Origin of the sequence: Segatella baroniae DSM 16972 = JCM 13447 (genome assembly GCF_000426585.1) — a bacterium.
Taxonomy (GTDB): domain Bacteria; phylum Bacteroidota; class Bacteroidia; order Bacteroidales; family Bacteroidaceae; genus Prevotella; species Prevotella baroniae.
This window is the reverse complement of the sequence record NZ_AUFQ01000022.1, coordinates 1-40,607: the sequence shown is the minus strand read 5'-3', so window position 1 is coordinate 40,607 and position 40,607 is coordinate 1. Positions and strand designations below refer to the sequence as shown.

Sequence of the window (40,607 nt, the reverse complement as noted above, 5' to 3'; positions counted from 1 at the left end):
TCTTCTATGTTGCTATCCAAATAATTGGAAAATATTTGTTATTTATTAACTATTTATTTATCAATCACTTATCGTGAAGTTCCTAAGTACGATGACTTTAGAAGAAGCACCAGCCACCAGCCCGACATGGAAACGCCGGGTACGGAATGACCACGAACAACATACCTATCAGACAAACTTCTATGAGTTGACACGGACGTATCCGCCCAACAATTTACTTCTTCAGAATTATAGGTAAAACGCAACAGTCTTATCGGAGATGACACCCGAAGGTCCATCAACTATGTCAAGGAGTCGTTTTATGAAGTTGTCCGAATGTCTGTATGTTATTCTTTATCCCATCTGTATGGCTTATATTTCCTGCCGTTCTTGAGTACCGAGAAAATGATGTTGGACATCTTTCTTGCAATTTTGACTATGGCCTCCTGCGGTTTCATGGACTGCTTGTACTGGCGTAGGCCAGTCCCAGTCCGTAATCTCTGTAGACGGCTATCCATGCAGCCTCTATGACCATCGGTCCGAGAAGCTTGTTGCCACGGAAGGTCTTTTCTCCGCTTGAGGTCCTCTCGCCACTGTTATGACAGGTAGGTATCAGCCCCAGATAACTGGCGAACCGATTCTCGTTGCGGAATCTCTTCACATCGTAGATTTCTGTCAGTATGCACATGGCTACACTTACGCCTATGCCGGGTATCGACATCAGAAGCTCGTAATTGAGCCTGTACCTGTCCGTCCGTGCAAGTCTGCGTATGGCTCTTGTCGCATCCAAAAGCGTCTGGCGTATCGTCTCCACCTGCTTGACGAGCAAGTCCAATGACAGCCTTGGGGGAGAGAGCAGCACGACATTCTCCTTGAGCCATTTGATGAAGGCCCTTGACCAGTGTGTCCCCGGGCTTGCGAACCGCTCGGGCATCTCCACGCCATTGCAGTGCAGCAGGTGCTTCACCCTTGATTTGTAGCCCGACAGCTGGTTCTGTATGGTCTTCCTGATGCGGATGACCGACCTGTCGTCGATGTTCTCCCTTTCACGGATATAGATGGGACGGATGTCCCCGGCGCGCAAGGAGCGGGCAAGCTTGGCCGCATCCACCTTGTCTGTCTTCATCACCTCCTCGTACTGGGTGGTCGGAACGTCCGCGGCATGGGTCACCACGCAGTCGATGCCGTACTCCTTGAGGGCGTAGTATGTGGCAAAGCCACTGAAGCCAGACTCGTACACGGCGTGGTACTCACCATCAGGGAAATGCTTCTTCAAAAAGTCAAAGAGCGTCTTTGCGGAGGCTTGCTGCGGGTGCCTCTCTCTGTAACCCGACTCGGTCAGCACACAGACCTCCCAAGTTTTTGCGTGGACATCAATTCCTATGTAAATCTTTTGTCCCTTGAAGGAAATTTTGTTTCTTTGCATATCGGTACGGTTCTAATTGTTTGTCATTTGTCGTTTGCACTACAAATATACAATCCAATTATTATCGTACCAACTCTTTCCTTGCAGACTATGAAAAACACCGCGGAGGCTTGCCATGCGGCCGGAGGCGCGAAGCCTCCGAAGAGCGATGTCTAACTCGTCGCAATACGTTAGCCTTTGCAAACATAGTAACTTGTTGCTTGTTCTTTCGACAAAAGTAAGCATAAAAAATGAGAAATGTGAAATGTGAAGTGTGAAATGGGATAATGGGGAATGAGAAGTGTGGAGTGTTTGGAATGTGGAATGAGAAGTGTGGAGTGAGAAATGTGAAGCGTGGAGTGTGAAATGGGCTAATGTGGAATGTGAAACGTTGAACTCAAACCGGCCATTGGCCAAAGGTCAAGCCGCATTGCGCATGCTATCGCCTGTACTCCGCACACTACTGCTTGTATTCCACCTGCTACCGCCTTGGCGGTTGGTCTTTTTAGAGCAGGGGTGCGAGCGAAGCGAGCTACCCTGTCTGACACATAGCATAGATATCTAGCCGAAGGCCTTGGTCTTTTCACGTTTGTGGGGGATGTTGTCGGGCTTGACGGAGGCAGTTGTCCGGCTTGCCATTGGGCCTTGGAGCATGCCGAGAGCACGAAGCCACACTCCTCATCCCACAATTCAACACTTCCCACTTCACATTCCTCATTCAACACTTCACATTCCCCATTCAACACTTCACATTTCTCACTCCACACTTCTCATTCCACATTCCAAACACTCCACACTTCACACTTCTCACTTCTTTCAAACCAAGGATTTTGCCGCAGAAAAGTTTTTTTTCTAATTTTGCACATTGCATTCTGCCGTCCGGCGAGCCGACGAAGCCTGCCGACCGAGCGGCCTGTATATATATAAATAGGTATGGAACTGACGGAATCCTTGATCATCCAGAATCTGAAAGAGGGCAACGGAAACGCCTACAAGTATGTTTTCGACGCCCACTATGAGGTGTTGTGCGCCGTGGCCGCCCGCTATCTGCACGACGACTTCATGGCCGAGAGCGTGGTGGGCGACGTGATTTTCCACCTTTGGGAGACGCGCGAGCACATCGACATCCACACTTCGCTCCGCCAATATCTCGTCAGGAGCGTGCGCAACCGCTGCCTCGACCATCTGAAGTCGCGCCACGAACGCCACGAACGCACGCTGTCGACTCTGCCCGAGGCCGACCGCCTGGAGGTGGCGGCCGACGACCGCAGCCATCCGCTGGGCCATCTGCTGGAGAAAGAACTGGAACAGGCCGTGGGCGAGGCCGTCGAACGGTTGCCCGAAGACTGCCGCCGCGTCTTCAAGATGAGCCGTTTCGACGGCAAGAAGAATGCCGAAATCGCCCAAGAGCTGGGCATTTCGGTCAACACCGTGAAGTATCACATCAAGAACGCCTTGCGACTGTTGCAGCAACAGCTGGGCAAGTATTTTGTTTTCCTGCTGCTGACAGGTTTTGCCCAATAAGTCCGACAGGCCCGACAAGTCTGCCGGGAATGGCCTTTTTCTTGGTTTTCTTCTGCCCGTCGGGCAAAAAAAACTGTTTTTCCACTACCCCCTTGTCTTTTTTTATCGTCTCACCAATAACTAACCCACAATGATGACCGAATCCAACAGCCACATCGACGACCTCATCGTCCGCTTTTTCACCGACGACCTCACTGCCTCCGAACGTCTCGAACTCGACGCCTGGAAGGCCGAAAGCCCCGACAACCGTGGCCATTTCGGGCAGTTGGAGGAGATATGGTTCTCCGTCGCCGCGTCCGACGCAGGCCGGAGATTCCACAAGGAGCGGGCCTACGACAGGTTTCAGCAGCGCGTGGCCGAAGCCCTGGCGGCCCGGCAGCCGCGCCGTCGCCGCTGGGCGAGCCTGTTGAAGTATGCCGCCGTGGCCGTGTTGACGGTGGGGCTGTTCTCCTACCTGTCCTACATCACGGGCCGACAGGGCCTGCTCGGCGCCCTTGCCGACATCCGGGTGGAGGCTCCGCTCGGCTCCACTACCAGGATGCTGCTGCCCGACGGCACGCGGGTGTGGCTCAACGCCGGTTCGACGGTGCGCTATTCGCAGGGCTTCGGCGTGAAGAACCGCGAGGTGAAGCTCACCGGTGAAGGCTATTTCGAGGTGACGAAGAACGAGCAACTGCCCTTCACGGTGGCCTCCGGCAACATCAGTGTGCGCGTGCTCGGCACCAAGTTCAACTTCCGTGACTATGCCACTGACGAAGAAGCCGTGGTCGACCTGGCCGAAGGCAGCGTGGCCTTCGACGTCGCGGGTCGCTCCGACCGCCGCTACCAGCTGCGTCCCAACCAGCGGGCCGTCTTCTCCAAGACCTCCCGCCGCGTGTATATCGGCGACTGCGTGGCCACCAACGCCAGCCAGTGGACCGACGGCACCATCGTGCTCGACGGCAAGTCGATGAAGGACATCGCCCTGCAACTGTCGCGAAGCTACAACGCCGACGTGGAAATCAAGAGCCGACGGGCTGCCGCCATGCACTTCTACGGCACCTTCGCCCGCCGTTCGCAAAGCCTGAAAGACGTGCTCGACGCCCTCGCCTCCACCGGAAAGATACGCTATCGCATGGTGGACGAACGCAGCGCGGTCGTCTATTGAACCGAAACGACAATCCAACCTGAATATGAAAACCCCTAAAAACAACGACAACCTATGAACAGTGAATAACCAAAAACCGCCTCGATTCCCCTGGAAAATATAACGATCGACACCCGAAAACGTCCCGCGCAAGGCGGCCCCGACGGGCCGTGGGACTGAAACCGACTTGTTTTTATCTATTAACCCATAAATTTATAAAACTGAATGAATAGCAAGAGAAAAGGTCTTTTCGTGACTGCATTCCTGTTATGTCTCAACCTGAGCATGGCCGCTCAGAGCGTTTCGCTCCAGATGAAGGGCGTGACGGTGAAGAAAGCCATGAGCGAGTTGAGGCAGAAAAGCGGATATTCGTTCGTGTTCGAAGCCGGCGACCTCGACATGCAGAAGGTCGTCAGCGTGAACGCGAAGAATGTCAGACAAGCCATCGACCAGATTCTGCACGGGCAGAACCTGTCTTATGAAATCAAAGGGAAGAACATCATCGTCTCCAAGTCTTTATCGCAAAACACACAACGGCCGCAGACCGCGGACGAAAAGAAGAAGGTCGGCGGCGTCATCCGTGACGAAAACGGCGATCCTGTCATTGGCGCCACCGTGCGGCAGAAGGGCGCCCAGGGCGGTGCCATCACCGACTTGGACGGTCGTTTCACGCTGATGGTGGACGAAGGCTCCGAACTGGAGATCTCCTACATCGGCTACAACACCAAGACCGTGCGCGTGGGACGGCACAACACCTACGACATCAGCCTCTCGGCGGGCAACGCCAAGGAACTGAACGAGGTGGTGGTGACGGCCCTCGGTATCAAGCGCGAGCAGAAGGCGCTGAGCTACAACGTGCAGCAGGTGGGCGGCGACGCGCTGGCGGCCAACAAGGACGCCAACTTCATCAACTCGCTTAGTGGCAAGGTGGCCGGCGTGAACATCAATGCCAGCTCCTCCGGCGCGGGCGGCGCTTCGAAAGTGGTGATGCGCGGTACGCGAAGCATCGAGCAGTCGAGCAACGTGCTCTACGTCATCGACGGCGTTCCGATGTTCAATCTCGGTGGTGGCGGCGACTCCGCGTTCGGCTCCAACGGCACGACCGAGGCCATTGCCGACATCAACCCCGAAGACATTGAGTCCATGTCGGTGCTGACGGGCGCGGCCGCCGCGGCCCTCTATGGCAACCGGGCGTCGAACGGCGCCATCGTCATCACCACGAAGAAGGGCAAGACGGGCCACACCGAGTTCACCGTAAGCCAGAGCACGGAATTCTCCAACGCCTTCAGGCTGCCCGAATTTCAGAATCGTTACGGCACGGGCAGCAGTCTGCGCGAGGCCGGTGCCGACAGTTACAGCTGGGGACGCAGGCTCAACGACGCCAACTACATGGGCTACGACCCGAAGAAAGACTATCTGAAGACCGGCGTCATGACCACCGAGACCTTCTCTCTGTCGACCGGTTCGGAGAAGAACCAGACCTATTTCTCGGCCAGCGCACTCAACTCGGGCGGTATCATTCCCAACAACCGCTACAATCGCTACAACTTCACGTTCCGCAACACGTCGAGCATGCTCGGCGACAGGCTTCTCCTGGACGTGGGAGCCAGCTATGTCATCCAGAACGACCGCAACATGACCAACCAGGGCGTGTATGCCAACCCGCTGGTGTCGGCCTATCTCTATCCACGAGGCAACGACTACAACGACATGGCCATGTTCGAGCACTTCGACACCACGCGAAACATCTACACGCAGAACTGGAACAACCTGCTCAGCGAGTTCGTCGGACAGAATCCCTATTGGATAAACTACCGCAACCTGCGCACGAACAAGAAGTACAGATACATGATGAACGCGGGTGTCACCTACAAGATCACCGACTGGTTGAACGTGGTGGGTCGCATACGGATCGACAATGCCACGAACACTTACCAGAAGAAATACTTCGCAAGCACCAATACGACCATTGCGGGAGTCAACGGTCAGTATGCCAAAGTCAAGACAGATGACAAGCAGGCCTATGGCGATTTCATGCTGAACGTCAACAAACGCTTCCTGCAAGACAGGCTTTCGCTCGTCGCCAACATGGGTGGTTCGCTCTCAGACATCAAGCAAGACCAGACCGGCGTCGACGGACCGATTGCCGACAACTTGATTCCCAACGTCTTCAACGAATACCAGATCGACGTGAACCGTGAGGCCCGTCAGCCCGGCGGCTACCATGAGCAGACCAAGTCGCTCTTCGCCAGCGTCGAACTGGGCTGGGCCAGCCAGTACTATCTCACCGTGACGGGCCGCAACGACTGGCCTTCCATGCTGGCAGGACCCCACTCCAACAAGCGTTCCTTCTTCTATCCTTCCGTCGGCGGCTCGTGGATTGTCTCCGAAACGCTGAAGTTGCCCAAGGCCATCGACTATCTGAAGGTGCGCGGTTCGTTCGCTTCGGTGGGCATTCCGTTCCTCCGCAACATCGCCAACCCCAAGTACGAGTGGGACAACAACACCAAGCAGTGGAAGAGCCAGACCATCTATCCCATCTACGACCTGAAGCCCGAGACCACCAATTCGTGGGAAGTGGGCTTGCAGGCACGCTTCTTCAAGCACTTCAACCTCGACGTGACACTCTATTGGACGAAGACTTTCAACCAGACTTTCAACCCCGACATCTCCGTGTCTTCGGGCTACTCCGCGCTCTATATACAGACGGGTAACGTCTCGAACAACGGTATCGAGCTGGCATTGGGCTACAGCAACAACTGGGGAGGCTTCGGATGGTCGAGCAGCTATACGCTCAGTTCCAACCGCAACCGCATCAACGAGCTGGTGCGCAACTATGTTCACCCCGAGACCGGGGCCGTCATCAACAAGGATCGCCTGGATGTGGGCGGCTTGGGCAACGCCCATTTCATCCTGAAGGAAGGCGGCACGCTGGGCGACCTCTACTCCTTGACCGACGTGAAGCGCGACGACAAGGGCCGCATCTATGTCGACAAGGACGGCAAAGTGTATCGCAACAACAACGTCGGCGACGTGAAGCTGGGCTCGGTGTTCCCCAAGGCCAACATGGCTTGGCGCAACGAGTTCTCCTACAAGGGCTTCAATCTCGGCGTGATGGTCAGCGCCCGCTTCGGCGGTATCGTCTATTCGGCCACGCAGGCGGCCCTCGACCTCTACGGAGTGTCGGAAGCCAGCGCCAAGGCACGCGACAACAAGTATGTGAAAGTGAACGGAAACGACTTCCTCACCCCCGAGTCGTGGTACTCGACGATAGGCGCCAGCGACGGCATTCCGCAGTACTACACCTACAGTGCCACCAACGTGCGTCTGCAAGAGGCCAGCATCGGCTACACCTTCAAGAAGAGAAACTTCTTCGGTTTGGGCGACCTGACGCTCTCGTTGACGGGCCGCAACCTGCTGATGTTCTACTGCAAGGCTCCTTTCGACCCCGAGACGACGGCCACCACAGGCAACTACTATCAGGGTATCGACAAGTTCATGACGCCGAGCACACGCAATATCGGTTTCAACATCAAGCTTAAATTCTAAACCAAAGTTATGAAACAGTTAAGAAATATCATATTGTCTACGGTGTCGGCCGGCCTTGTGATGGGCTTCACGGCCTGCACCAACGGTTATGAGGACTACAACCGGAATCCCTATGGCGTGTCGAAGGAGGACATGAAGCGCGACGCCTATTCGCTGGGCGCGGCCATGGTCAACCTCCAGAGCTGGGTCGTCCCGACCGATGTCAATACCAATCAGTTCACCGAATGCCTGTGCGGCGGTTCTTACGGAGGTTATATCTCCGACTCAAATGCCGGTTTTGCCGGTAAAAACTTTGCGCAGTACAGTCCTGAAAACGGCTGGAGCCGCGTGTTGTTCAAGGACTTTCTGCCCAAACTCTTCATCTACTTCAACGAAGTGAAGAGCGCGACCGACGAGCCGGTGCCCCTCGCCGTGGCCCAGGTCGTGAAGGTGGCGGGCATTCATCGCGTCACCGACGCCTACGGACCCATCCCTTATTCGAAGGTGGGACAGAACGGTGAGATCACTGCCGCCTACGACTCGCAGCAGGATGTCTACAAGTTGATGTTCCAACAGCTCGACGAAGCCATCAAGACGCTGACCGCCAACCGCACGCTCAACTTCTCGCCGAAGGCTGACAAGGTGTTTGGAGGCAACGTGGAGAAGTGGATCAAGTTTGCCAACTCGCTGCGGCTGCGTCTGGCCGTGCGCGTATCGAAGGCCGATCCCACCTTGGCACAGCGGGAGGCGGAGGCTTCCGTGAGCAACGAAGTGGGCGTCATGACCGCCAACGACGACAATGCCTTCATGACACTGTCGAACACCAACCCCTTCTACATCATCATGTATGAGTACAACGGCGGCGACTCGCGCATCGGGGCGGACATCACCAGCTACATGAACGGCTACGACGACCCGCGTCGCGACGCCATGTTCACCAAGTCGACATTCGTCGGCAAGACCGACGGCTACCACGGATTGCGCTCCGGTATCGCCATTCCGGGAGCCGAAGTCGCCCACGCCTACAGCAACTACAACGTGAAGACGGACACCAAACTCTTGTGGATGAACGCCGCCGAGGTGGCCTTCCTCCGTGCCGAAGGTGCGCTGAAGGGCTGGAAGATGAACGGAACGGCCGCCGAATTTTACAAGAAGGGCGTCGAACTTTCATTCGAACAGTGGGGCGTGAGCGGTGCCGACAAGTACCTGGCAGACGCCGGCAGCACGCCGTCGCTCTACCAAGACCCCGCCAACATCAACTCCTACGCGGGCCAGACATCCACCATCACCATCGCGTGGAACGACGGCGACACGCCCGAAAAGAAGCTGGAGCGCGTCATCACGCAGAAGTGGCTCGCCATGTTCCCGCTCGGACTCGAAGCGTGGGCCGACTATCGCCGCACAGGTTATCCACGACTCATGCCCGTCAAGGTCAACAACAGCGGCGGCGTGGTGAGCACGGAACGCGGTGCCCGACGCCTGGCATTCCCGCAGGAGGAGCGCACCAACAACCTTGACAACTACAACGCGGCCGTCGGAATGCTCGGAGGAGCCGACAACATGGCCACCGACGTGTGGTGGGCCAAGTGAGTCGAGGGTAGGAAAACGTATCTATCAATCACGATTACCGATTAAAACAGAATAAAAGACATGAAACATATCATCAAGAGTCTCACCTTTTCAACGCTCTGCGCGGCCTCCCTGTTCCTATGCAGCTGCGATACGGACGTGGAACCGGTGGACATCAACCAGCCGGGCATTGAGCAGCAGAACGCCGAACTCTACCAGAACTATCTCACGAAGCTCAAGGCTTACAAGGCAAGTCGCCATAAAATCATGATGGCATGGTTCGACAACGGCCAGGCCGTTCCTTTCTCCCAAGGCCAGCACATCAATGCCGTGCCCGACAGCGTGGACTACGTCGTGCTGACAAAACCGGAGCTGCTCACACCCCAGATGACGCAGGAAATCGAGGAAGTGAGGAGCCGGAAGGGCATGAAAGTGGTGTTCCAAATCAGTTGCGACGACCTCAAGGCGGGCTACGAAGCCGAGAAGAAGGCCTTTGAAGCCGACCCCGCCAACGCCAAGAAGAGCTTCAAGGACTTCAAGAACTTCCTCGTGGACTCGCTCAACACGCAGCTGAAGCTCGTCGACAACTACAACTACGACGGCGTCATCATGGGTTTCAACGCCAAACTCACCCATTATCTGACCGAAAAGGAGAAGGCTGAGGCCGTCGCGCTGGAGAACTTGTTCCTCGGAATCACGAGGGATTGGGCCGAACGGCACAAGAACAAGGAGCTGATCATCATGGGACGGCCGCAGCATGTGGCCGACAAGACGCTGCTGGAGCAGGCCCGTTACATCATCATTCCCACGCAGGCGGAGCGTTCGGTCTATGGAGTTGACTATCTGGTGCGCAAGGCTTTGGCCGAAGGAGTGCCCTCGGACAAGTTCATCGTGCTGGTCAACAACAAGTCGGCGGACGAAACCGACACCAAGACGGGCTACTGGGGCAAGACGCTGGCCATGTTCGGAATGGCCAAGTTCGTAGCTTCCGACCACGTCGGCTACGCTTGTGCAGGCATGGGACTGCTCAACGCCAACGTCGACTACTACAACGCGTCGTTCACCTATCCCAATCTGCGCCGCGTCATCTCGACCATCAATCCAACTGTTAAAGAATAAACGCAATGAAAAAGCTATTCAAATACATGCCGCTCGTGGCCGCCGCCCTTCTCATGACGGCCTGCCAGGACAACGACGAAGCCGACTTCAAGAGCAAGGCGTTCATCGACGGCAAGATATTCACTTCGGAAACGATCATCAAAGGTGAGACGACGCTCGTGAAGTCGCTCACGATTTCGACGCCACGACCGGCCGAGAAGGAACTCAACGCCACCTTCAGCGTGGCCGCCAACCTTGTGGAAACCTACAACCAGGCCTACTATGCCCAGGCCGTCATGCTGCCCGACACCTGCTACAAGGTGCTCCAGGCCGACGTGAAGGTCAACCGGGGAAGCGTCACGAGCAATGAAGCGCAGTTCCAGTTCTTCAAGTTGGCCGGCCTGGACAGGGCCATCACCTACGTACTGCCTGTGACAGTGGACTGTCGGGATATGGAGATGTTGCGGTCGGCGAAGAACTATTACTTCGTGTTCCGTGCCGGAGCACTCATCAATGTGGTGGCCGACATGAGCAAGAACTACCTCACCGTGAAATGGAAAACGCCCGACTTGGTGACCAACATGCGCCAAATCACGATGGAGGCGCTCATCTATCCGCGCGAGTTCGGCAAGCTCATCTCCACCGTAATGGGCATTGAGGGCAACTTCCTGATGCGCATCGGCGACGCCGGTTTCCCCGACAACCAGATCCAGATAGCCACCGGCAGCGGCAATTTCCCCGACGCCGACTCCAACAAAGGCCTGCAGACCAACCGCTGGCAGCACGTGGCCATGACCTACGACGCCGACAAAGAGGAGGTGAAGGTCTACGTCGACGGCCGCCTGCAGTCGCGGGGAACGCTCCGTTGTGGCTCCGTCACCATCAAGGGCAACGGTACCGACCGCGATTTCCTCATCGGCAAGTCGTATGACGACGCACGCTGGTTCGAGGGCAACATGTCCGAGGTGCGCGTTTGGAACGTGGTGCGCACGCAGGAGGAAATCGCCGCCAGCTTCTACAGCGTCGATCCCAAGTCGAAAGGCCTGGTGGGCTACTGGAAGATGGACGACAACACGAGTCCGAACATCGTCAAGGACGCCACCGGAAACGGCAACGACGCCACGGCCAACAATCCGCTTTCGTGGCACAACGTGTCGCTGCCCGAGAAGAAATAACCCTTTAACTCAATCCACATGAAACTTATGAACATCAATAGAATCAAGACGCTGGCGCTCTCGTTGGCAGGTCTGGCCCTCGCGGCTTCCTGTTCGAACGACATCGACGTGCCCGGCGTCGACGAAGGCAACTACAAGGCGGCGGAAAACAACCTCGCCTTCATCACCGACAAATACGGATGCAGCCGTCAGGACTCGCTCATCTTCAACGAGAAAGGCTCCATCGACTTCTATGTCAACCTGTTGCAAGCCGCCACGACGGCCCAGGAATACACGCTGGCATACGACGTCAAGGCGCTCGAAAACTACAACAAAGCCCACAATACGGCCGTCAAGGCCCTGCCGGAGAAGCTCGTCAAGGTGAGCGGGACGGCCAAAGTGGCCGCCGGAGAGGTGAAGTCGTCGAAGGTGACGGTGGACTATACGTCGGCCGACGAACTGGAGAAGAACGGCCTCTACGCCATCCCCGTGAGCGTGAAGGGCGCCGCCCAGACGTCGAAGGACAAGGGTGAGTTCGTACTCTTCGTGCGCGACATCACCAAAATGCCCAACTGCCACAAGGAAGGCGGCCTTCAGGTCATCAGTTGTATGGAGGTGAACGACGCCAACCCGCTGCACAACCTCTGCTATACGTTGAAGGAATCGGGCAAACTGGTCTTCGACCAGGTGATACTCTTCTCGGGAAACATCAACTACAACGTAGAGACGGGTGAGGTGTACAACTACAACAACGAGAACGTTCAGCACCTGCTCGACTATCGGGAGAAGTATCTGAAGCCGTTGCAGCAGAAGGGGATGAAGGTCATCCTCGGCATTCTGGGCAACCACGACCGTGCGGGCGTTGCCAACTTGTCGAAGGAGGGTGCCAAGAAGTTCGCCCAGGAGCTGAAGGCGGTGGTCGAATCCTACGAACTCGATGGCGTCTTCTTCGATGATGAGTATTCCAGTTACGGCACCTATCCCGGATTTGTCACTCCGTCAATCGAAGCTGCATCGCGTCTCTGCTACGAATGCAAGCGTGCCATGCCCGATAAACTCATCGAGGTTTACGTTTACAGCCGCACCGGAAGCTTGTATGAAGTAGACGGACATCAGCCCGGCGAATACATCGACTACGCTATTCAGGACTACGGACAGTATCGTGACTTGGAACGTAATTATTCCGGATTGGCGAAGAAAGGCATGATTCAGGCTTCATCGGAGTTTGCTCAGGGGCGCATCATCTCGTCATGGGAGGCCCAACGCATTAAATCCGAGGGCTACGGCGGCACGATGGTGTTCTCGCTGAACCCACGCAACGGTTATGCTTCACGTCTCAGCACGATCACGGAAGCCTTCTATGGCGAGGCAACGATACGGACAGGCAACTACGCAAAAGATTGGTAACACGCTAAAAATATAAAGAAATGAAAGTAAGATATTTATATTCGGTCATGGTGGCGGCTGTTCTCTCCTTGGGATTTACAGCCTGTAGCGACGATAACGACGCGCCCGAGCCACAGCCGAAACCGAACGAAAGCAGGCCCATCACGCTGGATATGGACACAGTGAAGGTGGGAGTGGGCGAAATGACCACGTTCAATATCACAGCCGGAGGCGGCGATTACAAACTGATTACCGAGAACCCGGAAGTCGCTTCGGCAACGATAGCAGGCAATGCCGTGACGGTCAAGAGCACCGTCAAGGGCAAAACGGGTATTATTATCTCCGACGCGACAGGTAACTATAAGCGTGTCATCGTGCAATCGATGTATTTCAAGATGACGCTCGATAAGGAAGTCGTGAACGTAACCATGAAACTCGGCCACACCAATGGTACTGCTGAGGTGACCGTCATCGGAGGAAACGGCAACTACAAGGCTGTCAGCAGCGACACGAAGATTGCTGAAGTGCAGTCCGTAAAGGGGAATGTGATTACTATCCGGGGCATGGCAAACGGTTCGACAGATGTCACCGTCACCGACATGATGGGACTGACGAAGATCTTTAAGGTGAAGATAGAGACCACCGATATTCCTTTCACCAAGGAAGAAAAGGCTAAAATCATGGAGTCGGCAAGAGACTTTATCAGCTTCGACGACGCCAAATCAGAGAACTATGGTATGATGGGACTGATCAAGGACAACGGCATGAATCTCGCCCGATGGGATTTCTACGGCAATTGTATTAAGTGCTGGTTCAGCGGCGACCTTACGGTGGGCAAGAAGACCAACGGAAAGGTGATGACCGACGACCCGTGGGACGGTGGTCAGAAAGTTTATGACAACGTGGACGTTGAGATAATCAAGGTGTCAGGGTCGCGTGTATGGGGCATTATGTCTCTTGTCAAGGACAACTACCTGCACTATGGCTACTTCTGTCTGCAAAAGTCAGAAGCCGAAGAGAACACTGAAGACGACGACTGATTAGCAGGATAAGGACGGATTGGTCCTATTAAAAAAACAAAAGCTATCCTTTTGCCCGCCAAAAGGATAGCTTTTGCGTTGTAAAAGCTGTGCTTTTAGCCTCTGAAAGTGGCCCTTTTGCATGGTAAAAGGCCAGCTTTTAGAAACCGGATGTGTTTTTTAAGAAGCTTGCAGTTGTACGGTGGCGGCGAGGTTGCGCTGCGGGGCGCGCACCGTCACGTGGATGTCGCCCGCCTGTGTGCTCGCTTTCACGACGAGGACGAGCTGTCCGGCGAAGAGTTTCATCTGCGGGAGGGTGAACGGTTCCAGGCTCGTGGCGTCGCCGTTGCATGCCGCCTTGAAGGCTCCCGCGCCCTCCACGTGGAACGTCAGCGTGTCGTCGGCCGTGGGAACGAGGGTTCCCGCCTCGTCCGCCATCGACACGGTGATGAAGCAGAGGTCGTCGCCGTCGGCATGAATCACCTGTCGGTCGGGTTGCAAAAGCAGGCGGGCGGGGCTTCCGGCCGTGCGTGTCAGCGTGCTGTCGGCGGCCCTTCCAGCGGCGTCGTAGGCCACCACCTTCACCTCTCCAGGCTCGTAATTGACGTCAGTCCACATCAACCGGTAGCGTCGGAGCAAGTCCATGGTCTCCATCTGCCGCTTCTCCGTGGCCTCGTCGGCCGGCGGCAGCGTGTAGGAGGCGTGGCGCAGGCGGCCCCGGCTCTTGCCGTTGACGAAGAGTTCGGCCTCGGGGTAGTCCGTATAGACGAACACCGGCGTCTGTTGTCCCTCACGTCCGGGCCACGTCCAGTGGGGCAAGAGGTGCAAAGTGTGCTTCTGTTTGTTCCACACCGACCGATAGAGCCAGTAGCGATCCTTGGGCAATCCCGCCAAATCGCATATCCCGAAGTAGCTCGACCGGCTGGGCCAATACTCGTCATAGGGTGTCGGTTCGCCCAGATAATCGTAGCCCGTCCAGACAAACTGGCCGATGGTGTAGGGGCGGTCGTCCTGCAACAGGAAGTCGGCGTCGGGCAGATTGCTCCACGGACAGAACTCCGTGTCGTAGCCCGAGCACTGCCCGTCGGCGTAGACGGCGCGGTCCTTGATGGCCACGGGGAACTTGTAGACGCCGCGGGAGGACACCGTCGAGGCCGTTTCCGAGCCCAGGAGAAAGCCTTGTGGCAGGCGTTTCATGCCGTCGGTGTACTTGTAGTCGCGGTAGTTGTAGCCCGGCACGTCCATCACCTGGGCGAAACCGCTGTGCAAGGCCTCGTCGATGCGGTCCATGCCCTGCGTCACGGGGCGTGTGGGGTCGAGCCGGTGGCAGAGGTCCTGTAGCCTTCTGGCCGTCTCGCGGCCCTCTTCGCTCCACTGTTCGGGTATCTCGTTGCCGATGCTCCACATGACGATGCTCGGGTGGTTGCGGTGGTTCAACACCAGGTTCGTGATGTCGCGGTCGGCCCATTCGCCGAAGAAGCGGGCGTAGCCGTTCCTGCATTTGGGGTAGAGCCACATGTCGAAGCTCTCCGCCATGACCATCATGCCCAGCGAGTCGCACACCTCCATCTGCATCGTCGAGGGCATGTTGTGGCTCGTCCGGATGGCGTCGCTGCCCATTTCCTTCATCATCTTGACCTGGCGGATGAGCGCCGCCTTGTTGACGGCCGCGCCGAGTGGCCCCAAGTCGTGGTGAAGGCACACGCCCTTGAACTTCCGGCTCACGCCGTTGAGCATGAAACCGCCCTCACGATTGACCGCCACCGTGCGGATTCCGAAGCGCGTCGTGTGGCTGTCGACGGCCTGTCGACGGCCGTCGGCCTGCCGTATCGTCAGCGTGAGCCTGTAGAGGCTGGGCGACTCGGGACTCCAGGGGCGCGGGCGGGCGACGGTCACCAGCCGGCTTTCGGCCGACCGTCCCGCAGGAGCCTGGAACGAGGCCACCACGCGGCCCTCCGGGTCGGTCACGCGGCCCTCCACGCGCCTGCCCTTCATCGTCCCCACGGCCTGCCAATCAATCTTGACCTGGGCCGCGGTGGGCGTCAGACCGGCCGTGCGCACGAAGACCGACCAGTCGTCGAGCCGCGTGTCGGCCGTCGTGATGAGCTTCACGGGGCGGTAGAGGCCTGCTCCGGGATACCAGCGGCTGCTCTCCTCGCGGTTGTTCAGGCTGACGCTGACCACGTTCTGTCGGCCCCGGCGGTTGAGAAAGGGCGTGATGTCCACCCTGAAGGCATTGTAGCCGTAGGCCCACCGGCCCGCCTCGCGGCCGTTGACATAGACCACCGGCTCGCTCATGGCGCCGTCGAAGCGCAGTTCGGCGTGGCGGCAGTCGGCGGGAACGTCGATGGTGGTGCGGTAGAAGCCGCGTCCTATCCAGGGCAACGCGCCCGAACGGCCGCTCTTCTCGGTGGCCTGCCGCTCGCCGTTCTGCGTGATGGCCACGCGCTGCAAGTCCCACTGCTTGTCGAAAGGCCCGCCGATGGCCCAGTCGTGGGGCACCTCCACAGGTTGCCAGCCCACGCTGTCGCGGCTGAACGACCAGTGGCGCAGGTCGCGTTCGGTTCGGTTCTGCGCCTGCAGCGACGCGGCGGCGCAGGCGAAAGCTAACAAGAGGAATGATTTTCTAATGTTCATGAAGCATGATTTTGGTGAAGTCGGAGAGGAGTGGAGGCCCGGGCGGCGCGCATGCCGCCCTTGCGGGTCACTGTCGGAAGGCGTCGAGGGCCACGGTGGGTCGGCCGTTGTCGAAGCATCCCTTGTTGTAGCCGCCGTTGTAGCCGGCCGGCGCTTCGGGCTCCCAGTAGAAAATGCCCTTCAGCTGGCCCGTGGCCTGGCCGTCGCGCATGATGGCGGCGATGCACTGGCGGCACGCCTCGGCCTCGGTGTAGCCCATTCCTATTTCACAGAGCATGACCGGCTTGCCGTAGGTCTGGTGCAGTTTCACGATGTTTTCCACGCAAGCCTTCGCCATGGACTGCCAGTTGGAAGCCTCGGGATAGAGCGACATGCCGATCATGTCGTACTTGCCGCCATGTTGTTTCAGGTAGTCGAACATGTGGGTGTAGTACGCCAGCCGGTCGCCGCAGTCGATATGCACGATCACCTGCGTATCGGCAAAGACGCTCTTGGCGGCCTCGTAGCCCGCGTTGGTGAGCTGGGCCAGGTTGCTTCCATTGTCGATCTTGCCCAGGGGATAGAGCATTCCGCCGCGCGTCTCGTTGCCGATCTGCACCCATTCCGGCTCTATGCCGTAGGTCTTGAGCAGCGACAGCGTGGCCTTCACGTGGTCGGCCACGGCCGTCTTGAGCCTTTCGATGTCGTAGTCGGCCCACGCGGCGGGCGTCACCTGATGGGCGGGGTCGGCCCAGATGTCGCTGAAGTGGAAGTCGATCATCAGCCGCAGTCCCAGGCGGTGGGCCCGGCGCGCCTTCACGAGCACGTCCTGCATGTTGTTCCAGCCCTCGGCGGGGTTCACCCACACGCGCAGCCGGATGGCATTGACGCCACATTGCTCCTTGAGCAGCGACATGCACTCCTGCGGCTGGCCCTTGGCGTTGTAGAAGACCTGGCCCTCGTGCTCCAGCTGCGTGAGCCAACTGACGTCGGCCCCCTTGGCGAAAGCGCCGCGTTCGACGCGCATGGTGTCGCCGGTGACGACGCTCTTCGGGTTTACTTCCTGCTCGCACGAGGCCATGCCGCTCAGCGCGAGAATGCTGAAAAGAAAGGAAATGATATTTTTTTTCATCATGATGGGTTTTATTTGGTGATGGAATAGGTTGCGTGGCACAGGTCGACCTCGATGGTGAAGGTGGCTCCCGTGAAGCTGTCGTCGAGCGGAATGTTCTTGCCCAGATAGCGGGTGGTGCCGTCGGAGCCGCCGAAGAAGGTGTCCCAGTTGTTGTTGACGACGAACTTGAAGCCCCAGGGCGTGGCTGCCGAAGCCTTGACGACCGCGCGGTAGACGCCCGCCTTGTCGGTGGTCTGCATCTGGATGAGGCTCCAGTCGTCGCCGATTCCCGCCACCTGGACCGACGTGACGGGCGTCGTGGTGTAGCTCAGCTTCTTCAGCGAGGCCGTGATGAGATGCAGCCCGGCCGCCGGTGCCGGCACGTTGTCGTTGCCGTCGAGGGCCAGCGTGCCTGTCGTGGCGTCGCCCGAGGCCAGTCCGTAGCACGGATTCCACACGTCCTTTTCGGGATAAAGCTTGTAGCCCCACTTTGAATTGACGGCGCAGAGGCCGGCATAGTTTAATTCGTCTTCGTTGAAAAGAGTGAGGAAGTTGTCGAAAGTCCACTTCCCCGACACGCCGTCGTCAATGCCCGAGAGGTAGAGACGCTGTGTCGTTTCGGGCTGTTCGGCCCCTCCCGCCTCGGCCGTGCAGGTCCATTGGTAGGGGTCGGACAGGTCGAGCGTGAGCGTGTTGCGGCCCTTCTGCGCGATGGCGACGGTGATGTCGCCGGGCGTGGAGCCGAAGACGAGGCGGTCGTTTTCCTGTCCGAAGGCCACATTTTGCGCGTTGGCCTTGGCTTCGTCGGTGCCGGTGGTGAAGTCGTAGGCCTCTCCCTTGCCGGCAACGCGTATGGTGGCCGTGCCCGCTTGGGCCGCGTCGAAGGCGAGCGTCCAGCGGTTGGCCTTGCGGTTGTAGGCCAGTTGGCCCGTGATGTCGCCGCTGACGTCGAGCGACGATACGTGGAGCGCGCTCCAGCGAGCCTTCCGCGTGTCGACGACGGTGTAGTAGCAGCCTTCAACCCCTGGGTACCAGAAGTTCCATTTGCTGTCTTCGCTGCTCATGGCGAAGGGCGTTCCCGAGACGCCGTCGTTGCCCCAGGTGACTCCACTGCCCTCTTGCAGGTAGTAGTTCCACCACCCTGTGACGCCGAGGAAGCCGCTGTAGACGCCGTCGGCGGCCTTGGAAGCCAGCAACAGGCCCGTGTCCTCCTTCTTGGCGTTGAGCACCACGCCCCTCGTCATGTCGATGGTGTAGGGCGTCACCTGCATGGTGTAGGTGTTGCTGTAGGCCACCGGCATGTTGTCGGCCAGCACCGACCTGACGCGCACGTGGAGCGGAGAGGCCTTGCCGCCCTCCAGGCCGGCGCGTCCGGCGATGGAGTTGAGCTCCTCTCCCGTGTACTGGCGCGACGTTTCGCCCTTGTCGAGCTGCTGGTCGATGGTCTCCGCGAAGTCTTCCGAGCGGGAGAACTGCAGCGTGTTGACCGTGACATAGTCGGGAAGGAGCACCCGGCTGTCGTTCGTCGTCATCTTGCCGTTGTCGTTCCAGTGGAGTGTCAGGGCCAGGGAGGCCTTGTTCTTGGCGGTGAGAACGGCGTCGCCCGAGCCCGAAAGCGTCAGGGCTTCGGCGCCGGAGGTGGCTGTCAGGTCGCCGTCGGCATTGCAGGCGGCGGTCAGCAGGAGCGCCGTCGCCATGAAAAGGATATGTCTGAGTGTTTTCATCTTGCTTCTCTTGTTTAATAGTTGGCATTCTTTAGGTTCGGGTTGGCTGAGAGTTCGGCTGCGGGGATGGGGTAGACGGCGTACTTGTTGTCGATGGAACGTCCGTCGCGCACGCCGCCCTTCCACTGCCACAGATAGCTGCCGCCCGTGAATCGGCCGAAGCGGATGAGGTCGGTGCGGCGCGTGGCTTCCCAATAAAGCTCGCGGCCGCGCTCGTCGAGGATGAAGGGCAGCGTGAGCTGGGCGTCCGTGATGAGGCCCGCGGCGTTGCCGTAGGCGCGCCGCCGCAGCTTGTTGACGCAGTCGAGAGCCTCGACCCGCGTGGCGCCCTGCCCGCCCCGGAGCACCGATTCGGCCAGCATGAGGTAGACATCGGCCAGCCGGAACACCGGATAGTCTATGTCGGCGCCCACTGCTCCCGTGTTGGATGCCGCCTCGCCGGCGTCGTTCAGGTTGGAGAACTTCTCGCCGAAGAAGCCTTGGCTCTGGTCGTCGACGGCCTTGGTGAGCCACTGTGTCTGTCCGTCGGTGTAGAACATGGCCCGTCGGTCGCCATTGTCTTTCAGGTCATTGAACAGGTGTGGCAGTTCGCCGCGCACGCGGAACATCCCCCATCCGTTCGTGAGTCCGTAGGCAGAAGGCGACTGCGAGCTGGAGTTGCCGCACTGTCCGCAGACGATGTAGGTGGTGGCGCCCCATGAAACGGTGTTCACGGCGCTGACCACGAAGGGGAAGATGATTTCGTTGGTGCGCTTGTCGTTGTCAGCATTGAAGAGTTTGGAGTAGTCGTTTTCGAGTGTATAGCCGGCCGCCATGACCTTCTTGCACGCCGCAATGCAGTCGGTGGAGCGGTCGCCGGCCCCATAGGTCGGGGCGTTGAGGTAGAGTTTGGCCAGCAAGGCCCATGCGGCGGCCTTCGAGGCGCGGCCGTATTCGCATTCGGCGGGGGCGAGCAGGCCGTCGTCGGCTATGCTCTTCAGCTCCGTTTCGATGAAGTCGAAGAGCTGCTTGTCGGTGTATGCGGCCGGTGTATAGGCCCCCACGCCCATCGTTTCGTTGACGAACGGGCCCTGACCGAAGAGGTCGAGCACGTAGTAATAGGACAAAGCGCGCAGGAACCGGGCCTCCGCACGGAAAGCCTTGAGCTGCCTTGCCTCGTCGGGCGCGCCCTTCTCGAAGCCCGAGACGGCCGCGTCGGTGGCGTGGCGGAGGAACTCGTTGCACAGCGAGACGGTGTAGTAGGCCCGATAGTAGGTGTCGGCCACCCACGGGTCGTTGGCGTCCCAGGTCATATAGGTGAGGTCTTCCATCTTGTCGCCCGACAGCCAGGTGGCCGCAAGCTCGTCGGTGGGCGCCTCCTGGAGGTTGAAGTAGCCGCGCAGGAAGTCGTAACCGCTGTTGCTGCTCAGGTCGGCGTTGCCGCCACCCTGCTCTTGTCCGGTGATGACGAACGACGCGTAGAGCTTCGCCAGCACCTTCTTGTAGTTCGCCAGCGAGTCGTAGACCTCCTTTTCGGTGGCCTGCGAACTGGTATGGGGCATTTGGTCGAGGTCGCCGGTACAGGCCGTGAGGGTCAGCAGCAGTGCCACGGCGGCATAGAGTCGTATGTTTCTTTTCATTGTTCAGGTCTTTTTAGAATGTTCTTGTAAAGGTATGCCGCTTAGAATTCAAGTCCCAGCGTGATGGAGAAGACACGGGGACGGGGATAGACGGTCATGTCTATGCCGCCGCTGCACTCCGGATCCACACCCGTATAGTTGGTGATGGTGAACACGTTCTGCACCATGGCCGAGGCGTTGAGGCTGAACCACTTGGAGATTCGGCCGAAGTTGTAGGCCAGCTGGATGTTGTCCATCTTCAGGAAGGAGGCGTTTTCGACGTAGTAGTCCGACTCGTGCTGCCGTTTCCGGAAGCCGGTGTCGAGATAGCTGCTGTGCAGTCGGTTGAGCTGGTAGCTGTTGTAGGACATCGTCTCCCAGGCGCCAGTGTTCATCGCCATGCCGTTGTAGAGATAGTTGCCCACGTTGGCGCGCAGCGAGGTGGAAAGCGTCCACTTCCTGTAGTTGAACGACGTGGTGAAGCCGAATATCCAGGTGGGCGCGGGTGAGTGGTAGTGGTACAAGTCGTGGCTGTCCACCGTGCCGTCGCCGTCTAAATCGGCGTAGAGACCTTCGATGGGACGGCCCGTCCGCTCGTCGTATATCTGCTTGTAGACATAGTAGCTGTAGGGCGCGTAGCCCTCGGAGAGCACCTGCACGTAGTGCGATTCGATGGCGCCGGCGGGCGTGTTGGGCGACTGTGTGGCTGCGTTGAGGCGCAGGTTGGTGATCTTCGTGTGCTGGTAGGTGGCGTTGAAGCCGAGGTCCCATGCGAAGTTCTCCGTCCTGAAAGGCGTGGCCTTCAGCGAGAACTCCACGCCGCTGCTGCTGATGTTGCCCACGTTGGTGAGAATCTGCTTGTTGAAATTGGTGCCGGCCGCTACGGGAACGGTGGCCAGGAGGTCTTCGGTCTTGCGGCTGTAGTAGTCTATGGAGCCCGAGAGACGGTCGCCGCGGAAGCCCAGGTCGAGGCCGATGTTGAAGGCGCGGGTGGTCTCCCACTTCAGGTTGGCGTTGTAGGCGGAGGGCCGGTAGGTGGCGATGGGCTTGCCGCCGAACATGTAGTGCGCGCCGCTTTGGCTCAAAGTGTAGAGCGGCAGATGGCCGTAGTTGGCGATACCGTCCTGCTGTCCCGTCACGCCATAGCTGGCGCGGAGCTTCAAGTTGTCCACCACGCGCCGCAGCGGTTCGAAGAACGGCTCCTCATGGATGCGCCATCCCAGCGCCAGCGAGGGGAAAGTGCCCCAGCGGTTGGCCTTCCCGAAACGGGAGGAACCGTCCCGGCGGAGGCTGAAACTCAAGAGATAGCGCGACGCGAAGGAGTAGTTCAGACGCCCGTAGTACGACAGCAGCACGTGACGTTGGTCGTCAGCGGCCGCCGCTGCCTGCTTTTCCTGCGGGTCGGCGTCGTTCAGTTCGAGGTAGGCGGCGTTGGTGTATTTCCAATATTGGTAGTCGTAGCCCACGGTGACGTCGACGTTGCTCTTGATGTTTTCGAAGTATTTGTTGTAGTTGAAGTAGACCGTTGCGAGGCGGTTGGTGTTCTTCTGCGGGCCGTAGTCGTAGTTGCGGCCCTTGGTCAGGTAGTGCTGGTAGGCCGCCGCAGGCACGAAGACGTGGCCTTCGCCCCGCGAATTGTCGAGTCCCAGGGTGACATGGGCGTGGAGTTCGGGCAGGAAGTGGAGGCTGTAGTCGGCATCCAGGCTTCCCACATAGCGCCATACGTCGCTCGTGGAATGGTAGTTTTCGAGCAATCCCAGCGGGTTGGCCGTGGCACCGGTGATGGGCACGCCGTCGGCATCGGCCGCCTCGTCGTATCCAAGGAACGCTTCCTTGCCCGAACGGACGGGCGAGAAGGGGCTGTGGGTGGCCCCGCCCCAGAGCGCGAGCGTGTTGGCGAAGCGGTTGTCGCTGCGCGTGGCCTTGGCGTTGATGACCAGTTTCAGGTGATTGTCGAGCAGCGAGGGCGAGAGCGTGAGGCTTCCCGTGTACCGGGTCACGTTGTCGGTGCGCAGAATGCCGTCCTGGTTGCTGTAGCCGAGCGACAGGCGGTAGGGCAGGAGGCCGCCCAGCTGGCCGGATATACCTATATTATTGTCGGAGCTGAAGGCCTTTCTGTAGATCACGTCGTTCCAATCGGTGTCGACATCGGCGTCGAGCAGCGCCTTCTGGGCGTCCGTCCCCTTCGCGTTCACCAGGTCGTACATCTCTCCGCGGCCCATCATGGCGGGCGTCCGGGTCCTGTACGACATCGCGTTGGTCGTGGAGAAGCTGACGCGGGGGCGGCTCGTTGCGGCCCCTTTCTTGGTCGTGATGAGGATGACGCCATTGGAAGCGCGCGATCCGTAGATGGCGGTGGAGGCCGCATCCTTGAGGATTGTCATGTTCTCGATGTCGTTCGGATTGATCAGCGACAGGAAGTTGCCGCTGCCACTGACGCTCGCGCCCACCTCCATGGGCACGCCGTCGAGCACGATGAGCGGGTCGTTGCTGGCATTGAGCGAAGCTCCGCCGCGGATGCGGATGGTGCTTCCGGCCGACGGAGAGCCGCCGCCGCTGACGATCTGCACGCCGCTCACCTTGCCGTTGATGAGTTGTTCGGGCGAATTGACCACGCCTTGGTTGAAGTCCTTGCTGCTCACGTTGCTCACCGAGCCCGTGAGGTCGCTCTTGCGCTGCACGCCATAGCCGATGACGACCACCTCGCCGAGCGCGCGTTGGGCCGATTCGAGCTTCACGTCGAGGCGCGTTCCCGCGATGGCGACAGTCTTGGGCGCGTAGCCCACATAACTGAAAGTGAGCCTGCGGGTGGCTTCGGGCACGACAATCTTGAAGCTTCCGTTGAAGTCGGTCACGGCTCCTGCGCCGTTGCCGCCTGCCGATACGGTCGCGCCGATGAGCGGTTCACCGTCCGAAGCGTCAGTCACCGTTCCCGTGATGGTCTTGTTTTGCGCGGCCGCCGACAGCGAAAAGACCGCCAGCAGGGCCACGAGAGGCCGTAGAAACCTCGTTCGGGATAGATTCTTTAAGTTGGTTTTCATTTGTTGAAAGGTATTTGGATTTGATAGTTGGTTGGATTTCCGGGGCAAAGATACGGCTTGGAAAGAAGAGCCGTGACGACATATCGGACAAAGGAAAATACAAAACAGACAATTAATCTTAATGCAGTGACAAAACGGACGCGGGCCCGTCCAAAATGTGTATCTTTGCCTTTGTCACACCAAACAATCGTCATGAGAAGTCACCTGTGCCTCTTCTTTCCGCTACTGGCCCTGTGGGCGTCGTGCGCCATGGCCGCCGGGAGCGTCCAACCGTATTTCAACAACATTCAGCTGGACGGCGCGTCGACCGTCTGCAGCTTCGCCCACGACCGGCGGGGAATCGTCTGGCTGGGCACCGAAAGCGGCCTCTACAGCTACGACGGCTACCACTCCTACCCCCATTTCGACAGCCGTTCGCCCTACCACAGCCGCGTCCACAGCCTCGTTGCGCAGGGCGACCTGCTCTTTCTGGGCACCGAGAACGGCCTGTTCGTCTTCGACACCGCCACCAACAGCTATCGCCCGTCGCCCCGTCGGTCGCCCAAGGACATCCGCGCCATGGCCCTCCAGGGGCGGAAGCTGCTGCTCGGCACCTCCGACGGCCTCTACGAGTACGACCTCCGGCAAGGTTCGTTGCGCCAATCGGCCCTCCACGGCCAGGCAATCTACGCCCTTTTGCCGTCTCATCGTGGCCTTTTGGTCGGCTCATTGCACGGCTTTTACATCGTGAAAGGGGGCCGGACGCGACGCGTCGGCATAGCTTCGGGGCGGCAGCCGTTGGTCAACGCCCTGGCGTTCGACCGTCGGCGCGGTTGCTACTGGGTGGGGACGGAAGGCGCGCTGTATCGCACCGACTTCAAGGAAATGGCTCCGTTGGCCCCGCTTCAGGGCAATTCCGTCAAGGCGTTGGCCGTCGGACAGCGGGGCGACGTGTGGATCGGCACCGACGACGGGCTCTTCACCTGCGGCACGGATGGGGCCGTCAGCCGCATCGTCCACGACTCCCGGTCGACCGCCAGCCTGGCCAACAACATCGTCTGGGCCCTCGACGCCGACGCCCGGGGCAACGTCTGGGTGGGCACCGACAACGGACTGTCGTTCTATAAGGGCGGTTCGGCGTTCGTCTACACGCCTCTGTCCGACATCACGGGCAGCGGCGACGGCAACAGCCTGCACAACCTCTACCGTCAGGGCGACGGAACGCTGTGGATGGGAGGCACCAACGGCCTGCTGCGGTTCCGCCGCACGGCCGCCGGCTTCGACGACGTGGCGTGGTACAGGCAGACTTCGACCCGCTTTCCGCTGTCCCACAACCGCGTGCGCGCCGTCTACCAGGACGCCGACGGCGACATCTGGGTGGCCACAGACCACGGCGTCAACTACTACGACCGCCGACGACGGCAGTTCCGCAACTTCGTGTTGACCGAGCCTACCGGCCGCTACAATGCCAACTGGGCCTACGACGTGCTGCTCGACAGCCGTCGGCGGCTGTGGGTGTCGGCCTACATGGGCGGCATTTTCATCATCGACAAGCGGCGGCTGGTGGCCTCGGAAGGCACCGTCAGGGCCGACCGCCACATCTCCGACGGCCCCGGCGGGCTGAGCGGCATACACGTGGGGCAGATGGTGGCCGACCGCCGGGGCCGCATCTGGGCCATGGTCTACGGGCGCGGGCTCTGCCGCATCGACCCGGCGACGCTGCGGCCCGATCGCTTCGTCGGCCGGCAGTCGTTCAGCTACGTGACCCTCGACCGCCGGGGAAGCCTCTGGGCCGGCTATGACGGCGGCGTGATGCGCTTCGACGAAGGCTCCGCAAGCCCCGTGGACATCCGCTTCGACGACGGAATCACGAAGCGCGGCGTCACCACCATGGCCGACGTGGCGGGCCGCATGTACGTCTTCAGCGGGTCGGTGTGCCGCGTCGTCCACGGCGGAAGGGTGGAACGCCACTTCAGCGTGCCCCTGCTGTCGGCCGTCACGTCGCTCTACGTGCCCGCCACCCGCAGCCTCTATGTCGGCGGCAACGACGGTTTCATCGCGCTCTCGCCCGACGCTTCCCCCACCGCGACGGGCGGGCGGCGTCTCTTCCTGACGTCGATGCGCGTCAACGAAAGGGAGTATGCGGGCGGGCCGCAGGCCGTTCTCCCCGCAAGCAGCGTCGCCCTGCGCAGCCACGACAACAATCTCAGCTTCCGATTCACCGACCTTCCCTACGCCGGCAGCCTGCGTTCGCTCTACGTCTATCGGCTCGAAGGCCTCGACCGGACGTGGCACGACCTCGACAATCTGGCCGAAGCCGTCAACTACAACGGGCTTCCCTACGGCCGCTACCGCCTCTTGGTGCGCGACATCGACGCGCCGGAGCAACGCTACGCCTACACGCTCGACATCGAAATCAAGGCCCCCTGGTATCTCACCGTGGGGGCCAAGCTGGTCTATCTGCTGCTGGCGTTGGGCGCAGGGCTGTGGGTCATGAACTTCTACGCCATGCGGAAGAACCTGCGTCAGGAGCAGACGGCGCGGCGAAGGCTGCTGGAGCAGAGCCGTGCCAGGGCCCACTTCTTCGCCCATCTGTCCGAGAGGCTGAAGCAGCCGCTGGCCCACATCCTGGCCCCCGTCTATCAACTGGCGGCCGCCGGCCATGCCGACGACTTGCTGGAGGACATCCGCAGCAGCGCCACGGCCCTCAACCGCCTAGTCTACGAGTCGCTCGACAGCGACGGCGAGGCCTCCGACACGCGGCGGCAGCCCGTCATGGCCCCGCTGGACGTGGTGGACTATCTGCGCCGCGTGGTGGCCCGGCGCAAGGGCGGGGGGCAAACGGGGGCGTTGCGGCTCGACGCCGACATCGCGTCGCTCACCATCAACGTCGACATCGTCGGATGGGACATCGTCGTGCAGACGCTCTTCGACTTTGTCGGAAGCCACGCCCAACCCGGCAGCGAGACCGTCGTCACGCTGAGGGGAGACCTGGAGAAGCACCTGCTGAGGCTGTCGATAGGCAACCGAACGCTGCGCATCGCCGACATAGAGCGCAACCAGCTCTTCATGCGCTATGGCGCGTCGGCCGACAACGACTCGTCCACCGCCGGCCTCTTCATCATCCGGCAGTACGTAGAGATGAGCAAGGGCACCATCGCGCTGGCTCCCGGCGCGGCGGGCGGCCAGTGTTTCAGCCTCGTCCTGCCCTTCGACAATCGCCGCCAGCCCTCCGTGGCCGAGGGGCTGCCCGTCGTCGACAAGCTCTTCGCCCAGGCCACGGCCGTCATCGAGGCCCACATCGCCGACACCAACTTCAATGTGACGGGACTTCAGGCTGCCCTGGGCGTGGGCGACAAGTACCTCTACCGCAAGATCAAGCAGCAGTCGGGCATGTCGCCCGTGGAATACATCCGCAACATCCGCATGCGCAAGGCGTCATTGCTGCTGCGTGAGGGCAAGTACAGCATATCCGAGGTGATGTTCATGGTGGGGTTCAGCAATCCGGGCTACTTTTCCAAGTGCTTCCAGCGGGCCTACGGCATGACGCCGACGGAGTTTTTGAAATGTGAAGTGTGAAATGTGAAGTGGGGAATGGGGGCGGGGAGCACGAAAAAAGCCGCGCGGAGAAATCCGTGCGGCTTCATGAAACAGGAAAAAGCGTTTCCTTCCCGTTCTTTTCTACCATGACTCTCTATCCCGGGAGAGGAAACGCTTGTCTTTAATTAAATCTTTCCAACCAAGTCGATACCCGGCTTGAGGGTCTTCGCGCCCTTCTTCCAGCGTGCGGGGCACACTTCGCCGTCGTGTTCGGCCACGAACTGAGCGGCTTCCACCTTGCGGACAAGCTCTTCGGCGTTGCGGCCGATGCTGTTGTCCTGCACCTCTGCCAGCTTGATGAGGCCTTCGGGATTCACCAGGAAGGTGCCGCGGTAGGCCACACCCTCATCCTCCTTGTACACGCCGAAGGCACGGCTGAGCAGTCCGGTGGGGTCGCCGAGCATGGTGTAGTTTATCTTCTTGATGGTGTCGGAGGCGTCGTGCCAGGCCTTGTGTACGAAATGTGTGTCGGTACTTACCGAGAACACCTCCACACCCATGGCCTTCAGCTGCTCGTAGTGGTCGGCGAGGTCTTCAAGTTCGGTCGGACACACGAAGGTGAAGTCGGCCGGATAGAAGAAGAACAAGGCCCACTTGCCTTCGATATCTTTGTTGCTTACAGTCTTGAAACTTCCGTTTTGGAATGCCTGAACGCAGAATTCAGGCGCGTGTTGATTGATGATTGGTTCCATGAGGATATGTATTTATATATTAAAATATAGAGTTTACTGTTTTTTTAGGGAGTTTCGTCGCGTTTAGCGCAGTCGGGAAGCCACGATGTCCCAGTCTACGATGTCCCAGCTTTGCGCCACATGGTCGGCGCGTCGGTTCTGATAGTCGAGATAATAGGCGTGCTCCCAGACGTCAAGTCCATAGAGTGGGTTGAGTCCCTGGCGCAGGGGATTGCCGCCGTTGGGCTCCTTCGTGATGATGAGCTTGCCGTCTTTGTCCTGCGAGAGCCATGCCCATCCCGAGCCGAAGAGCGTCGTGGCGGCCTGGGCGAACTGCTGCTTGAAGGCATCGAAGCTGCCGAAGGCCTCGTCGATGGCCTCTGCCAGCCGTCCCTTGGGCGCGTTGCCGGCCACGGGAGCCTTGAACTGCGCGAAATAGAGCGCGTGGTTGAGCGTCTGTCCGGCGTTGTTGTAGATGGGACCTTCGGGCGCGGTGGCCACAATCTCTTCCACCTGACGGTCGGCGAACTCCGTGTCCTTGACCAGAGAGGCCAGCGTGTTGACGTAGTTCTGCAAGTGCTTGCCGTAGTGGAAGTTCACGGTCTGTTCGCTGATGACGGGTTCCAATGCGTTGGGCGCATAGGGAAGTGCGGGCATTTGTATGTTCATAATTCTTTATTTTTAATGGTTTTGTATGCTTGTTCCTTGCCGTCGGCCGTGCCTGGGCTGTGGCCGTCGTGGCTTTTTCTTGATGGTGCAAAGGTAGCGGATGTCCTTCGGCCGTGCAATAGGCGAAATTTATCGGCCCATTGAAAAACTCTATCATCCTGGCGCAGGCCCTTTGCCGACGGGACTACCCATTCATGATGATTTTGTCGTGGGCCGATGAAAAAAGCGTCGGGCGGCGTTTGTGAATCGGACGGATTGCGCTATCTTTGCAAAAGACGGCAAGCATTCTCCACATCCGCTTGCGTTGTCTTTGCAAAAGATGGATTGCGCTTTTGCAACAACCGAACTTAAAACAAGCATATATGACCCTTCAGCAATTGGAATACGTCCTCGCCGTCTACCGTTTCAAGCATTTCGCCAAGGCGGCAGACCACTGCGACGTGACACAGCCCACCCTCAGCTCGATGATTCAGAAGCTCGAAGACGAGTTGGGCATGAAAATCTTCGACCGCCGCCGCCAACCCATCCAGCCCACGAAGGCCGGCATGGCCGTCATCGAGCAGGCCTGGAAGGTGCTGCAGCGCGCGCGCAGGCTCCGCGAGACCGTCGAGGAGGAGAAACAGTCGCTCACGGGCACGTTCAACGTGGGCGTGCTGCCCACCATCGCGCCCTATCTCGTGCCGCGGTTCTTCCCCCAGTTGATGAACGCCCACCCCGAAATGGACGTCAGAATCATAGAGATGAAGACCGAAGAGATGAAGCGTGCACTCGCAAGGGGCGACGTCGACGCCGGCATTCTGGCCCGGGTGGAAGGCTTGGAGGGTATGGACGGCCGCACGCTTTTCTATGAACAGTTCTACGCCTACGTGGCCGAGGGCGACCCGCTCTTCGACCGTCAGGCCATCAAACCGGCCGACCTGACGGGCGAATTCCTGTGGTTGCTCGACGAAGGGCACTGCTTCCGAGACCAGCTCGTGAAGTTCTGCCAGCTCAAGGCGGCCATCCGCAGCAAGAAAAGCTACAGCCTGGGCAGCATAGAGACCTTCATGCGCATCGTGGAGAACGGCAAGGGGCTGACCTTCATCCCCGAGTTGGCCATCCCGCAGCTGTCCGACGACCAGCGAAGGCTGGTGCGTTCGTTCGCCCTCCCTGTGCCGACGCGCGAGATTGTCATGCTGACGGCGCCGGGATTCATTCGCGCCACGCTTCTCGACATGCTGGTAGAGCACATCCGGAAGTCGGTGCCGGCGGCCATGCTGAAGCCCCGCCAGTTGCAGCAGGCGGTGATCTGACGCCGCCAAAGACCGGCGAAGGCACGGCCCTGGGCTATCCCCATGACCGTGCCTTCGCGTTTTTGATAGTCGACAAGACCTTCCTACTTCCCGAATGTTTCGTCGAGGAAGGTGTAGAAAGCCGGGTCTTCACCCACAACCGTCTTCACAATCTTGCCGTCGGGGCCCACGAGCACCTTCGTCGGGAAGCCCGTCACGCCGTAGTCGGCCAGCACCTTGCTGTCGCGGGGATTGTAGACGTGGAGCCAGGGCAGCTGGTTCTTCTGCACGGCAGCCTTCCACTTGGCGTCGGTATCGTTGCAGTCGACGCCCAGAATCTCGAACTTTCCGGCATACTTCTCGTAGTATTCCTTCATCTTCGGCATGCCCTTGATGCACCATCCGCACCAGGAACCCCAGAAGTCGAGCAGCACATACTTGCCGCGGAAGCTCGACAGCGCGAGATCCTTGCCGTTGATGTCCTTCAAGGTGAAGTCGGGCGCCACCACGCCGGGGGCCTGTTTCTTGGCATTCTCAGCCTCCCTGGCCTCCTGGTTCTTGATTTCCTCGATCGGTTCGTTGTAGAACGCCTTCATGCGGCCGTTCTTTACGGCCGGCGAAAGCAGGGCGACAGCCTGTTCCATCTGCTCCACCTCGTCGAGATTGGGTATGATGGCGGCGCTGGCCTCGCTGTTGGGATGGCTCTTGATGAAGCCCATCACGGCGTCGGAGTAGGCCTTTTGCAGCGCGGGAGCCTTCTCCTGGTATTCCTTCATGATGGTTTCCTGGCTCTCGCCGGCCTTCATGCGGGCCATGAGCGCCTTCTGCAAGTCGACCAGAGGCTGCTTCGCCTTCTCCAACACGATGTCGGCCTCGTGGTATTCCTGGTAGAATTTGGAGCCGCCGATGTCGTAGCGGTCGTTCAAGTCGCCCTTCAGTTCACACTTCTCGCCCGGCACCGCCACGACGGTGGTGTACTTCGTCTCCTCCTGGCGCATGGTGGCCGGCGTCACGAGCTGTAGGGTGGTGGGCTTGTCGATGGTCAGTTCCACCTCGAACGTGCCGTTCTTGGCCACCACCGTCTCCTTTTTTGAATCGTTGCGCGAGGCTCCGGGGATGACGACAATCATCGTGTCGCCGAAGTTCTTCAGGTCAACCTTCAGGTTGAAATTGCCTTTTGGGGCTGCAAGACCTGCCAGTGCGGTCATGGCCGCAGCCATTGTGAGAATGATTTTTTTCATCTTCGTTATATTGTTGATTATCATTGCAAGAGGTGTCATTCTGCGGGAATGACGCGTTACGCCTGCAAATGTAGGGCGATGGCGCGCAAATTGGAGCAAAAGGCCTGCACATTTAATTTTTTATAACATGGCGTCGACCACGATTTTGCTGCCTTGCGCGCTCACGCGCACCTTCTTCATGCGGTTCATGGCGTCGAGGGCTGCGTCGAGCCCGTTTTGCGTTGGTGCGCAAAAGCAGACCTTAAACTGGGGAAAGGTAAAAAGGTAAAAAAGTAAAAAGGTAAAAAGCGCAACGCCAAAGGGCTGCGATGGGAACGCCAAAGACCAGCTTTCACAATGCCAAAGGGCTGCTTTTGCAATGCCAAAGGCCAGCTTTCACAACGTCAAAGGGCAGCTTTCACGTCGTCCTTTTTGCCTTTTTCCCTTTTCTTTGTATCTTTGCGAAGGGCAAACGGTTGTTTTTTCAAAAATTAACAGGCCGTGCCAGGCAAGATATTCCATAACGGTGGATTTATTATACAGAAACCATCAAACGAAAAGAATATGAAAACAAAGCTATGGATGATGAGCGCGCTCGTGGCCCTGGTGGCCGCTGCTGCGCTGCAGTCGTGCAACGACGATGACGACAACCGAAACCTGGCCTACCCCAACGCCCTGGTGACGCTGAAGACCAACGCCAGCGGCACTTTCTTCCTGCAACTGGACGACTCGACCACCGTCATACCCACCAACATGAAGGCTTCGCCATACGGCAAGAAGGAGGTGAGGGCGCTGGCCAACATCAACATGGACGCCAAGGAGCCGAAAGACCATGTGAAATCGGGCTACGTGAACTGGCTCGACAGCATTCTGACCAAGAACATGGCACCCAATCTGGGCGACAAGAACGACGCCACCTACGGCAACGACCCCGTGGAACTCGTGAAAGACTGGACCACGCTCGTGGAGGACGGCTATCTGACGCTGCGCTTCCGCACCTATTTCGGCTACGGAAAGCGGCATGTGCTCAACCTCATATCGACCGGCAAGCCCTACGAAGTGGAGCTGCGGCACAACGCCCAGGGCGACGACCGACGCGTGGTGCGCGACGGATTGGTGGCATTCCGCCTCATCGGGTTGCCCGACACGGGGGGGAAGGAAGAGGAACTGACCGTGAAATGGAAGTCGTTCAGCGGCGAGAAGAGCGCAAAATTCAAGTACCGCACCCGCAGGTAGGCCGCAACGGCCGCGGCGGGAGCGCCTATTCTCTATGATAAATATATTCGGTAAAGATCAAGAACAGGAAATCGTGCGTCTGTTCGCCAAGGAAGACTCCCGGGCGATGGACGCGCTTTTTGCCGAATATGCGGGCTATCTCACGGCCGTCGCCCAACGCTACGTGCCTCGGGAGGCCGACATGCACGACGTGTTGCAGGAGAGTTTCATCAAGATTTTCACGCGCATCGGCGACTTCGAGTACCGGGGCAAAGGCTCGTTGCGGGCCTGGCTCACGCGGGTGGTCGTCAACGAGGCACTCCACTGGCTGCGCTCGGGCCGCCAACTGCTCTTCGCCGACACCGACCTGGAGCGCATGGACCTGCCCGAAGAGCCGCCGCCCGCCACAGACACGCTGACCGACGAGGGGCTGGCACGGCTCATCGGACGCCTGCCGGCGGGCTACCGGGCGGTGTTCAACCTGTATGCCGTTGAGGGAAAGAGCCACAAGGAGATTGCCCGGCTGCTCGACATCAAGCCCGACACGTCGGCTTCACAATATCACAAAGCAAAGAACATGCTCGCCCGGATGATTCGGGAGCAAAGAAAAAAGGAGGAACGGCTATGAACAAGCAATGGACTGACGACATACGCAAGCGCATGGAGCGTCGCCAAACGGCGGCTCCCGAAGGCTTGCTCGACGACGTGAAGCGCGAGATGGCACTGCGGGGACTCGCCCCGAAGCCTGCCGCCAGCCGCCGCCGGGCCGCCACCGCACGCCTCTGGCTCTACCGCACGGCGGCGGCCGCAGCCGTGGTGTTGGCCGTCTTCTTGCTCTGGCCGGGTTCCGACGAAGAACGTGCCGTGAAACCATTGGCCTTCATGCCGACGAAGGAGGTGGCGCAGGCCGCCACAAGGCTTCAAGCCACACGACTCCACCAGCCTGCGACGGCCGACAGGGCCGAGTTGGCGGCAGCGGCAGCCCCCGCCGACAGGCCCGACCAGGCCGACCAGACCGACGGATTGGAGTCGCCGACAACGACAGACCAGGCCGACAAGCCCGAACAGACCGAGCCGCAGACGCCCGCCGACCCTTCCTTACCCGCAGAATCACCCTTCTTCCTCCCCTCCCCGTCTTCCTCCACCGACAGCAGGCTCAGCATTGCCACCAGCTACGGCGGCGCGATGGGCTCCACAAGTGGCGCGACGGGCATGACACTGGCCACCGCCGACCCCATCGGCAACTATGAAAGGGAGTTTGACGGAAAGAAATCGGAGGGACTGATGCAGGAAGTGGCCATGGAAAAGCACACCAAGCACAAACAACCCGTGAGGGTGGGCGTGTCGGTGAGCTATCGGCTGAACCGCCACTGGAGCCTCCAGACGGGCCTCAACTACAGCTATCTCTCGTCCACGACGACCTATTCGGGTGGCGCGGAGGGCAACCGCACCGAACAGTCGCTCCACTACGTGGGCCTGCCGCTGAGCGCCGCCTACACGCTGGCGCAGGGACGACACTACAGGGTCTATGCCACGGCGGGCATGCAGGTCGAGAAGCTGGTGAGCGGCAAGCTGTCGGCAGCGGGCAAAGGAACCGCAGACACGGAACTGCCGACACGGAATATCAAGGAGAAACAACTGCAATTCTCGGCCAATGCGGCCGTCGGAGCCGAACTGCGGCTGCGAAATGGCGTGAGCGCCTACGTGGAATCGGGCGTAAGCCGCTACTTCAACAACCACAGCGAGGTGGAAAACATATACAAAGACAAGCCCACCAACTTCAACCTGAACGTGGGTTTGCGCATCTATTTGAATGATTTCTAAAGCTTATAAGTACAACACGGCCTCGTTGCCCTCATTGAACAACAGGTCGAGAATGCTCAGATTGGGCTGGAATCCCCACTTTTGTTCATACACCTGGTAGTACCGCCGCGGCTCAAACGACGGGTCGGGCAGCGGATGTTTCGGCCGGATGACGTTGCGGAAGTCATCATCCGCCTCCAAACGTCCATCACCTGCGGCAGGTTGATAGGCAGTGGTGGGCCGATAGTCAGGCTGAATGTCGAGAAGTTCGCACATTTTCGCGGTGATGGCCATGTTGAAATCGAAGAGAAAGTCCCACCGCCGCTCGAAGAAAGGGCGGATGTCGTCCTGATAGAACTCGAAGAACGGACTCTCGCCATAGGCCGAGCATAGAGCGTTCCAATGGATGTGGCGCCAATGTCCGTGGTCGCTGACACGCACGTCGCGCATGGGCGTCTTCGACAGCGCGTCGCCGTCGGTGGTCACGGGCACGCTCAACGCCTGCAAGCCGTTGGTCGTGGCGATGACCATCCGGTTGCGATAGGTCTGCTTCACAAAGTTGTCATGGCGCTCTATCAGGCAGTGGGCGTGGCGGTTGAGCTTCTGATACCACTGCACGGGGCCGAAATAGGTGCTGGAAAGATATAACATAATGCGCTTTACCCACGATAAGGTGCTGGTGAACCAACAGCTTTTGCCTGCCCGTGTTGAGCAAGAGGAACCTGCAATCGGGACTCCCGCAGCGATTGCAGCACCGCATGGGCAGGCAATAGCGTCGCCCTTGGCAAGTGATGGTGTCGCCCGGCATAGCCTCCACACGCGACAGATAGCTCCGAACGCTGTCGGTATAGACCAGAAAGTCGCCCGAACGGAAATCCTTGCGCGCAAGTTTGTTCACCATCACCTTGTTGCCGATTGTGAACACAGGCCTAAAATCATTGCTGGTCACGGTAAAGAAGGTGATGACAAAGGTGTGGAGTACAAAGAACAAGACGACGGCCACACCAAGGGGCAATATCCATTTCAGGTGGTGGGGGATGGGTTGTGGGGTTGTTAGGGTGTCAGGATGAATGGTTTGCGTTATAGTTGTTGGGGTGTTGGGCTGTAGAGTTGTTGAGATGAATGGTTTGTATGACGGGGGTTGCCTCTCCGCCATTTCCCGCTGACAGTTCACCCTCCCTTTGGGAGGGCTGGGGTGGGTCTCTGGAAGGCCGGGATAGGTCTTTGGGAGTCCCCCGGAGGTCGTCAATCCGTCAGGCACTCCCCTCCTTTGGAGGGGCGGGGGAGGCTTCCCCCCTACTTGATTCCATCCACAAACCTGAACAATCGTCGCCAACGGATGGCACCGAAGCCCTTGCGGTCGGGGTCAGAACTGTACCAGATGAATATCGGTTTGCCCACGATATGGTCTTCGGGAACGAAGCCCCAATAGCGGGAGTCGGCCGAATTGTGGCGGTTGTCGCCCATCATCCAGTAGTAGTCCAGCTTGAACGTGTAGCTCTTGGCCGGCTTTCCGTTGATGAATATCCTGCCGTTCTTTATCTCCAGGTCGTTGCCCTCGTAGGTTCGGATGGGCCGTTCATAGATGGCGATGTTGTCCATCGTCAGCTTCAGCGTGGCACCGCGCTTCGGAATCCACACCGGACCGTAGTTGTCGCGCGTCCATCCCGTGTAGGTTGTGAGCGGATAGGTCTCTCCCGCAAACGCATCCGTGTTGAGACGAATACTCTTCACGATGTCCGTGCGGCCCTTGAGAACGTTATATGCGTGCCTCGTCAGTGGCATATAACCGTATTGATTGAGGCTCGTGAGGTCTTCCATGGATATTCCCAGCTCGTGCATCAGCTCTTCGGGAATGTCCGCCTTGCGCTCTATATAATATGTATACTGCACGTTGTCAGGCTCCTTGTTGGGCTTTCCGTCGAGATAGACGATGCGATTCTTGATCTGCAAGGTCTGTCCGGGCAACCCAACGCAACGCTTCACATAGTTCTCCCGCCTGTCGGTAGGCCGCGTGATGATGTCGCCATACTCGTTGGGATTCTGCTCCACGTAGCGTTTGCCCAATTCGTAAAGGCCTAAAAGATGGTCGCGCTGCTGCTGGCGGCTGAGCTGCGACAGGTCGATGGGCTGCGGATGCTGCTGTTCGTAGATCTGTTCGCCCAGCTGCTGGCACATGCTGTAGAAGTCGGCCGACTGGTAACGGTCGGCATTGACCAGCGTGTCGCCGGCCGGATAGTTGAAGACCACGATGTCGTTGAGCTTCACGTGGCCCAGTCCCTTCACGCGGCGATAGTCCCAATGCGGCCATTCCACGTAGCTCTTCACGCCGATGAGCGGCATGGTGTGCTGCGTGAGCGGCATGGTGAGCGGCGTCTGAGGGATGCGCGGGCCGTAGCTCAACTTGGAAACGAAAAGATAGTCGCCCGTGAGAAGGCTCTTTTCGAGCGACGACGATGGGATGACGAAGTTCTGGAAGAAGAACAGATTGATGAAATAGACGGCCACAAGGGCGAACACAAGGGCGTCGACCCAACTCATGATGAACCGCACCGGCCCTTCGGAATCTTTCCACCACTGCCACCGTATCTTCTTGGTGATGTAGACATCGTAGATGAACGGCACCACGACGAGGCCCAGCCAGCTCTTCAGCCAGAACAGGAACGAGAGATAGAGAACCATGACCACAGCGAACTTCGTCCACTGCACGCGCATGTTCAACTTAGCTTTTTCTTTATCGATCATTGTTTTTCAACGTAGGTTAGAACTTGAACAGGTCGCTCGTCGTGAGCAATCCTCGGTGATTCAGGGTGTATTCTGCCGCCAGCACAGCCCCCAATGCGAAGCCTTTCCGGCTGTGGGCGTCGTGCTCGATGGTGATCATGTCGGCCTCGGAGTCGTACATCACTGTGTGAATGCCGGGCACTTCGCCGTCGCGCACGCAGTTGATGACCAGGTCGCCCTGGGCTGTCGGATCGCCCGCATCCTCATGACCGTCGTTCGTCCAGATGGTGACGCCGCGCTTCCAGTCCTTCTTTCGGTCTACATTCTCGATGATATCCTCGGCCAAGGAGATGGCCGTGCCCGACGGCGCGTCGAGCTTGTGCACGTGATGGGTCTCCTGCATGCAGACGTCATACTCGGGAAAGCCGTTCATGATCTTGGCCAGAAAGCGGTTGACAGCCGAGAAGATGGCCACGCCCACCGAGAAGTTGCTGGCCCAGAAGAGCGTGTGTCCGCCCTCGGCGCAGAGCTTTCTCACGTCGTCGCCATGCTCTTTCATCCATCCCGTGGACCCACTCACGACCTTCACGTCGTGCGCGAAGGCTTTCAAATAGTTGCCGTAGGCTGCCGTTGGATTGGTGAACTCTATCGCTACGTCTGCTTCGGCGAACTCCGGGGAGTCGAAATCCTGCGGATTGTCCACGTCGATGCGGCACACAATCTCATGACCACGCCGCAAGGCGATGTCTTCGATCATGTGGCCCATCTTACCATAGCCGATCAATGCTATCTTCATTTTACTTGATGATTTGTCAGTTTACAACTTGAAACTTAGTTATTTGCGGCAAAGATAACGCTTCTTTTCCAAAGACAAAAGGCCGAAATGCAATAAAAAGCAATATTTAAGGCCTTTTGTACAAAATTTGATGGCCCCTCGAAGCGGCTTTCAAATATAATCTCTACTTTTGTATGACGCTTAAATAGCCTGATACGGATGGAACAACTCTTGCACTATGTATGGAAGCACAAGCTGTGGCGGCCCGGCCCCATGGCCACGACCGACGGCCGACGGCTGGAAATCATCGACCCGGGACTGCACAACCGCGACGCCGGCCCCGACTTCTTCAACGCCAAAATCAAGGTCGGCGGCACGCTGTGGGTGGGCAATGTGGAGATTCACGACCGGTCAAGCGACTGGTATCTGCACGGCCACGACCGCGATTCGCGCTACAACAACGTGATTCTCCACGTGTGCGGAGCTATCGACAGACCGGTCCGCAACGAGCGGGGCGAACCGCTGACGCAACTGCAACTCGACGTTCCCGAATACGTGAAGGCGCACTACGACGAACTGCTCACCACCGACCGATATCCTCCTTGCCACCGCATCATCCCCTCGCTGTCGCGCCTTGGCGTCCACGCGTGGATGAACGCGCTGCAGACGGAGCGGCTGGAACAGAAGACGGAGGCCATCGCCGACCGCCTAAAGCGTTGCGACGGCTCGTGGGAGGCGGCCTACTTCGTCACGCTGGCCCGCAACTACGGCTTCGGAATCAACGGCGACGCCTTCGAGGCATGGGCCTGTCACATCCCGTTGCAGGCCGTCGCCCACCATCAGGACAACCTTTTGCAGGTGGAAGCCATCTTCCTGGGGCAGGCGGGACTGCTCGATCCGGCGGCCATTGCCGAGCGTCACCGGACCGAAGCCATTGCCGACAGTTACTTTCAACGGCTTCGCAAGGAGTATCTCTACCTACAACACAAGTTTTCTTTTGAGCCTATCGACTTCCAACTTTGGAAGTTTCTGCGGCTCCGTCCTCAGAATTTTCCACATATTCGCATCGCTCAACTGGCCAATTTGTTCTATCAACGACGGGCCGGACTGAGCCAATTGCTCGATTGCCACGACGTGAAGGCGGCAGGCGAACTGCTCCGTAGCGCCGTCACACCTTATTGGGAGACGCACTACACCTTCGGTCATGCGGGCGAAAAACAACAAAAACGGCTCTCGGCCGCGTCGCTCCAACTGCTCCTCATCAACACCGTGGTACCCATCCTCTTTGCTTACGGCCGCCACAAGAGCGACGAGAAACTCTGCCAACGGGCCTTCGACTTCCTCGACCAGCTGAAGGCGGAGGACAACCACATCGTGCGGATGTGGCACGCGTGCGGCCTCGACGTGGAGAACGCGGGCGACTCGCAGGCTCTCATCCAACTCAAGAAGATGTATTGCGACCGCAAGGACTGCCTCAGATGCCGCATCGGGTATGAATATTTGAGACCCGTCACGGCACAACAAGCACCCACCCCGGCCCTCCCAAAGGGAGGGTGCGCAGGCTGAAGACCGATGACGGCGGCAAACTGAACGACAAGAATGGGTGTCGGCGTCAAAAAGTGGGCCGCCGCAGTAGGGGTATTGAATGAAAGATGAGTGATGATAGTAATGACAACGTCCATTGCAAGCGTTCGAGCAATTGCGTGTCACATCGACATTCATCAAATAAAAATATTGACAATCATGACAGAAACAACCCATCAAGCAGACAAACAGCCGTCTCAAGACGGTGCACCCGCCCCTCGGGGGAGGGCCGGAGAGAGGCCGCAGGGCAACTACATCTTCGAAACCCGCATGGAGGTGCGCGACTACGAGTGCGACATCGAGGGCATTGTGAACAACGCCAACTACCTGCACTACGCCGAACACACGCGCCACCGCTTCCTGCGGCACGCCGGACTGAGCTTCGCCCAGATGCACGAGAAGGGTGTCGACGCCGTGGTGGCCCGCATGAACCTGGCCTTCAAGACACCGTTGCGCTGCGACGACGAGTTCATTTCGCGCCTAGCATTGAAGAAGGAGGGCGTGCGCTACGTCTTCACGCACGACCTTTTCCGTGCGAGCGACGAGAAGCTGTCGTTCCATGCCGTCGTCGAACTCGTGTGTCTGGTCAACGGCCGCCTTGCCGTGAGCGAGGACTACGACCGCGCCTTCGAGCCGTTCCTGCAATCTGAATGACCCCCCAAAAATCGATCATTAGAGAATCATCGAAAAGCAGTAATCACAAATCTATCGGACAATTGCCAAAATATTACCGCTGCGTGGTAGCAAGATTACCACGCAGCGGTAAGACTATTACCACAGGGCTGGTAATCACATTACCACGCAGCGGTAATCCCATCATTGCAGTACAAAAACTATTCGATAACTGCTTGTCCGGTTATGAGTTGCCGCACGTTTTGTACAAAACTTATACTTACCTTAATTCCGCAACACTATTATAAATTAAACTTTTTAAGTACCTGAGCAACAAAAAGTTGCTCAGGATTTTGCCATGTCAGAATTTTCACTTATCTTAGTGTTGCAAAAAAAAACAAGAGAATCCAACGATAGACATGGCGAAGATACAAATTAAATCTGAGAGACTCACTCCTTTTGGGGGATTATTTTCAATCATGGAGCAATTTGACTCCACATTATCATCTGTCATCGACTCAACCCTCGGTCTAAGGTGTAGATCGTTCGGTTATCAGTACAGCGAAATCATCCGTTCTCTCATGAGTATCTACTTCTGTGGCG

At 58.6% G+C, this 40,607-nt stretch carries 28 protein-coding genes and 1 pseudogene; 16 read left to right on the top strand and 13 right to left on the bottom strand.

The genetic code is table 11. The features are described from left to right. Nucleotides 1-433 precede the first annotated feature (433 nt). A complete protein-coding gene (locus K334_RS13990; RefSeq protein ID WP_248623522.1) occupies nucleotides 434-1,405 on the bottom strand; it encodes an IS110 family RNA-guided transposase in 972 nt (323 codons plus the stop codon). A 912-nt stretch (nucleotides 1,406-2,317) separates the two neighbouring features. On the opposite strand from K334_RS13990, the gene K334_RS0111765 reads away from it, so the two are divergent. From K334_RS0111765 to K334_RS0111730, 8 genes are all read left to right on the top strand, one after another. Further along, nucleotides 2,318-2,908 carry an RNA polymerase sigma-70 factor gene (locus tag K334_RS0111765; protein WP_021590778.1) on the top strand — a complete coding sequence of 197 codons (591 nt, stop codon included), beginning with the start codon at nucleotides 2,318-2,320 and terminating at the stop codon, nucleotides 2,906-2,908. Nucleotides 2,909-3,038: 130 nt separating this feature from the next. After that, entirely contained in the window at nucleotides 3,039-4,055 is a 1,017-nt protein-coding gene (locus K334_RS0111760; protein ID WP_051218757.1) for a FecR family protein, read from the top strand. Nucleotides 4,056-4,259: 204 nt separating this feature from the next. Then, on the top strand, nucleotides 4,260-7,583 hold the full coding sequence (locus K334_RS0111755; protein WP_025882224.1) for a SusC/RagA family TonB-linked outer membrane protein: 3,324 nt from the start codon (nucleotides 4,260-4,262) through the stop codon (nucleotides 7,581-7,583). A gap of 9 nt (nucleotides 7,584-7,592) precedes the next feature. Continuing rightward, nucleotides 7,593-9,152 (top strand): RagB/SusD family nutrient uptake outer membrane protein, encoded by a 1,560-nt coding sequence (locus K334_RS0111750; protein ID WP_021590844.1) that lies wholly within the window; start codon nucleotides 7,593-7,595, stop codon nucleotides 9,150-9,152. 60 nt (nucleotides 9,153-9,212) lie between these two features. After that, entirely contained in the window at nucleotides 9,213-10,250 is a 1,038-nt protein-coding gene (locus K334_RS0111745; RefSeq protein ID WP_027445010.1) for a glycoside hydrolase family 18, read from the top strand. A gap of 5 nt (nucleotides 10,251-10,255) precedes the next feature. Further along, entirely contained in the window at nucleotides 10,256-11,404 is a 1,149-nt protein-coding gene (locus tag K334_RS0111740) for a DUF1735 and LamG domain-containing protein (protein ID WP_025882227.1), read from the top strand. Between the two features lie 27 nt (nucleotides 11,405-11,431). After that, on the top strand, nucleotides 11,432-12,790 hold the full coding sequence (locus tag K334_RS0111735) for a BT_3987 domain-containing protein (RefSeq protein WP_025882228.1): 1,359 nt from the start codon (nucleotides 11,432-11,434) through the stop codon (nucleotides 12,788-12,790). Between the two features lie 20 nt (nucleotides 12,791-12,810). Continuing rightward, on the top strand, nucleotides 12,811-13,809 hold the full coding sequence (locus K334_RS0111730) for a hypothetical protein (RefSeq protein ID WP_025882230.1): 999 nt from the start codon (nucleotides 12,811-12,813) through the stop codon (nucleotides 13,807-13,809). 159 nt (nucleotides 13,810-13,968) lie between these two features. On the opposite strand, the gene K334_RS0111725 is transcribed toward K334_RS0111730, so the two are convergent. The 5 genes from K334_RS0111725 to K334_RS0111705 form a co-directional block, all read right to left on the bottom strand. Further along, nucleotides 13,969-16,425: a glycoside hydrolase family 2 TIM barrel-domain containing protein gene (locus K334_RS0111725; RefSeq protein ID WP_051218756.1), complete on the bottom strand. Its 2,457-nt coding sequence runs from the start codon at nucleotides 16,423-16,425 to the stop codon at nucleotides 13,969-13,971. Nucleotides 16,426-16,492: 67 nt separating this feature from the next. Continuing rightward, entirely contained in the window at nucleotides 16,493-17,539 is a 1,047-nt protein-coding gene (locus tag K334_RS0111720) for a glycoside hydrolase family 53 protein (RefSeq protein WP_248623521.1), read from the bottom strand. Between the two features lie 8 nt (nucleotides 17,540-17,547). Beyond that, the gene (locus K334_RS0111715; RefSeq protein WP_027445008.1) at nucleotides 17,548-19,242 is read right to left on the bottom strand and encodes a DUF5114 domain-containing protein; all 1,695 of its coding nucleotides are present in this window, start codon (nucleotides 19,240-19,242) and stop codon (nucleotides 17,548-17,550) included. A gap of 14 nt (nucleotides 19,243-19,256) precedes the next feature. Continuing rightward, entirely contained in the window at nucleotides 19,257-20,861 is a 1,605-nt protein-coding gene (locus K334_RS0111710) for a RagB/SusD family nutrient uptake outer membrane protein (protein WP_051218754.1), read from the bottom strand. Between the two features lie 41 nt (nucleotides 20,862-20,902). Further along, entirely contained in the window at nucleotides 20,903-23,881 is a 2,979-nt protein-coding gene (locus K334_RS0111705; RefSeq protein WP_027445006.1) for a SusC/RagA family TonB-linked outer membrane protein, read from the bottom strand. Between the two features lie 192 nt (nucleotides 23,882-24,073). Between K334_RS0111705 and K334_RS0111700 the strand changes: the two genes are divergently transcribed. Next, entirely contained in the window at nucleotides 24,074-27,439 is a 3,366-nt protein-coding gene (locus K334_RS0111700; protein WP_027445005.1) for a two-component regulator propeller domain-containing protein, read from the top strand. A 146-nt stretch (nucleotides 27,440-27,585) separates the two neighbouring features. On the opposite strand, the gene ahpC is transcribed toward K334_RS0111700, so the two are convergent. Both ahpC and K334_RS0111690 read right to left on the bottom strand, forming a co-directional pair. After that, nucleotides 27,586-28,152, bottom strand: coding sequence for an alkyl hydroperoxide reductase subunit C (gene ahpC, locus K334_RS0111695; RefSeq protein WP_025882343.1), 567 nt, complete (start codon nucleotides 28,150-28,152; stop codon nucleotides 27,586-27,588). Between the two features lie 63 nt (nucleotides 28,153-28,215). Then, on the bottom strand, nucleotides 28,216-28,800 hold the full coding sequence (locus tag K334_RS0111690; protein WP_081658097.1) for a superoxide dismutase: 585 nt from the start codon (nucleotides 28,798-28,800) through the stop codon (nucleotides 28,216-28,218). Nucleotides 28,801-29,162: 362 nt separating this feature from the next. On the opposite strand from K334_RS0111690, the gene K334_RS0111685 reads away from it, so the two are divergent. Beyond that, nucleotides 29,163-30,092 carry a hydrogen peroxide-inducible genes activator gene (locus K334_RS0111685; RefSeq protein ID WP_025882340.1) on the top strand — a complete coding sequence of 310 codons (930 nt, stop codon included), beginning with the start codon at nucleotides 29,163-29,165 and terminating at the stop codon, nucleotides 30,090-30,092. A gap of 83 nt (nucleotides 30,093-30,175) precedes the next feature. Here K334_RS0111685 and K334_RS0111680 read toward each other — a convergent pair whose 3' ends face one another. After that, nucleotides 30,176-31,312, bottom strand: coding sequence for a TlpA disulfide reductase family protein (locus tag K334_RS0111680; protein ID WP_025882338.1), 1,137 nt, complete (start codon nucleotides 31,310-31,312; stop codon nucleotides 30,176-30,178). A 543-nt stretch (nucleotides 31,313-31,855) separates the two neighbouring features. On the opposite strand from K334_RS0111680, the gene K334_RS0111670 reads away from it, so the two are divergent. The 3 genes from K334_RS0111670 to K334_RS13985 are packed head-to-tail and all read left to right on the top strand — an operon-like array spanning nucleotide 31,856 to nucleotide 34,330. Further along, complete coding sequence (locus K334_RS0111670) at nucleotides 31,856-32,527, top strand: NigD1/NigD2 family lipoprotein (RefSeq protein ID WP_027445004.1); 672 nt, start codon at nucleotides 31,856-31,858, stop codon at nucleotides 32,525-32,527. A gap of 37 nt (nucleotides 32,528-32,564) precedes the next feature. After that, nucleotides 32,565-33,134 (top strand): RNA polymerase sigma factor, encoded by a 570-nt coding sequence (locus K334_RS0111665; protein WP_027445003.1) that lies wholly within the window; start codon nucleotides 32,565-32,567, stop codon nucleotides 33,132-33,134. Beyond that, entirely contained in the window at nucleotides 33,131-34,330 is a 1,200-nt protein-coding gene (locus K334_RS13985; RefSeq protein ID WP_051218753.1) for a porin family protein, read from the top strand. Before K334_RS0111665 ends, K334_RS13985 begins: the two co-directional genes overlap by 4 nt. 3 nt (nucleotides 34,331-34,333) lie before the next feature. Here the strand turns inward: K334_RS13985 and K334_RS0111655 are convergent, their stop codons facing one another. The 4 genes from K334_RS0111655 to dapB form a co-directional block, all read right to left on the bottom strand. Next, nucleotides 34,334-34,960: a WbqC family protein gene (locus K334_RS0111655; protein WP_025882321.1), complete on the bottom strand. Its 627-nt coding sequence runs from the start codon at nucleotides 34,958-34,960 to the stop codon at nucleotides 34,334-34,336. Next, complete coding sequence (locus K334_RS15475; protein WP_390896185.1) at nucleotides 34,872-35,465, bottom strand: S26 family signal peptidase; 594 nt, start codon at nucleotides 35,463-35,465, stop codon at nucleotides 34,872-34,874. Before K334_RS15475 ends, K334_RS0111655 begins: the two co-directional genes overlap by 89 nt. A gap of 140 nt (nucleotides 35,466-35,605) precedes the next feature. Continuing rightward, nucleotides 35,606-37,054, bottom strand: coding sequence for a S26 family signal peptidase (locus K334_RS0111645; protein ID WP_021590829.1), 1,449 nt, complete (start codon nucleotides 37,052-37,054; stop codon nucleotides 35,606-35,608). A gap of 16 nt (nucleotides 37,055-37,070) precedes the next feature. Then, nucleotides 37,071-37,829 (bottom strand): 4-hydroxy-tetrahydrodipicolinate reductase, encoded by a 759-nt coding sequence (gene dapB, locus K334_RS0111640; protein WP_021590753.1) that lies wholly within the window; start codon nucleotides 37,827-37,829, stop codon nucleotides 37,071-37,073. 198 nt (nucleotides 37,830-38,027) lie between these two features. On the opposite strand from dapB, the gene K334_RS13980 reads away from it, so the two are divergent. The 3 genes and pseudogenes from K334_RS13980 to K334_RS14575 form a co-directional block, all read left to right on the top strand. Next, nucleotides 38,028-39,374, top strand: a complete 1,347-nt coding sequence (locus K334_RS13980; RefSeq protein WP_051218752.1) for a DUF2851 family protein — start codon at nucleotides 38,028-38,030, stop codon at nucleotides 39,372-39,374. A 288-nt stretch (nucleotides 39,375-39,662) separates the two neighbouring features. Further along, nucleotides 39,663-40,046 (top strand): acyl-CoA thioesterase, encoded by a 384-nt coding sequence (locus K334_RS0111630; RefSeq protein WP_036890400.1) that lies wholly within the window; start codon nucleotides 39,663-39,665, stop codon nucleotides 40,044-40,046. Between the two features lie 377 nt (nucleotides 40,047-40,423). Further along, nucleotides 40,424-40,607 (top strand): annotated as a pseudogene (locus K334_RS14575) (IS1380 family transposase); the annotation flags it as partial.

Coding starts and splice junctions, on each gene's coding strand:
- K334_RS13990 (WP_248623522.1), bottom strand. CDS start 1,405: ATGCAAAGAAACAAAATTTCCTTCAAGGGACAAAAGATTTACATAGGA.
- K334_RS0111765 (WP_021590778.1), top strand. CDS start 2,318: ATGGAACTGACGGAATCCTTGATCATCCAGAATCTGAAAGAGGGCAAC.
- K334_RS0111760 (WP_051218757.1), top strand. CDS start 3,039: ATGATGACCGAATCCAACAGCCACATCGACGACCTCATCGTCCGCTTT.
- K334_RS0111755 (WP_025882224.1), top strand. CDS start 4,260: ATGAATAGCAAGAGAAAAGGTCTTTTCGTGACTGCATTCCTGTTATGT.
- K334_RS0111750 (WP_021590844.1), top strand. CDS start 7,593: ATGAAACAGTTAAGAAATATCATATTGTCTACGGTGTCGGCCGGCCTT.
- K334_RS0111745 (WP_027445010.1), top strand. CDS start 9,213: ATGAAACATATCATCAAGAGTCTCACCTTTTCAACGCTCTGCGCGGCC.
- K334_RS0111740 (WP_025882227.1), top strand. CDS start 10,256: ATGAAAAAGCTATTCAAATACATGCCGCTCGTGGCCGCCGCCCTTCTC.
- K334_RS0111735 (WP_025882228.1), top strand. CDS start 11,432: ATGAACATCAATAGAATCAAGACGCTGGCGCTCTCGTTGGCAGGTCTG.
- K334_RS0111730 (WP_025882230.1), top strand. CDS start 12,811: ATGAAAGTAAGATATTTATATTCGGTCATGGTGGCGGCTGTTCTCTCC.
- K334_RS0111725 (WP_051218756.1), bottom strand. CDS start 16,425: ATGAACATTAGAAAATCATTCCTCTTGTTAGCTTTCGCCTGCGCCGCC.
- K334_RS0111720 (WP_248623521.1), bottom strand. CDS start 17,539: ATGATGAAAAAAAATATCATTTCCTTTCTTTTCAGCATTCTCGCGCTG.
- K334_RS0111715 (WP_027445008.1), bottom strand. CDS start 19,242: ATGAAAACACTCAGACATATCCTTTTCATGGCGACGGCGCTCCTGCTG.
- K334_RS0111710 (WP_051218754.1), bottom strand. CDS start 20,861: ATGAAAAGAAACATACGACTCTATGCCGCCGTGGCACTGCTGCTGACC.
- K334_RS0111705 (WP_027445006.1), bottom strand. CDS start 23,881: ATGAAAACCAACTTAAAGAATCTATCCCGAACGAGGTTTCTACGGCCT.
- K334_RS0111700 (WP_027445005.1), top strand. CDS start 24,074: ATGAGAAGTCACCTGTGCCTCTTCTTTCCGCTACTGGCCCTGTGGGCG.
- ahpC (WP_025882343.1), bottom strand. CDS start 28,152: ATGGAACCAATCATCAATCAACACGCGCCTGAATTCTGCGTTCAGGCA.
- K334_RS0111690 (WP_081658097.1), bottom strand. CDS start 28,800: ATGAACATACAAATGCCCGCACTTCCCTATGCGCCCAACGCATTGGAA.
- K334_RS0111685 (WP_025882340.1), top strand. CDS start 29,163: ATGACCCTTCAGCAATTGGAATACGTCCTCGCCGTCTACCGTTTCAAG.
- K334_RS0111680 (WP_025882338.1), bottom strand. CDS start 31,312: ATGAAAAAAATCATTCTCACAATGGCTGCGGCCATGACCGCACTGGCA.
- K334_RS0111670 (WP_027445004.1), top strand. CDS start 31,856: ATGAAAACAAAGCTATGGATGATGAGCGCGCTCGTGGCCCTGGTGGCC.
- K334_RS13985 (WP_051218753.1), top strand. CDS start 33,131: ATGAACAAGCAATGGACTGACGACATACGCAAGCGCATGGAGCGTCGC.
- K334_RS0111655 (WP_025882321.1), bottom strand. CDS start 34,960: ATGTTATATCTTTCCAGCACCTATTTCGGCCCCGTGCAGTGGTATCAG.
- K334_RS15475 (WP_390896185.1), bottom strand. CDS start 35,465: ATGGCGGAGAGGCAACCCCCGTCATACAAACCATTCATCTCAACAACT.
- K334_RS0111645 (WP_021590829.1), bottom strand. CDS start 37,054: ATGATCGATAAAGAAAAAGCTAAGTTGAACATGCGCGTGCAGTGGACG.
- dapB (WP_021590753.1), bottom strand. CDS start 37,829: ATGAAGATAGCATTGATCGGCTATGGTAAGATGGGCCACATGATCGAA.
- K334_RS13980 (WP_051218752.1), top strand. CDS start 38,028: ATGGAACAACTCTTGCACTATGTATGGAAGCACAAGCTGTGGCGGCCC.
- K334_RS0111630 (WP_036890400.1), top strand. CDS start 39,663: ATGGAGGTGCGCGACTACGAGTGCGACATCGAGGGCATTGTGAACAAC.